This window comes from Paenibacillus sp. JNUCC 34, assembly GCF_058269055.1.
Genome location: NZ_CM177770.1, coordinates 577,501 through 635,171, shown reverse-complemented (window position 1 = coordinate 635,171; position 57,671 = coordinate 577,501). Strand labels below are relative to the sequence as shown.

Sequence of the window (57,671 nt, the reverse complement as noted above, 5' to 3'; positions counted from 1 at the left end):
TACGGACGCAATTTCAGCGGAAACCGCCCCGATTTCCTGTTCACCATCAATTTGACGCAAAAGACCTTTTTGTTCATAAAACGTGAGGAGTGGTGCTGTTTTGTTGATATATTCGTCCAAGCGAATGCCCACGCTCTCTTCGTTATCGTCGGAGCGTTGATACAGTTCACCGCCGCATTTATCACAAACGCCTTCCTGTTTAGGCGGATTAAAGATCACATGATAAGTTGCGCCGCAGTTCTTGCAAATGCGACGTCCGGTAAGACGAGCCATCAGCTTCTCACGGTCAACTTTCAGGTTGATGACATGGTCGAGTCCAGTATTCAAGCGGGAGAGAATGTCATTCAGCGCTTCCGCTTGCGAAAGGGTTCTTGGAAAACCGTCCAATAAAAAACCTTTTTCGCAATCGGACTGCTGCAGACGTTCTTCCACAATACCGATCGTCACATCATCAGGTACCAGCAGGCCTTGATCAATGTATTCTTTCGCTTTAATCCCAATAGGAGTTCCTTGTTTAATCGCTAGACGAAACGCGTCGCCTGTAGATATGTGAGGAATGCCGAATTCATTTACAATGGTTTCTGCTTGCGTTCCTTTTCCTGCCCCAGGAGGACCCATGAATAAGATGTTCACATTAGTCCCTCCTCTTGCCTATAGTAAGAACAGCACAATAGGTGCCGGAAGCAAAATTGACCACTAACCGGAACCTATCGACTATTTATTAATAAATCCTTTGTAATGACGCTTGATCAACTGGCCTTCAATCTGCTTCATCGTATCAAGCGCAACACCGACGACGATCAGTATGGATGTACCGCCGATTTGAACCGTACGTGGAAGTCCTGATAGCGCTCCAAGGAACACAGGAAGTACTGAGATAACGGCCAGGAACAGTGCTCCTGTCATTGTCAGACGGGTCATAACCCGAGTCAGATACTTCTCGGTAGCTTTACCTGGACGAATACCTGGAACATACCCACCGTTCTTCTTCATGTTATCAGCCATCTGGTTCGGGTTCATCTGCACGAATGTGTAGAAGAATGTGAAACCGATGATCATCAATACATAGAGAACCATACCAAGCGGTTTATCATATGACAGGTTCGTGGTAATCCACTTAGCCCAACCATGTGTAGACCAGAAGCTCGCAAGAATAATAGGGAATTGAAGCAACGACGATGCAAAGATAACCGGAATGACGCCAGCGCCATTGATTTTCAATGGAATGTGCGTGTTCTGTCCACCATACATCTTGTTCCCTACAACACGTTTAGCGTACTGCACTGGGATTTTGCGAATACCTTGCTGGATAAACACAACTCCGACCACGATAAAGACAAACACCAGAACGACTATAATAGCCTTCAGGGAATTCATGAAAACCTGGTTTTCTTGAATAAATTTCGACTCCATCGTTGTACGGATATGCATTGGAATGCCCGCAGCGATACCTGCAAAGATAATAATGGAAATACCGTTGCCGATTCCACGTTCCGTGATCTGCTCGCCGAGCCACATTAAGAATGAGGTACCGGCCGTCAGCACGATCGCGATGACGAGGTAATCAACGAAGGTTGCATTCGGAATCATTTCGGTTCCGTAAAGACGGTTAAAACCGACCGACATACCGAAAGCTTGAATCATACCCAAGATCACCGTACCATAACGGGTGACTTGAGCCAACTGCTTTTTACCGTGTTCCCCTTGTTTGGCCCATTCCGCAAACTTCGGAATGACGTCCATCGACAGCAACTGCACGATAATGGACGATGTAATATATGGAAAAATCGAAAGGGCGAAAATTGAGAATTGCTGAAGTGCGCCCCCCGAGAACGTGTTGAGGAAACCAAACAATTCATTCCCGGCCTGATTTGACTGAGTAAACACATCTTTGTTCACACCGGGAACCGGCACGAACGATCCGATACGGAATATAATCAGTACAAACAGGGTGAACAAAATACGCTTGCGAAGATCATCCACACGCCATATATTTTTCATGGTCTTAAACATTAGATCACCTCGGTTTTACCGCCGGCAGCCTCGATCTTCTCTACCGCAGATTGAGAGAACTTATTAGCTTTTACAGTCAATTGTACAGTAACTTCACCGTTGCCAAGAATTTTGATGCCGCTCTTCGTATTGTTTACGATTCCGCTCTCGACCAAAACTTCTGGAGTAACTTCAGTACCTGCTGCAAAGCTGTTCAGTTCTTCGATGTTCACAACCGCGTACTCTTTCCGAGTTGGATTCACAAAACCGCGTTTAGGCAGACGACGATACAGCGGGTTTTGTCCGCCCTCGAAGCCTGGACGTACACCACCGCCTGAACGGGAGTTTTGTCCTTTGTGACCTCGACCTGATGTTTTACCCGTACCGCTACTTGGTCCGCGTCCAACGCGCTTGCGCTCTTTGCGGGAACCAGGAGCTGGGCTCAGCTCATGTAACTTCATCGTTCGTTGCACCTCCTTAATATATCCGGGACGATCCCGGGACTAACCTTCGATTTCTTGAACTGAAATCAGGTGATTTACTTTCTTGATCATTCCGCGAATAGCTGGACCGTCATTATGAACCACAGAATGGTTGATTTTACGCAATCCAAGAGTTTTCACGGTCACACGCTGATCTTCCGGACGGCCGATCACGCTGCGCACGAGGGTGATTTCAAGTTTAGCCATGAGATTCCCTCCTTAACCCAACAGCTCTTCGACGGATTTGCCGCGAAGCTTGGCAACTTCTTCAATACGCTTCAGACGGGACAAGCCTTCCAAAGTCGCATTGACCATATTCATGGAGTTCGAAGAACCTAGAGATTTTGTCAAAATGTCGCCTACGCCAGCCAGTTCGAGTACTGCACGAACCGGTCCGCCAGCGATAACTCCGGTACCTTCTGATGCTGGCTTCAAAAGAACGCGGCCTGCACCGAAGTGACCCGTTACGAGGTGAGGAATTGTTGTTCCTACCAATGGAATGTGGATCAGGTTTTTCTTGGCATCTTCAATGGCTTTGCGGATTGCATCCGGTACTTCGCCAGCTTTACCAATACCTGCTCCAACCCAACCTTTGCCATCACCGACAACTACCAATGCGCTAAAGCTGAAACGGCGTCCGCCTTTTACAACCTTAGCAACGCGGTTAATATTTACTACTCTTTCAGTCAGTTCTAAAGTGTTAGGATCTACACGCAAGTCGTTTACCTCCTTTTGAAAATGTCTTAGAATTCAAGGCCTGCTTCGCGAGCTGCTTCAGCCAATGCTTGAATACGTCCGTGATACAAATATCCACCACGATCAAATACGATCGATTTATAACCTTTGTCTGCTGCACGTTTTGCAACGAGTTCGCCGACTTTACGAGCAGACTCAACGCTGCCGCCGTTATTGATGCCGCTGCTCAATTCTTTATCCAATGTAGAAGCCGATGCCAAAGTCACGCCGGCCACGTCATCGATCAGTTGAGCATAAATGTGTTTCGAAGAACGGAACACATTCAGGCGAGGACGCTCTGCAGTGCCCTGAATTTTCTTACGCACACGCAGATGTCTTTTCAAACGTGCTTTATTCTTGTCTTGTTTCGTGATCATGCTTCCCTTTCACTCCCTTCAGTTTTGCCTTAACAGCTTCACTTTAAGACTCATGGGGTAAGTAAGGACAAACAGGCTAGCAAGCAACCCGGGTAATCCCGAAGCTTACTACCTTATTTCTTCTTACCGGCCTTACCTTCCTTACGGATAATGCGTTCACCTTCATATTTAATCCCTTTACCTTTGTAAGGCTCAGGCTCACGTACGGAACGGATTTTAGCTGCGTATGCACCTACGCGCTCTTTATCGATTCCTTTGACGATGATCTTCGTGTTGGAAGGTAATTCAAACTCGATTCCTGCTTCCGGTGTAATTTCAACCGGGTGGGAGTAACCCACGTTCAGAACGATTTTATCTCCGGATTTGCTTGCGCGGTATCCGACACCAACCAATTCAAGGTTTTTCGCGAATCCTTCAGTCACGCCGCTTACCATGTTCGAGACAACGCTGCGGGTCGTGCCGTGAAGAGAACGATGAGTTTTGTTGTCGGAAGGCCGAACAACAGAGATTTCGTTGTTTTCTACTGTAATCTGCATATCTTTGTGCAGTTCACGAGTCAGGGTACCTTTCGGTCCTTTAACAGTGATTACAGAGTTATCCAGTGTGACTTCCACACCGCTTGGGATAGCAATTGGTTTACGACCAATACGGGACATTCATTGCACCTCCTATCTTGTGACGTTTATTACCATACGTAGCAGAGAACTTCTCCGCCGGCTTTGGCTTGACGAGCTTCTTTGTCGGTCATAACTCCCTTAGACGTGGAGATGATCGCGATACCCAGTCCGCCGAGAACACGAGGCACTTCATTGCTTTTCGTGTACACGCGAAGACCTGGTTTACTGATTCTTTTCAGACCTGTGATGACGCGTTCGTTGTTGGAACCATACTTCAAGAAAACACGGATGATCCCTTGTTTGTTATCTTCCACAAATTCCGCATCACGGATGAAACCTTCACGCTTCAAGATGTCAGCGATTTGTTTCTTAATCGTTGAGGCAGGCATTTCTACCGTCTCGTGACGCACCGTATTAGCGTTACGAATACGAGTAAGCATATCTGCAATTGGATCGGACATAGTCATGTGTGGTAAACCTCCTTCCCGGTTATAAACTTCTTACCAGCTTGCTTTTTTCACGCCAGGAATCTGGCCTTTATAAGCTAATTCACGGAAACAAATTCTGCATATTTTGAACTTCTGCAGTACCGAATGTGGACGACCACAACGCTCACAACGGGTATAAGCCCGTACTTTGAACTTAGGTGTGCGTTGTTGTTTAACTTTCATCGAAGTTTTTGCCACTTAGCCTGACACCTCCTAAATAGTTTCGGAGAAACCGTCTTATTTCGCGAAAGGCATGCCCATTTGAGCAAGCAGTTCACGGGACTCTTCGTCAGTTTTAGCCGTTGTTACGATTACGATATCCATACCACGAACTTTATCTACTTTATCATACTCGATCTCAGGGAAGATGAGTTGTTCTTTCAAACCGAGTGTGTAGTTACCACGTCCGTCGAAAGCTTTAGTAGATACGCCATGGAAGTCGCGTACGCGTGGAAGCGTAACATTGAACAACTTATCGAGGAAGTAATACATACGCTCGCCGCGCAGTGTTACTTTAACGCCGATTGGCATATTTTCACGCAATTTGAATCCGGCGATGGATTTCTTTGCACGTGTGATAACTGGTTTTTGACCAGCGATCATTTGCATGTCGCTCACAGCGGAATCAAGTACTTTAGAGTTAGCTACAGCGTCACCTACACCCATGTTGATGACAACTTTCTCAATTTTAGGCACTTGCATTACCGATTTATAGCTGAACTTCTGCATCAAGGCAGGAGTGACTTCGTTCAGAAAACGTTCTTTCATTCTTATTGCCATGATTCAAGGACCTCCTTTCTTTACATCTGATTAATCAATTACTGCTCCAGATTTCTTAGCAACACGAACTTTTTTGCCGTTATCCAGCACTTTGTAACCGATACGGGTTACTTTTCCGCTCTTAGGATCAACGTGCATCACGTTCGAGACATGAATCGGAGCTTCCTGCTCGATGATACCGCCTTGCGGGTTTTGTTGGTTAGGCTTCTGATGTTTTTTCATCATGTTCACGCCTTCCACCAAAACGCGGTTCTCACGAGGGTACGCTGCGATGACACGGCCTTTTTTGCCTTTGTCTTTACCGCTAATGACGATAACTGTATCGTCCTTCTTCACGTGCAATTTATTGTTATGGGATTCCAGAACTTTTTTTACTCTAGGCATTCGTTACACCTCCTGGGGCCTGCCTGCTCACGCAAGCATTACTGATCTAAAACGTACCGATTAGATTACTTCCGGAGCCAAGGAAACGATTTTCATGAAGTCTCTTTCGCGCAGTTCGCGAGCAACTGGTCCGAAAATACGAGTTCCACGTGGGCTTCTGTCTTCTTTAACAACAACCGCTGCATTTTCGTCAAATGCAATGTAGGAACCGTCTTTACGACGAACGGAACGTTTCGTACGAACGATAACCGCTCTAACTACATCACCCTTTTTGACAACGCCACCAGGTGTTGCTTGTTTGACGGAGCATACGATCAAATCGCCTATCTGAGCTGTACGGCGACCTGTACCACCCAATACGCGGATACACATCAGTTCCTTCGCACCGGAGTTGTCGGCAACAGCCAAACGTGTAAATGGTTGAATCATTTAAATTTCCTCCTTTCGGAAAAACTGATTACATCTTAGATGATGACCGCTTTCTCTACAACTTCAACCAGTCTCCAGCGCTTATCTTTGGAGAGCGGACGAGTTTCCATGATTTTAACGGTATCTCCGATTTGAGCCGTATTGTTCTCATCATGCGCTTTAAATTTTTTCGTGTATTTAATGCGCTTGTGATACAAGTTATGCTTCTTATAAGTTTCAACAGCTACTACGATGGTTTTATCCATTTTATCGCTGACGACTTTACCAATTTGCACTTTACGAGCATTGCGTTCTTCGCTCATTGTTGGCCTCCTTCCTGAATACAGACGACAACGTCCGGTTCATTAACTAATACCAAGTTCTCTTTCACGGATAACGGTTTTAGCACGAGCTATTTCTTTGCGCACGTCACGGATCCGGGTCGGATTATCAAGCTGGCCTGTAGCCAATTGAAAACGGAGATTAAAGAGTTCTTCTTTAAATCCGGCGATTTTTTGCTCGATTTCTGCAGTGGTTAAGTTGCGCAGTTCATTAGCTTTCATTTGCTTCACCACCCACTTCTTCACGTTTCACAAACTTCGTTTTAACAGGCAGCTTGTGAGCGGCGAGACGCATCGCTTCGCGTGCAATTTCCTCAGACACGCCTCCAAGTTCAAACATAATCTTGCCTGGTTTTACAACTGCAACCCATTTCTCAACATTACCTTTACCGCTACCCATCCGCACCTCGAGAGGCTTTTGAGTGATCGGCTTATCTGGGAAAATCTTGATCCAAACTTGACCACCACGACGGATATAACGAGTCATCGCAATACGCGCTGCTTCGATCTGGCGGTTCGTGATCCAGCCTGGTTCCATAGCTTGCAGGCCGAATTCACCGAATTTCACTTCAGTACCGCCTTTTGCCCGGCCTTTCATATGGCCGCGCTGTTGCTTACGGTGTTTTACACGTTTTGGTACCAACATGATTAGTTGCCTCCTTCCTTAGCAGCCTGTTTCTTAGCCGTAGGAAGTACCTCTCCACGATAGATCCATACTTTCACGCCGATACGGCCGTAAGTCGTATGCGCTTCTGCTGTACCATAGTCGATGTCTGCACGAAGCGTATGAAGTGGAACAGTTCCTTCACTGTAGCCTTCAGTACGAGCGATCTCGGCACCGCCAAGACGTCCGCTGACCGATGTTTTAATCCCTTTTGCTCCAGAACGCATAGTTCTTTGGATCGATTGTTTCAATGCACGACGGAAAGAAACACGACGCTCCAATTGTTGTGCAATGCTTTCAGCTACAAGAATTGCATCCAGCTCAGGGTTTTTGATTTCAGAAATATTGATGTGAACTTTCTTGCCGCCTGCGATTTTGGTTACTTGACCACGCAGTACTTCAACTTCCGAACCGCCTTTACCGATAACCATACCTGGTTTCGCAGTGTGGATCGTCACGTTCACACGATTAGCCGCTCTCTCGATTTCAATACGGGATACAGCGGAGTCTTTCAATTTATTTTTCAGGTATTCACGGATTTTAACGTCTTCCAGCAAAAGATCACCGAAATCTTTGCCTGCATACCATTTGGATTCCCAATCACGGATAATACCGATACGGAGTCCTACTGGATTTACCTTTTGGCCCACACGTTTTCCCTCCTTATTTTTCAGCTACCACCAAAGTAATGTGGCTGGTGCGTTTGTTAATCCGGCTTGCACGTCCCATCGCGCGTGGGCGGAAACGTTTCATCGTCGGACCTTGGTTAACGTAAACTTGAGTTACGACCAACTTGTTTACGTCCAAAGAATAGTTATGCTCAGCGTTAGCGATAGCTGAGTTAAGCAACTTCTCCACAACAGGAGATGCAGCTTTCGGAGTGTGACGAAGAATCGCGATCGCTTCACCAACTTGCTTACCGCGGATCAAGTCAACAACCAGTTGAGCTTTACGAGGAGCAATCCGAATCGATCTTGCATGTGCTTTTGCTTCCATTGTTTAACCTCCTCTCAAACAAAGAGCTTCATTAATTATCTTCTCGTTTTCTTATCGTCTTCGTGACCTTTGTAGGTACGTGTTGGCGCGAACTCGCCCAACTTGTGACCCACCATGTCTTCCGTTACGTATACAGGCACGTGTTTACGGCCATCGTATACGCCGAACGTGTGACCGATAAATTGCGGGAAAATCGTGGAACGGCGGGACCAAGTCTTAATCACAGCTTTTTTACTGGATTCGTTCATGTCCTCCACTTTTTTGAGCAGATATCCGTCAATAAAAGGTCCTTTTTTCAAACTACGGCTCATATTGTAATCCTCCCTTCACCAAATTGTCTCGTAACCCACTGCCTTACACGAAGTTATGCACAGTGTGTATTACTTCGTGCGGCGGCGAACGATATATTTGTCAGAAGCTTTTCCTTTTTTACGAGTCTTGAATCCGAGGGTTGGTTTACCCCATGGAGACATTGGAGATTTACGTCCGATAGGAGCACGACCTTCACCACCACCGTGAGGGTGATCGTTAGGGTTCATTACTACACCACGTACTTCAGGACGTTTTCCGAGCCAACGGTTACGACCAGCTTTACCGATCTTGATCAGCTCGTGGTCTCCGTTACCTACAGAACCGATTGTAGCACGGCAGGTTTTCAGGATGTGACGAACTTCACCGGAAGACAAACGTACAGTTACGTACTTTTCTTCTTTACCGAGAAGTTGTGCTTCTGTACCAGCTGCACGAACCAATTGTCCGCCTTTACCTGGTTGCAATTCAATGTTGTGGATAACTGTACCCACAGGAATGTTCTCCAATGGAAGAGCATTACCGATTTTAATGTCAGAACCAACGCCGGAAACGACTTGATCTCCAACTTTCAGTCCTTTTGGAGCGATGATGTAACGCTTCTCACCGTCCGCATAGTGGATCAGAGCGATGTTCGAAGTACGGTTCGGGTCATACTCGATTGTAGCAACGCGACCTGGAATGCCGTCTTTCGTACGTTTAAAGTCGATGATACGGTATTTACGTTTGTGTCCGCCGCCATGGTGACGAACTGTAATTTTACCTTGGTTGTTACGACCAGCTGTTTTGCTCAGCGGCGCCAACAACGATTTCTCCGGCTGGTTCGTGGTTACTTCTTCGAAAGTCGACACGGACATGTTACGGCGAGCCGGGGTTGTCGGTTTATACTTTTTAATAGGCACTGAATTTTCCCTCCTTACTCAGAAATTTCTTATTCAACCGATTCAAAGAACTCAAGCGGTTTGCTGTCAGCTGTCAAAGTTACGATAGCTTTCTTCCATTCTGTAGTGTAACCAGAGTGGCGGCCGTAACGCTTCGGCTTCGCAGGAACACGCATTGTATTCACGTTCGATACTTTTACTTTAAAAATGGATTCAACGGCTTGTTTAATCTCGGTTTTGTTCGCACGAATGTCTACTTCGAAAGCATATTTCAGCTCCGCCATGTAGTCAGCCGTACGTTCCGTGATCACCGGGCGCTTAATTATATCGCGAGGATCCTTCATTACGCGAGCACCTCCTCTACCTTCTGAACTGCTTCCTTCGTAATGATCAGTTGATCGTACGTCAGTACGTCAAGAACATTAATGCCATCAGCCGCTACGAACTTCACTCCAGGGATGTTACGAGCGGAAAGGGCTACATTGTCATCATAGCTAGGAGCAACGATCAGAGCTTTGCGTCCAACCTTAAGGTTACTCAAGATGTTTGCGAACTCTTTCGTTTTTGGCGCATTAAGCGTCAATTGATCCAGTACGATAATTGCATTGTCAATCACTTTAGAAGACAAAGCGGATTTGATCGCCAAACGACGAACTTTCTTCGGAAGTTTGATGGAGTAGCTACGTGGAGTTGGTCCAAATACTACGCCGCCGCCCTTCCATTGTGGTGAACGGATCGAACCTTGACGGGCACGGCCTGTACCTTTTTGTTTCCAAGGCTTACGTCCGCCGCCACGTACTTCAGAACGCCCTTTGACTTTGTGAGTACCACGACGCAGAGAAGCGCGTTGCAGCAATACTGCATCATGCAAAACGTGCACATTTGGCTCGATGCCAAATACCGCATCGTTCAACTCAACTTCACCAACTTGGCTGCCGTCGATATTAAAAAGTGCTACTTTAGGCATTGATTGTTCCTCCTTTCTTCAGGCGATTATTTCTTCACCGTTTCTTTGATTTGCACAAGACCTTTTTTAGGTCCTGGAATGGAGCCTTTTACAAGCAGTACGTTGCGTTCAACGTCTACTTTAATGATTTCAAGCTTTTGAATAGTAACCGTTTCATGGCCCATGTGACCTGGCAGACGCTTTCCTTTAGGAACGCGGTTAGCTTGGATCGAACCCATGGAACCAGGACGGCGATGGTAGCGGGAACCGTGAGACATTGGTCCGCGGCTTTGTCCCCAACGTTTGATAACACCTTGGAAACCTTTACCCTTGGAAATACCAGTTACGTCAACAAATTCGCCTTCTGCAAAGACATCAGCCTTTACTTCTTGTCCAACCTCGACACTCGCGAGGTCAACACCGCGAATTTCGCGAACGTAGCGCTTAGGTGCAGTGTTTGCTTTTTTCGCATGTCCTGCCTCAGGTTTGTTGGATCTATTTTCTTTCTTATCAGAGAAACCGATTTGAATAGCTTCGTAGCCATCGTTCTCTAGGTCTTTCTTTTGCAAAACAACACAAGGACCTGCTTCGATAACCGTTACAGGAATTACGTTACCTTCAGCGGTAAACACTTGAGTCATTCCGAGCTTTCTCCCTAAGATACCTTTCATGTTGACACCTCTTTTCCTTCACTATTTCGTTATTCTAGTCTTACAATTTAATTTCGATATCTACACCGGACGGCAGGTCCAAGCGCATCAAGGCATCCACAGTTTGTGGAGTCGGGTTCACGATGTCGATCAAGCGTTTGTGTGTACGCATTTCGAACTGTTCCCGAGAATCCTTATACTTGTGCACCGCACGGAGAACTGTAATAATTTGCTTTTCAGTTGGCAGCGGGATCGGACCAGATACACCAGCACCCGAACGTTTTGCTGTTTCAACAATCTTCTCAGCGGATTGATCAAGAATTCTGTGGTCGTATGCTTTCAAGCGAATACGAATTTTTTGCTTTGCCATTTCATTCCCTCCTTCTATCGCCCAATTTGGTATCGGACATACTCCGTGAAAATTTTCTGGACACCTGCCTCATGGCAAAGGGGCCGGGTGTGTCAGTAACCTCTCACATCATCGCAACGTCGCAGAACAACATTCATTATTATATAGAAAAGATAGGCGCAATGCAAGCATTTAATTATAAAACATATTTTCTCAATAATATTGCTCCTATATTTAGTAGCCATTGTCCTTTTCCCTTACCATTGAGCCATTTATCGTACCTCTTCATTATTTTCTCTTCATATAATAATAACAAATTAAAAGAGCATACTCCTGATGAATGTGCTCTACGGACAAACCTATTACATTTTTTCTGTTTCAGACTTGAATTTGTCGGCTGAGCTAGCTGCCTCTGCAGTAGCTGCGCCAATGCCACCAATCGTCATCGTGAGAATTCGCATTTCTTTTTCCGCTACAATCATCTCATCTGTGCTAGCCTGTACAGATTTAAGTATATCTGAGAACAATGAGCTAGTCTCTTCTGATTGCTCCCGACCTTGATAAGTTAGGGATTGTACATGCTTAATGGACTCTACAACCCTAGAGGTAAGTTCTCTTGAGTGATTAACGAAATCTGATATCTGAATGACAGTCCTTCGTGTATCCTCCGATAATCTGCTAACTTCCGTGGCAACAACGGCAAAACCTCTTCCGTGCTCACCGGCACGAGCCGCTTCTATCGTTGCATTCAATGATAAAAGTTTTATTTGCGAAGCGATCTCCTGTACACTGTCAACTATCATGCTGATCTGTTGTGAAGAGTCGTTTAGCTCTTGAACGGCCAATTGCATTTCTTGGGTGCTTTCATCGATCTGATTGATTCGTACTGCCAATTCCGATATCCTTTCTTCACCAGCCTTGGCAAAGCTGATAGATCCAAGAGCCGTTTCTGTTGTCCGTTGGAATGTATCACTAACCTCTCCCACGCTCGTTATAAGCTTTTCTACAGCTTCGTTTACATCCTGATTCAGATCGGCGAGTTCCTCAATAAACAGCGCAATATTACGTTTTAGTTCATTTTTAACCATTTCATTTTGCTGCTGCTTTTCTTTCATATTTTCCTTTTCATAGGCATCCAATACTAGTTGCTGCTCCAAGCTAAGCAGCTTTGTTACCGTCCGCATTACATTCAAACGCTCTTCTTCATACTCAGATTCATAATAAAAAACTCTTATGAACTCGTTCTGGAGATTCTGAAATGCCGACAAGTACCACTTGAGCTCCAATCCCACCGATTTATGTATCTGGGCAATCCGAAGTCTTTTGGCTATATACGCTTCGTCCACTTCACCTTTAAAAATTTCGAGCACATGGTCACGAAGTGTACGTTTCAAACGATCAATCGTACTATGCTGTACTATTATTTCTCTAAGCCTATCAATGTCTAGTACGGATTGATAGAAGGCATCTATAATGGCGTCTATATGTTGTTCCATTACCGGACGAATTTTTCGAAGCAGGGCCAGATCGGCTTCTGTCAGTCCGATCATTCTCATCTGATCATTTAACTCTCCTACATCTTCTAGACGTATATATTTATCGTCAATTCCTGAATGAAACGTAGGTACAACAGTTGAAGCCGAGTCTGCTGTTCTAGCTGTTAAGTCTCCTGATTTCTTCAAGAATGAAAATAGGCTTTTCATTTGGTATTGTCTCTCCTCAAGCAGCGTCACTTCGCTTTTTCATATTACACAAAAAACATACAATGATTGTAGTAACTATAAACATGAAAGTAAAGCTATAAACCTGCATAAGCTCGCATAATCTGTGTACTATTTGTGGATAATTCATAAATATATGAAAAACGTTAACCGACGTATCGAAAAGAAGACGTACCACACTTAACGGTAGTTTTTCTTGCAAGACACGGGTACTATTAACTCCGAAGTTTATCCTTCATTATTTCTAAAAAAAATAGAGCCCGATCCATTAGGATCAGGCTCTATTTATCGTTACAACACATTGTTGCTCGTTACAGTACACTGTTACTATATTGAGGCTTTAAAAAGCCTTAATTATTTAATGATTGTAGCTACGGAACCAGCACCAACGGTACGGCCGCCTTCGCGGATAGAGAATTTAGTACCTTCTTCAATCGCGATTGGGGAAATCAGATTAACTGTAACCGTAATGTTGTCACCAGGCATAACCATTTCAGAACCTTCTGGAAGGTTAATTACACCAGTTACGTCTGTAGTACGGAAGTAGAACTGTGGACGGTATCCAGTGAAGAAAGGCTTGTGACGTCCACCCTCTTCTTTGCTGAGTACGTAAATTTGAGCAGTAAATTCTGTATGAGGCTTAACAGAACCTGGCTTAGCCAATACTTGTCCACGCTCGATTTGAGTACGGTCTACACCACGAAGCAATGCTCCGATGTTGTCACCAGCTTGAGCGGAATCCAGCAATTTACGGAACATTTCAACGCCCGTAACAACGGATTTCTTAGTTTCTTCAGCGATACCAACGATTTCGATTTCTTCACCAACTTTGATCGTACCACGCTCTACACGACCTGTAGCAACGGTACCACGACCAGTGATGGAGAATACGTCCTCAACAGGCATCAAGAAAGGCTTGTCAGTGTCGCGCTCTGGCAATGGGATGTACTCGTCGATTGTTTTAAACATTTCAACGATTTTTTGTGCCCATTCGCCAGTTGGGTTTTGCAGAGCTTCACGAGCGGAACCACGAGTAATCGGAGTGTCATCGCCTGGGAAGTCATACTCGCTCAGAAGGTCACGAACTTCCATTTCAACCAATTCCAGAAGCTCTTCGTCTTCAACCATGTCGCATTTGTTCAAGAATACAACGATGTAAGGAACGCCTACTTGACGGGACAACAGGATGTGTTCGCGAGTTTGCGGCATAGGACCGTCAGCTGCGGATACAACCAGGATAGCGCCGTCCATTTGAGCTGCACCAGTGATCATGTTTTTAACATAGTCAGCGTGACCTGGGCAGTCAACGTGTGCATAGTGACGGGATTCAGTTTCATACTCTACGTGGGAAGTAGAGATTGTGATACCGCGTTCGCGCTCTTCTGGAGCTTTGTCGATTTGGTCGAAGGACATTGCTGCACCACCGTAAGTTGTGGACAATACACTTGTAATTGCAGCAGTCAAAGTTGTTTTACCATGGTCAACGTGACCGATAGTACCGATGTTAACATGGGGTTTAGTACGTTCGTATTTAGCCTTTGCCATTTGAACAATTCCTCCTTAAGGGGATATATATGTTTAGGCCGGACTAAAGGTTAACGGGATTTTCATCCCGCCCTTCGTCCAGCAGGAAAAACCTTATTACTCTCCGCCTTTAACCTTGGACACGATTTCTTCGGAGATGTTCTTAGGAACTTCTTCATAGTGGGAGAGTTCCATGGAGAACACACCGCGTCCTTGTGTACCGGAGCGAAGTGTAGTAGAGTAACCGAACATTTCGGAAAGAGGCACTTTCGCACGGATAATTTGAGTACCACCACGGGAATCCATACCTTCGATCCGTCCACGGCGGGAGTTCAGCATACCCATTACGTCGCCCATGTATTCCTCAGGCACAGTAACTTCTACTTTCATGATTGGCTCAAGCAGGACAGGCTTACACTTTTCCTTAGCTGCTTTCAGAGCCATCGAACCGGCGATTTTAAACGCCATTTCGTTGGAATCGACATCATGGTATGAACCGTCGACGATTGTTGCTTTAACGTCAACAAGCGGGAAGCCGGCAATTACGCCGTTCTTCATTTGCTCTTCAATACCTTGTTGTGCAGGTCCAATGTATTCTCTAGGTACGGAACCACCGACAACCTTGCTCTCGAATTGGTTACCGCTACCTGCTTCCAGAGGTTCGAACTCAACCCATACGTGACCGTATTGACCACGACCACCGGACTGACGAACGAATTTACCTTCAACACGTGCTGATGCACGGAAGGTTTCACGGTAAGCTACCTGTGGTTTACCCACGTTGGTTTCTACCTTGAACTCACGACGCATGCGGTCGATGATAACGTCCAAGTGAAGCTCACCCATACCCGCCAGGATCGTTTGGCCAGTTTCCTCGTCCGTATGAGCACGAAGAGTTGGATCCTCTTCAGTCAACTTACCGAGAGCAACGCCCAATTTATCTTGGTCGGCTTTTGTTTTTGGTTCAACTGCGATTTCGATAACCGGATCAGGGAAGTTCATGGACTCGAGAATAACTGGATTCTTCTCATCACACAGTGTATCACCTGTACCCGTATCTTTCAAACCTACAGCTGCTGCGATATCACCAGCGTAAACTACAGTGATTTCTTGACGGCTGTTCGCGTGCATTTGCAGGATACGTCCGATACGTTCGCGTTTGTTTTTCGTTGCATTCAGTACGTAAGAGCCGGATTGCAAAACACCGGAGTACACACGGAAGAACGTCAGCTTACCAACGTAAGGGTCTGTCATGATTTTAAATGCCAATGCAGCGAACGGTTCCTCGTCTGAGGAGTGGCGTTCTACTTCTGTACCATCTTCCAAGTGACCTTGGATGCTTGCTACATCTGTTGGAGCCGGCAAGAAATCGATAACAGCGTCCAGCATAAGCTGAACCCCTTTGTTACGATAAGAAGAACCACAGATCACTGGGAAGATCTTAACTTCTATAACACCTTTACGAAGAGCTGCTTTGATCTCATCAATAGAGATTTCTTCACCTTCAAGGTATTTCATAGTCAAATCTTCGTCAAGTTCTGCAACCTTCTCAATCAGTTCACTGCGCAGTTCTTCAACTTGATCCTTGTATTCCGCTGGAATTTCGGTTTCTTCGATATTTTGTCCAAGGTCATCCTTATACATATAAGCCTTTTCCGTGATAATATCGATGATGCCGAGAAAGTCAGCTTCTGCACCGATCGGAAGCTGGATAGCTACCGCATTGGCTTGAAGACGCTCTTTCATGTCTTTAACAACATTAAGGTAATCGGCGCCGATAATGTCCATTTTGTTTACATATGCGATCCGCGGTACACCGTAACGGTCTGCTTGTCTCCATACGGTTTCCGACTGAGGTTCTACGCCCTCTTTCGCACTGAATACACCTACTGCCCCATCCAATACACGAAGGGAACGTTCAACTTCTACTGTGAAGTCAACGTGCCCCGGGGTGTCGATAATATTAACGCGGTGACCCTTCCAAGAAGCGGTAGTCGCAGCGGAAGTAATCGTGATTCCGCGCTCCTGTTCTTGCTCCATCCAGTCCATAGTAGCGGAACCCTCATGAGTTTCACCAATTTTATGAGTACGGCCTGTGTAGAACAAGATACGTTCCGTCGTAGTAGTTTTACCAGCGTCAATATGCGCCATGATCCCGATGTTCCGTGTATTTTTCAAGGAGAACTCTCTTGCCATGCGAATAGTCTCCCTTCAAAATTAAAGTTTGTTAATGACTTTATCCTACCAACGGTAGTGAGCAAACGCTTTGTTCGCTTCAGCCATTTTGTGCGTGTCTTCACGTTTCTTAACAGAAGCACCAGTGTTGTTGGAAGCATCGATAATCTCAGCCGCCAAACGCTCTTCCATAGTCTTCTCGCCGCGGTTGCGGGAGTAGTTTACGAGCCAACGTAATCCCAGGGATGTACGTCTTTCTGGTTTAACTTCGATAGGCACCTGGTAGTTCGCACCGCCGACACGGCGAGCTTTAACTTCCAGAACCGGCATGATGTTCTTGATGGCTGCTTCAAATACTTCCATTGGGTCATTACCCGTACGTTCTTGGATAATATTGAATGCATTATAAAGGATGCTTTGAGCGACACCTCTTTTACCATCCAGCATGATGCGGTTGATCAGACGTGTAACGAGCTTGCTGTTATACACCGGATCCGGCAGCACGTCTCTTTTAGTAACTGGACCTTTGCGTGGCATGGATATCCCCCTTTCTTCAATCATGTTATTTCAACATGTAATTACAATTTAGCTTTTTGCTTTAGGACGTTTCGCGCCATATTTGGAACGAGCTTGCATACGGTTGTTAACACCAGCGGTATCAAGTGCACCACGAACGATGTGATAACGTACCCCTGCAAGGTCTTTTACTTTACCGCCACGGATCAGAACAACACTGTGCTCTTGCAAGTTATGTCCGATACCTGGAATGTAAGCAGTCACCTCGATGCGGTTCGTCAAACGAACACGAGCATATTTACGAAGTGCAGAGTTCGGTTTACGTGGAGTCATTGTGCCCACACGAGTGCACACACCGCGTTTTTGCGGAGCACTCAAATTGGTATCCTCACGTTTCAAAGCGTTGAATCCTTTTTGCAGTGCCGGTGACTTCGATTTGTAAACTTTAGCTGAACGGCCCTTACGGACCAGTTGGTTGATTGTTGGCATTCTGCCACCCCCTTCCTATATTTCTCATCCTATTACAAACCTTTTTTAAGTCCACAGACCCAGGCGGTTCATAAAAGAACAAATGAAAAGTTTTTGCCGAGAGAAGAACCCTTCTCCAACAAAAACAGATCGTACTCACTGTTTTAAGACTGCTACCATTGCTGCACCGACTTCGATGCCGCAGGCCTCTCCGAGTGCTCTCATTGTAGGCACATACGTAATATCTACACCGTGCTTATCGCACAGGGTCACGATTTTGGAAGTCAAACGCTGGTCGCAATCTTCAGCCACATAAACTTCTGCAGCCTGACCGGTTTCAACGGCCTTCATTGTTTGTTTGGTGCCAATCTTAACATGAGCATCCTGTAATCCTTTATCATTAGACATGGATATTCCTCCAAAAGAACAGGGATAAAGCTACTACTCACGCACCTTTGCTATATTAGCATCTGCATTAAATGATGTCAAGCATATTATCAAGGTAAAAAAGAAATTCAGGGAGAGAAATTCGCCCAGTTGTTAAGCCGTGCAAACTCCCTGCCTCCCTATCATTCTTCTTTATTCTACGTTAGCGGTCTCCATTGCCTGGTTCTCGCCGTTCACATCATCCTGACCCTCGAACTTCACGCTGCGGTAGCGGTTCATACCCGTACCTGCAGGGATCAGTTTACCGATGATAACATTCTCTTTCAGTCCGAGCAGCTGATCGACTTTACCTTTAATGGCTGCGTCAGTCAACACGCGCGTTGTCTCCTGGAAGGAGGCTGCGGAAAGGAATGAATCCGTCTCAAGGGAAGCTTTTGTAATACCGAGCAGAACCGGTTTAGCCACTGCTGGCTCTTTGCCTGACAGAATTGCTTCTTTGTTGGCAGTTTCATACTCGTGCATGTCCACGAAGGAGCCTGGCAGCAGATTTGTATCTCCTGCATCAACGATGCGGATCTTACGCAGCATCTGACGAATCATAACTTCGACGTGTTTATCGTTGATTTCTACACCTTGGTTCCGATATACGCGCTGAACTTCCTGAAGAATATAGTTCTGCACGCCGCGGATACCCTTGATGCGGAGCATTTCTTTAGGGTCGATCGAACCATCCGTCAATTCATCCCCGGCTTCGATGTGCTTGCCTTCGCTTACGCGCAGACGGGAGCCATACGTAACGGAATATGTTTTCGTTTCCGCTTCACCTTGGATTTCAATTTCACGGCGGTCTTTCGTTTCACGGATCTCTTTAACGACACCGTCAATCTCACTGATCGTTGCTTGACCTTTAGGATTACGGGCCTCAAAGAGCTCTTGGATACGTGGCAAACCTTGGGTGATGTCATCACCCGCAACGCCCCCGGTATGGAACGTACGCATGGTGAGCTGTGTTCCTGGTTCACCGATCGATTGAGCAGCGATAATACCAACCGCTTCACCGATTTCGACAAACTTACCTGTTGCCAGGTTACGTCCGTAACACTTCTTGCAGACGCCATAACGCGCGCGGCAGCTGAGAATGGAACGGATTTGCAGCTTCTCGACACCAGCTTTAACGATTTCGTCAGCTTTATCAGAGTCGATCAATTCATTACGGTTGACGATAACCTTTTTAGTTTCCGGATGACGGACAGTCTCAAAAGCATAGCGTCCTTCAATACGGTCGTAGAGATCCTCGATAACTTCCTTACCGTCTTGAATCCGGCTAACTGTGAAGCCTTTATCCGTGCTGCACTCATCTTCGCGTACGATGACATCCTGTGCCACGTCAACGAGACGACGAGTCAAGTAACCGGAGTCAGCGGTACGAAGAGCCGTATCGGCAAGACCTTTACGGGCACCGTGAGTAGACAAGAAGTACTCGAGTACGGTCAGACCTTCACGGAAGTTCGATTTGATTGGCATCTCGATAATCCGTCCTGACGGGTTGGCCATCAGACCACGCATACCGCCAAGCTGAGTAATCTGAGATTTGTTACCCCGCGCTTTAGAGTCAACCATGAGCATGATGGAGTTGAAGCGATCCATCGATTTCATGAGCACCTCAGTAAGATCGTCCTTCGCTTTGGACCAAATATCGATAACACGGTCATAGCGCTCTTCATTCGTAATCAATCCACGGCGATACTGGTTCATTACGACGCTAACCTTCCCATCGGACTCTTTGAGAATTTCGGTCTTCTCAGGCGGAACGATAACGTCGGACACCGCAACGGTAACACCCGAACGCGTGGAATATGTGAATCCAAGTTGCTTGATTTTATCGAGAATAATAGATGTCTCAGTTGTGTGATAAGTCTCAAAACAACGTGCAATGATTTGACCCAGGTATTCTTTACCTACAGCACCGCTGATCGGAAGACTTTGAATAACTTCCTGGATATTCGCACCTTTTTCATATACAAAGTATTTCTCAGGTGTACCTTGGAACAGGTTCACACGAGTCGCTTCGTTAATGTAAGGGAAGCTGGCCGGGAAGATTTCATTAAAGATAATCCGTCCCACCGTGGTAACAAGCATCGCTTTTTGCTGAGCTTCCGTAAAGACGGTCTTACCCAGAGCTTTAACCGGAATAGCTACGCGTGCATGCAGACCTGCTGCTCCACGCTGATATGCGGACACAGCCTCGTTCACACTACCCAGGATCATGCCTGTTCCTTTTTCTTCCTTGTTGTCCATTGTCAGATAGAAGGAACCAAGAACCATATCCTGTGAAGGTGTAACGACAGGCTTACCGTCTTTAGGGTTCAAAATGTTTCCGGATGCAAGCATCAGGAGACGTGCTTCCGCTTGTGCTTCCGCAGACAACGGAACGTGAACAGCCATTTGGTCACCGTCAAAGTCAGCGTTGTAAGCTGTACATACGAGCGGGTGAAGACGGATCGCGTGACCTTCTACCAGAATCGGTTCAAACGCCTGAATACCGAGTCTATGAAGGGTAGGGGCACGGTTCAGAAGTACTGGATGTTCTTTGATTACCTCTTCGAGCACATCCCAAACTTCTGGACTTACGCGTTCCACTTTACGTTTGGCACTCTTGATATTATGAGCCAGGCCTTTATTGACCAACTCTTTCATTACAAAAGGCTTGAACAGTTCCAGCGCCATTTTCTTAGGCAATCCGCACTGGTACATCTTCAGATAAGGTCCTACAACGATAACGGAACGACCGGAATAGTCAACCCGTTTACCGAGCAGGTTCTGACGGAAACGTCCTTGTTTACCTTTCAGCATGTGGCTGAGGGATTTCAGAGGACGGTTACCCGGTCCTGTAACTGGACGACCACGACGACCGTTATCAATCAGTGCGTCAACGGCTTCTTGAAGCATCCGTTTTTCGTTCTGAACGATAATATCAGGTGCACCAAGATCAAGCAGTCTTTTCAGACGGTTATTCCGGTTGATTACACGACGGTACAGATCATTCAAGTCGGAAGTCGCAAAGCGTCCGCCGTCCAACTGAACCATCGGGCGCAGTTCTGGAGGAATGACAGGCAATACGTCCAACACCATCCACCCCGGCTTGTTGCCGGAGTTTCGGAACGCCTCAATAACTTCAAGACGCTTGATCGCACGGTTGCGACGTTGACCTTGTGCAGTACGCAGTTCTTCTTTCAGGAATTCGAGTTCTTTCTCCACATCCAGATCTTGAAGAAGCTTCTTCACAGCTTCTGCACCCATGCCAGCTTGGAATCCATAACCGTATTTCTCACGATAGCTGCGGTATTCCTTCTCAGACAACAGCTGTTTCTTCTCAAGCGGCGTATCTCCTGGATCCGTCACGACATAAGATGCAAAATAGATGATCTCTTCCAGAGATCTTGGAGACATATCCAAAGCCAGACCCATACGGCTTGGAATACCTTTGAAATACCAGATGTGGGATACAGGAGCAGCCAGTTCAATGTGACCCATACGTTCACGACGGACTTTAGCGCGGGTAACTTCAACGCCGCAACGGTCGCAGACTACGCCTTTATAACGGACGCGTTTGTACTTGCCGCAATGGCACTCCCAGTCTTTTTGCGGACCAAAAATACGTTCGCAGAAAAGACCTTCCTTCTCAGGCTTCAATGTACGGTAGTTAATTGTTTCCGGCTTCTTTACTTCTCCGCGAGACCAAGAACGAATCTTCTCCGGGGAAGCGAGACCGATTTTCATATACTCAAAATTGTTAACGTCCAACAAGGAGCAACCCTCCTCAACTTAGTCCTAATTATGTGCTCCGATCATAACACCACCGCCGGCTGTTAACCGGCGGGGTGAAGATTGACCGTTATTCCACTCCGACTTCAGTGCCTTCCAAGTTAAGGCTCAATTTATCGCCTGCCGCTTCGTCTTCATCATCGAGTTCTCTCATCTCGATTTCTTCCTCGTTCTCGCTAAGGATTTTGACGTCCATACCGAGAGACTGAAGTTCCTTAATCAATACCTTGAACGATTCTGGAACACCCGGTTCCGGAATGTTCTCGCCCTTGACGATGGATTCGTAGGTTTTCACCCGGCCGACCACGTCATCAGACTTAACGGTAAGAATTTCTTGCAGTGTATATGCGGCGCCGTATGCTTCAAGCGCCCACACTTCCATCTCACCGAAACGCTGTCCACCGAACTGTGCTTTACCACCGAGCGGCTGTTGCGTAACGAGAGAGTATGGTCCTGTAGAACGAGCGTGAATTTTATCATCAACCATGTGCGCCAGCTTGATCATGTGCATAACACCAACAGTAACTTCGCGCTCGAAGCGCTCGCCTGTACGGCCATCATACAAAACGGTCTTACCATTACGCTGCATGCCTGCTTCTTCCATTGTATCAAACACGTCATACTCGCTTGCTCCATCAAATACTGGCGTAGCCACGTGAATACCGAGCTGCAGAGCAGCCATACCCAAGTGAACCTCCAATACCTGACCGATGTTCATACGTGAAGGTACACCAAGCGGGTTAAGAACAACCTGTACAGGTGTGCCATCAGGCAGGAACGGCATGTCTTCCTCAGGCAAAATACGGGCAACGACACCTTTGTTACCGTGACGTCCGGCCATTTTGTCACCTTCGGAGATTTTACGTTTCTGAGCGATGTACACGCGAACCAGTTGGTTTACGCCCGGCGGCAATTCGTCACCGTTCTCACGAGTAAACACCTTCACATCAACGATAATACCATCACTACCGTGAGGGACGCGCAGCGAGGTGTCACGCACTTCGCGAGCCTTCTCACCAAAGATTGCATGGAGGAGACGCTCTTCAGCCGTCAGTTCTGTTACACCCTTAGGCGTTACTTTACCGACCAGGATGTCACCTGCGCTGATCTCAGCACCGATACGGATAATACCGCGCTCGTCAAGATTCTTCAGCGCTTCTTCACCGACATTCGGAATATCACGTGTGATTTCTTCAGGTCCGAGCTTCGTATCACGAGCTTCAGACTCATACTCCTCGATATGAATCGAAGTGTACACATCTTCTTTTACGAGCTTCTCAGAAAGAAGAATCGCATCCTCGTAGTTGTAACCTTCCCAGGTCATGAAAGCTACGACAACGTTGCGTCCAAGTGCCAATTCGCCCATCTCAGTCGAAGGACCATCCGCAAGGATATCCCCCTTCTTGATTACATCGCCACGTTGGACGATTGGACGCTGGTTAATACAGGTACCTTGGTTCGAACGCATAAATTTGTGTAATTTATGCTTAACGATATCGCCTTTGACTTCTTGTCCGTCCACAGTTTCAACGCGGCGGAGCCAGATTTCATTAGCAGTAGAGCGCTCAATAATTCCGTCATATTTGGATACAATACATACACCGGAATCTTTCGCAGATTTATGTTCCATTCCTGTTCCGACGAGCGGAGCTTTCGGAATAAGAAGCGGAACAGCTTGACGTTGCATGTTAGATCCCATGAGGGCACGGTTCGAGTCATCGTTCTCAAGGAACGGAATCAGCGCCGTAGCGACGGACACAACCTGTTTAGGTGATACGTCCATGTAATCTACGCGATCGTTAGGCATTGGCAAAATGTTATCGGACTGTTTGTTATAACGAACGATTACCATGTCGTCTGCAAACTTGCTGTCCTCTGTCAATTCCGCGTTCGCCTGAGCTACAACGTAGTTATCTTCCTCATCAGCAGTCAGATAATCGATCTGCTCGGTTACCTGACCGGTCTTCGGATCAACCCAGCGATAAGGCGCCTCGATAAAGCCATATTCATTAATGCGGGCAAATGTCGACAGGGAGTTGATCAAACCGATGTTCGGTCCTTCCGGGGTCTCGATCGGACACATACGGCCATAGTGACTGTGGTGAACGTCTCGAACTTCAAAGCCCGCACGTTCCCGTGTCAAACCACCAGGTCCGAGTGCGGAAAGACGACGTTTATGCGTCAGTTCAGCAAGCGGGTTCGTCTGGTCCATAAACTGGGACAACTGTGAACTACCGAAGAACTCTTTAATCGATGCAATAACTGGGCGAATGTTGATCAGAGCCTGCGGTGTAATAACACTCGCATCCTGAATCGACATTCTTTCACGAACAACACGCTCCATACGGGACAGACCGATACGGAACTGGTTCTGCAGAAGTTCACCCACGGAACGCAGACGACGGTTACCAAGGTGGTCAATGTCATCCGTGTTGCCGATACCGTGCAGCAAATCCATAAAATAGCTGATGGACGAAATAATGTCCGCCTGCGTAATATTCTTCACCGATTTATCGATGTTACCATTGGCGATAATCTTAACGACTTTACCGTCCTCGATCGGGGAGAACACATCAATCGTCTGAAGAGTAATATCCTCACTATCCTGAACGCCGCCCGCAACATGATATGTTTTGTAGCCGACACTCTTCTCTAGGTGAGGCATAATCTCGTCCAAAAGACGGCGATCTACGGTTTGACCAGCTTCAGCAATGATCTCACCAGTTTCCACGTCAACCAGACTCTCAGCCAAACGCTGATTGAAGAGACGGTTCTTAATATGAAGCTTCTTGTTGATCTTATAACGACCAACGTTCGCCAGATCATAGCGCTTTGGATCAAAGAAACGCGCTACCAAGAGGCTCTTTGCATTGTCCAACGTCGGAGGCTCGCCTGGACGAAGGCGTTCATAGATCTCAATAAGCGCCTTTTCCGTCGAATCCGTGTTGTCTTTATCCAGGGTATTACGAATATACTCGTCATCACCCAGCAGTTCTAAAATCTCTGCGTCTGTACCGAAACCGAGCGCACGAAGCAGTACGGTTACCGGTATTTTACGGGTACGGTCGATCCGTACATATACAATATCCTTAGCGTCCGTCTCCAGCTCCAGCCATGCGCCGCGATTCGGAATAACGGTCGCAGTGTATGTTTTCTTACCGTTTTTATCAACTTTAGTGCTGAAATAGACGCTGGGAGAGCGAACCAACTGGCTGACAATGACCCGTTCGGCACCATTAATGATAAATGTTCCGGTTTCCGTCATTAACGGAAAGTCTCCCATGAACACTTCTTGCTCCTTGACCTCTCCAGTCTCTTTGTTGATGAGCCGGACTTTAACACGGAGCGGCGCCGCATAAGTTACGTCGCGTTCTTTCGCGTCATCGACGGTGTATTTCGGTTCTCCAAGGCTGTAGTCGATAAACTCCAGCACCAAGTTTCCTGTGAAATCCTGAATCGGCGAGATGTCTTGGAACATTTCGCGCAACCCTTCCTCCAAAAACCATTCATAAGATTTTTGTTGGATTTCAATCAGGTTCGGAACTTCGAGTACCTCAGTAATACGTGCATAACTTCGCCGAGTGCGTCGACCATATTGAACAAGATGTCCTGCCAACTTAAACTCACCCCTCATGTCTACTCACTTTTAAAAATTCATTGCGAACCTCTGTTTGTAACACTATAATGGAACGTACAGAGGAAACTCCCATAAATAGAGAAAAGCCCTTATCGAATATCTTTCGAAAAAAGAGCAGCTTATCCATGGTTATGATAATCCTCTCATATCCAGTAGATTTGCCCAAAATGTACATATTATACGTCAATATGACTGACTTTATGCAATGATACCCACATCAAGTCTTGACATTTCAGCAAACTAAAGACAAGGAGACCATCCTAATACTGACATTTTATAATAATACCACAGCCAGAAATCCGAGTCAATAGCCTATTTGCCAATTCAGGATGTAGTCTTTACCGCTTTGAATATCCGGTAGCCCTTGTCCTTCGTTACTTCCTCCACTTGAGAAAACAGGCTTTCCAGTTTGGCTTTGGCCGATGGGGAGCCTTGTTTTTTTTGAATGACCACCCACAACTGCCCCTGATCCTTTAGATGTTCAAAGGCTTGCTCAAAAATTTTGTGTACCGTTTCCTTACCTGCCCGTATAGGCGGGTTAGTTAGAACGATATCAAATTCCTTGCCCTCTACTGCTGTGAACAGATCACTCTCCATTATAGTGACATTACCAATTCCATTGAGCCTCGCATTTTCCTTGGCCAATTCTATGGCGCGGCTGTTGATATCTATCATGGTGACATGGCCTTCCTTTGCAATCTTCGCTGCAGAAAGCCCGATTGGCCCATAGCCGCATCCGACATCAAGCACATGGGACCCACTTGGAATATCCAGTGCTTCAATCAGCACCTTACTCCCATAGTCCACTCCGCTCTTAGAAAAAACACCCGCATCACTAATAAACTTGAATTTGCTGCCACGCAGTACCGTTTCCAGTTCCCGCCTGTTATGCTCGGTTACTGGCTGGTTCGTATAATAATGCTGATTCGGCATGCCAACCTCCGTATCACAAAATCGTTTGCCGTGAATACGGCACCAAACCTTAAAAACTCTCTTACTCTAGTATAGCCTTTTTCTGAAAAAAACAATCTATTACAATAACAAACCCCTTGAACTAATATTCAAGGGGTTTGACTCATGCTGCAGTATAGAAGGAATTACTTCACTTCTACGGATGCGCCTGCTTCTTCCAATTTAGCTTTAACAGCTTCTGCATCTTCTTTGCTTACTTTTTCTTTAATTGGTTTTGGTGCGTTGTCAACCAGTTCTTTCGCTTCTTTCAAGCCGAGGCCTGTAATTTCGCGAACAACTTTGATAACGTTGATTTTGGACGCGCCTGCACCAGTCAGGATTACGTCGAATTCAGATTGCTCAGCTTCAGCAGCTGCGCCAGCGCCTGCACCTGCAACAGCTACTGGAGCTGCAGCAGTTACGCCGAATTCTTCTTCGATTGCTTTAACGAGATCGTTCAGTTCCAGAACGGACATGCCTTTGATTGCTTCCAAGATTTGCTCTTTGCTCATTTGAGTTGAACCTCCATTTTATATTTAGGATTTAATTGTTTATACAGCTTGTTGAATAAGGTGCTTACGCGCCTTGTTCTTCTTTGTCAGCCACGGCTTTAACCGCAAGCGCGAAGTTGCGCATTGGGGCTTGAAGCACGCTGAGGAGCATGGACAAGAGACCTTCGCGGGACGGAAGTTCCGCCAGCGCTTTGATTTCGTCCACTCCGATGACACGGCCTTCTACTACCGCGCCTTTCAGTTCCAAAGCGTCGTTTTTCTTAGCGAAATCGTTCAAGATTTTCGCTGGAGCCACAACATCCTCAGTACCGAAAGCAACAGCCGTCGGACCTGTCAACGCTTCATCCAGCTCAGTCAGCTCTGCAGCTGCTGTCGCACGGCGAAGCAGGGAGTTTTTCAATACTTGAAATTCGATACCAGCTTCACGAAGCTGCTTACGCAGTTCTGTTACTTGGGTAACGTTCAATCCACGATAGTCAACTACAACTGTTGTCACACTTTCGCGCAACTTAGCAGTTACTACGTCAACCGCGTCTTGTTTAGCTTGAATCACTTTTGCGTTTGCCAATGTCTACACCTCCTGATTGTATGGTTAGCTGGGACCATGACGGCCACCATCCTACGGGCACTAAAAAAGCCTCCGTAGAATCACGAAGGCCTGATGAAGCATCATTATGCCGGTCTCCCGAACAAACTGCTGACGTTCTATCATAACACCTCGGCAGGAAATTAAGCCAGCTAACGGCACCTACTGTCTACGGTAAGCATATTCAACTTTAATGGTCAGTCACAAGGACTCACAACTGTTACATAATATCAAACCAAGACAAGTAAGTCAATGGTAAATATTATTTGAAAGAAGCTGTGTTCACGCGAGCGCTAGGTCCCATAGTCGAAGATACAGCGATGTTCTTCAGGTATACACCTTTAGCAGCAGCTGGCTTCGCGCGGTTCAATGCATCCACAAGAGACTTGAGGTTTTCATTGAGTTTATCCGCATCAAAGGATACTTTGCCGATTGGAGCGTGAATTTGACCTGCTTTGTCCAGACGGTACTCGATTTTACCGGCTTTAATTTCTTGAACAGCCTTAGCAACATCGAATGTAACCGTGCCGGCTTTAGGGTTAGGCATCAGGCCTTTACCACCGAGCAGACGGCCCAATTTACCGACTTCACTCATCATATCAGGTGTAGCTACGCAGACGTCGAATTCGAACCAGCCCTGTTGAATTTTGTTAATCATATCTTGATCGCCAACAAAATCCGCGCCAGCCGCTTCGGCTTCCTTCGCTTTTTCACCTTTTGCAAATACCAGAACGCGTTGCGTTTTACCCGTACCGTGAGGTAGGACTACAACGCCACGAACAGCCTGGTCTTGTTTACGAGGGTCTACACCCAAACGCACAGCCACTTCAACAGTTTCGTCGAATTTGGCAGTTGCTGCCTTCTTCACCAGTTCAACGGCTTCCGAAGGCTCATAAGTTGCTTCGCTGTCAATCAGCTTAGCAGCTTCAAGGTATTTCTTACCATGTTTAGCCATGATTATTTTCCTCCTTTGTGGTGTTAGCGGAATTTCCTCCCACATATTCCGGATCTAATCCGGTAGCATCGAAAGAGTATTAGTCTTCGATTGTGATACCCATACTACGGGCAGTACCTTCAACCATCAACATTGCAGCTTCAACAGTTGCAGCGTTCAGGTCAGGCATTTTTTGTTCTGCGATTTGACGAACCGCATCACGTTTAACCGTTGCAACTTTGTTCTTGTTTGGTTCGCCGGATCCTTTTTCGATCTTGGCAGCCACACGAAGCAGAACAGCAGCCGGTGGAGTTTTGGTGATAAATGTAAAGGAACGATCCTCAAATACCGAAATTTCAACCGGAATGATCAAGCCAGCTTGATCAGCAGTACGAGCGTTGAATTCTTTACAGAATGCCATGATGTTGACACCTGCTTGACCCAATGCTGGACCTACCGGAGGAGCCGGGTTCGCTTTACCTGCAGGAATTTGCAGTTTTACCACCTTGATAATTTTCTTCGCCATGTAAGACACCTCCTTGCATCAATAGTGGTATCGGACGCTTTACGCCCTCCCACAAGAAACCTGAAGTATTTATAACTTCTCCACTTGAGTATAATCCAACTCCAGTGGGGTTTCCCGTCCAAACATGTTGACGTGAACCTTAAGCTTACTCTTTTCAGCCAAAATCTCTTCCACGGAGCCCACGAAATTCGCAAAAGGACCAACCTTGATACGAACAGATTCCTTGATGTCGAATTCAATCTTCGGTTTCGGTTCTTCCATGCCCATATGCTTCAGAATCTGTTCAACTTCTTCTGGAAGCAAAGGCGTCGGTTTAGAACCGGAGCCTGTCGAACCGACAAAGCCCGTAACCCCCGGTGTATTGCGGACAACATACCAAGAATCATCGGTTTGAATCATTTCGACCAAGACATATCCCGGGTAAACTTTACGCATGACGGTCTTTTTCTTACCGTCCTTGTTTACGATTTCTTCTTCCATAGGAACAAGAACGCGGAATATTTTGTCCTCCATGCCCATGGACTCGACACGTTTTTCCAAATTGGCTTTGACTTTATTCTCATACCCAGAATAGGTATGAACCACATACCATCTTTTTTCCATATCAAGCCACCTGGGACCCTTCTAAATTATCGCTTCGATCACAGCGGAAATACCGATGTCTAAAACCCAAAAATAAATTGTGACAAACACAACGGTGCCGATAACAATGAGTGAATAGTTCGTCAGTTCTTTACGATTGGGCCAGCGAACTTTTTTAAGTTCCGCCCAGCTTTCAGAGAAAAAGGAAAACAGAGACTTGAAACTACGTTTCACGCCGACTACACCTCCAAAAAACTATCTGGTTTCGCGATGAGGAGTTTGCTCGTTACAGAACTTGCAAAATTTCTTCATCTCCATGCGGTCGGGGTGATTTCGCTTGTTCTTTGTGGTTGTGTAGTTTCTTTGTTTGCAGCTTGTACAAGCCAAAGTGATAATTACCCGCATGATTTGCACCTCCCGAAGACGTCCTTCTTCACCAGAAGAACCGATATTGATCCTAGTAGAAAGATCGGTTTGTCCTGTAACAGACAATCGAAATTCCTGCGAGATGAACAAAACCGTTGTTCCAATGCTGTAACAACGTTCCATTCATAAAACACGCGAATTTAGGCCTACCTAAAACACTTTATCACATGGTTGGCGCCTTTTCAAGCCTTTTTCTCTCTGAATGCATGGGCTGCATTTACTTACCATTATGGTCATACTTCCAACAACTGAAACACCAGGATTTCGAAATGAAGTAAAAAAAGGCTCAAACTGAGCCTTTCACACATTGTTCATTCTTCTAATTATCCCGAACCTCCAGATAGCGTTCAAGCTTGCGCTTTACCCGCTGGAGGGCATTATCAATAGATTTAACATGACGTCTCAAATCTACTGCGATCTCTTGATAGGAACGGCCATCTAAATATAGCATCAGCACTTTCCGCTCTAGATCACTCAGTATTTCAGACATTTTATCTTCCAAACCAATAAACTCTTCCTGGTTAATCACCAGTTCTTCTGGATCGGATACCGCCGTACCGCATATAACATCCAACAGTGTACGGTCTGAATCCTCATCATAAATCGGCTTATCCAGAGAAACATAGGAATTCAGTGGAATGTGCTTCTGTCTCGTCGCGGTCTTGATTGCCGTAATGATCTGCCGCGTGATGCACAGTTCAGCGAAAGCCTTGAACGAAGAAAGCTTGTCCCCTTTAAAATCACGAATTGCCTTATAAAGGCCAATCATGCCTTCCTGGACAATATCCTCACGGTCCGCGCCAATTAGAAAATAAGAACGAGCTTTGGCACGTACAAAGTTCCGGTACTTATTGATCAAATATTCAAGCGCCCCGCTGTCACCTTGACGGACCGCCTCGACAATGTCTTCATCACTTATCAAATCATACCCTGACATCATGACTTCCTTGAGGTTGACACTCAATAGAATCCCTCCGGCCCGGAACGCACGGTACCCCGTCACTCGCTTGAAATATATGACAAGTATATATGATGTCCATAAGACCGTCAACCACGTCATCCCTAAATTAGAACGATAATAACATAAATGTAAAGACTTTCATGATTTGATCTACCAGATTTCAATTATTCGCGGCGCCATCGCTCAAACATTTTTCGCACATCCTCAGACAGTTGGCCATCTAGCGTGTTTCTCGTCGATTTAGCCTGGTCCTCTTTAATTTTGAGTTTCACTTCCCGTTCACTTTGCTCCAACTGATTGAGCAGTTCACGGGCTGAAATCCGGAGAGCACCGAGAGCAAAAATAATGTGCTGCTCCATCAGGTCGCTTGTAGCGACATAAATTTTACGCCGACGGTGACTGAAATCTACAACAAGACGTTCAATACATTCATCGGCAGTTTCTTTTTCCTTGGTGAAGTACACTTGCACCTTACCCTGAGTAAAAGATTTGCCCAGCCCCGGTACACGGTAAGCGTCAAAAACAGCAATGACACGAAGGCCCGAGAAGGCCTGGTAGTCCGCCAGTTTCTCCAGAAGAGCATCCCGAGCCTCCTGCATACCGATATTTGCGAGTTGTGCAAGGAAAGGCCATCCGCCGATCATGTTATAACCATCGACCAGCAGCACATCCCGCCAATCGGCCATCCGCTCTAACCTTGAAGACGGCGACGGCGTAGTACTTCATACATGACGACACCGGCAGCCACCGATGCATTCAGCGAGTTGATCTGGCCTGCCATTGGCAGCTTGACAAGGACGTCACACTTCTCACGGATGAGCCTGCCCATTCCTTTACTCTCATTGCCGATTACGATTGCAACCGGACCATTAAACACCTCAGTATCATAGATCTCTTCAACCGCATCTACGACCGTTCCGACAACCCATACTCCCATTTCTTTCAGCTGCTCTATCGTTTGAGCGAGATTCGTAACTCTTGCCACCGGGACATACTCAACAGCGCCAGCTGAAGTCTTGGAGACGGTAGCCGTAATCTGAGCAGAACGCCGCTTTGGCAGGATAACACCATGAGCACCTGTGCAATCAGCCGTTCTTAGAATGGACCCAAGGTTATGTGGATCCTCAATTTCATCGAGAATCAACAGGAATGGGGCCTGTCCCTTATCTTCGGCAATTTTCAAAAGATCATCAACTTCCACATACGCATAGGGAGCGGCCTGAGCAACAACGCCTTGGTGCTGTACACCCGGCACCATTTGATCCAGTTTGCGTTTATCGACATTTTGAATAACAATACCCAGCTTTCTGGCTTCAGCGATAATCGGCATCGTCAAATGCTTCTGCGCATTTTCGGCTAACCAGATCTTGTTGATCGTGCGCCCTGAGCGGAGCGCCTCGGTTACGGAGTGCTTACCCGCAATGATTTCTTCTTCCTGCATAACTTTCTTCCTCCTGCATACCTGTCCGGACCTTAATACTTAAAGCCGGCGGTTAAATTTATTTACGTTTATGCTTTTTTCTGCTATTCAGCGGGATTAACCATATACTCGATGGCTTGCCCGATTAATTCCCGAAGACGGTCATGGTGTTCTGCATAATAAAGATAACCTACCAGGCATTCAAAAGCCGTGGCATGCCGATACTCCAGAACGTCGGCATTCTTCGGAATACTGCCTGATTTGGCATTCCGCCCCTGCCGTACAATATTCCGCTCATCCTCCGTCAGTAAAGGATCAAGAAAAGACAAAATCCGACTCTGTGCTTTGGCGGACACAAGGTTTGTAGCTGTACGGTGCAAATGATGTGGCCGGAGATTCGGCAGGGAAATCAAATACTGGCGTACCGCAACTTCATAAATGGCATCTCCGATATAGGCGAGCACGATGGGTGGAATAAGACGGACGGGCTTGGAAGGAGGAAAAGGAAACCATCCCCCCTCCAGTCCCTTATTGTCAACGCCGCTCATTTGCGCCGCCAGCGCATGCCCTGCGCCGTATCCTCAAGCACAATGCCTCCCGCAGCCAATATATCACGGATTTCATCAGCACGTGCCCAGTCTTTGTTGCTGCGGGCTGCGGATCTTTCCTCGATCAACCGCTCAATATCTTCATCAAGCAGTTCATCTGCAGATGAGTCCACAATGCGTAATACTCCGTTCATTTCTTCAAAAGCATCCAGAACCGTCTGAAGATCCTCTGCCGGTACGGAGGCCTGCTGCAGAAGATGGTTCGCCTCAGTTGCCCATTGGAACATGGCTGTGATGGCATCCGGGGTATTGAAATCATCCTGCATCTTATTATGGAATTCGGCAAGAATCTCTGTCATTTTTCGAGCAACTTCGACTCCTGTTTTTCCTTCTGTCGAACCGACTGCATTCTTTAGACGATGCCTTACGTTTCCAACCGCGTTCGCAATCCGGTCTATGCCGTTCTGCGCTTGGTCCATGACTTCATCGCTATAGTTCGATGGATTACGGTAATGCGTCGAGAGCATGAAGTACCGAATAGCTTCTTTAGTATATTGCTCACGTAAATCCTTCACTAATACTCCGTTACCAAGGGATTTGGACATTTTTTCATTGTTGATCCGTATATAACCGTTGTGCATCCAGTAATTCGCAAGGGGCTTCCCTGTTACTGCCTCCGACTGAGCCACCTCGCACTCATGGTGAGGGAATTGCAGGTCCTGACCTCCGCCGTGAATATCCAGCGTATCACCCAGATAACGACGTGCCATTGCCGAGCATTCAATATGCCAGCCCGGACGCCCGTCTCCCCATGGGCTTTCCCAGAAAATCTCTCCAGGTTTAGCCGCTTTCCAAAGGACAAAATCCTCAGGGCTTTCCTTCCGCTCATCCACTTCAATCCGGATACCAAACTGAAGCTCATCAATTTTTTGCTGGGACAGCTTGCCGTAATCGTCAAACTTGCGCGTTCGGTAGAAGACATCTCCACCGTTCTCATAAGCGAAATCTCTTTCGATCAATTCACGAATGAAATCAATAATGCTGTCCATATTGTCGGTTACACGCGGATTTAGCGACGCCCGGGGAATGCCGAGTCCGTCCAAATCCTCAAAGTAGGCAGAAATGAAAGTGTCCGCAACCTCCGGCACAGTTGTTCCGGTCTGCTCCGCTTTACGGATCATTTTGTCATCCACATCAGTAAAGTTGACTACATAGTTGACTTGATTGCCCTGCTGCTCTAAATACGAGCGCACCACATCAAAAAAGATCATTGGACGTGCATTTCCTATATGGATGTAGCCGTATACGGTTGGCCCGCACACGTACACGCTTACCTTACCCGGCTCTTGGGCCTTAAACGTCTCCTTCATACGGGTTAACGTATTATAAATTTGAAGTGCCATTCGATGGTCACGATCCTTTCGTCTTATCGCTTTTGTAAATCCTTATGCAAGAAGGCTTCTAAATGACCCGCCTCTGGTGTCTGCCGCTTCCCCTCTCTCAATGTTGCCAGTTCCTCACGCATATCGTCTATTTCTTTCTGCATGTCGCGCAGCATATCAACAATCGGGTCCGGAAGTTTGGTATGATCAAGCCGGTCGCGGATCCGCTCACCGTTCCGCTTCACAATTTTACCCGGGTTGCCAACTACGGTGCTGTTCGGAGGAACTTCACGTAATACAACCGCATTGGAGCCGATGTTGCAGTTCTCACCAATAGTGAAAGATCCAAGAACTTTAGCACCCGACCCAATCACCACGTTGCTCCCAATCGTCGGGTGACGCTTCCCCTTCTCTTTCCCTGTACCACCGAGTGTCACACCCTGATAAATGACAACGTCATCACCAATTTCACACGTTTCCCCGATCACCACGCCCATCCCGTGGTCGATGAACAGCCTCTTTCCAATTCGGGCTCCTGGGTGAATTTCGATGCCGGTCATGAACCGACTGAATTGTGAAATGATACGAGCCAGAGAGTACCAGCGCCGTTTGAACAGAGCATGGGCAATTCGGTGTAACCACAAAGCGTGGAGACCCGAATAAGTAAACACCACTTCAAAAAGCCCCCTGGCAGCCGGATCATTCTCGAACACGGTCCTTATATCCGACTTTATCTGCTTGAACATGAGCGATCCTCCTCCCCCAGTTATACCCACAACATAGATCGATTCAAGTGTTCTAACAAAAAAACGCCCCTGCAGCTTTCGCTGCAGAGGCGTCAGACACGCGGTTCCACTCTGCTTGAACCGGCAGTATTCCTCTCAAATCCTGAGACGGAAAGCCCGGTTCCACTTTAAGTCTTTAACGGTGACGGCCGGTATGATCTAACGGTACGATCCGCTTCAACCCATACAGCTCACAGGCGCATTTCCGCTTCCGGCAACAGGATAACTTTCAGCCTGGAAGAATCAAGTTGCCCCGTCTTCTTCCGGTTATCCTCTCTGGATGATGCCATTCCTTACGCGTACTTCTCCTGATCTCAGCTTTTCGATTTGTACTTTCTTATATATTACCCAAAAGACAGAGCGCTGACAAGAAGATATACATCCATGTTCAGGTAAACTTAGGCTCCCTTAATCTGGGCACGCAAACGGTCAAGCACCTTGTCTTTCCCAAGCAGCCATATGGTCTGATTCAGATCACGGCCGTGCGTCTGTCCCGTAAGAGCCACACGGATCGGCATAAAGAGCTGCTTGCCTTTAAAACCAGTTTCCTTTTGTACTTCCTTAATCAAGGCTGCGATTTTAGCCGCTGTAAACTCCTCGGACTGTTCCAGCTTCACAAGAAAAGCAGATAGCACAGCTGGAACCTGCTCTTCAGCAAGGATCGAATTGCCTTCCTGATCCAGCTCCACATGGGTACGGAAAAACACTTCAGACAGATCAACAATCTCGGAAGCCGAGGTCATCTGCTCCTGATAAAGGGCTACAAGCGCCCGAGCCCACGCTTCTTGCTCCGACGTCAAATCTGCGGGCAGGCGAGAAGCGCGCTGCAGATGTGGGATCGCCAGGTCGGCAATCCGGTTGGGGTCGGATTGTTTGATGTAGGAATTGTTCAAATAAGCCAGTTTGTTCGTATCGAATACCGCAGGGCTCTTCGAAAGACGGTTCGCATCAAAGATATCAATCAGCTGCTCTTTCGAGAAGATTTCTTCCTCTCCTTCCGGAGACCAGCCCAGCAAAGCGATAAAATTGAATAAAGCTTCCGGCAGATAACCGAGCTGGTCATACTGCTCAATAAACTGAATGATCGACTCATCCCGCTTGCTCAGCTTCTTATGATTCTCACCTACGATCAGCGTCATATGACCGAAACGTGGTGGCTCCATACCGAGCGCTTCATAAATCATGAGCTGGCGAGGCGTATTGGAGATATGATCCTCTCCCCGCAGCACATGGGTAATCTTCATCAGATTATCGTCGATAGCAACCGCAAAGTTGTACGTCGGGATACCGTCTTTTTTCACAATGACAAAGTCACCAGTCTCTTTCGTGTTGAAAGAAATCGTACCTTTGACCATATCATCAAATGTATATACTTTATCTTCCGGAACACGGAAGCGAATACTCGCAACCCGTCCTTCCGCTTCAAACGCGCGGCACTGTTCGTCCGTCAAATCACGGTGTTTGCCTGAATAACGAGGGGTTTCCCCGCGTGCAGTCTGTTCCTCCCGCTCCTTCTCCAACTCTTCCTCGGTGCAGTAGCAACGGTAAGCAAGCCCACGGTCCAGCAGATCCTGCCAAAACTTGCGGTAAATGTCCAGTCGTTCCGTCTGACGATAAGGGCCGTACTCGCCCCCAGCATCGATGCTCTCATCCCAATCCATACCCAGCCATTTCAAATATTTAAGCTGGCTTTCCTCTCCGCCGGCCACGTTACGTTTCACGTCTGTATCCTCGATGCGGATTATAAACTTACCATTGTGCTTGCGTGCGTATAAATAATTAAATAATGCCGTTCTGGCATTGCCGATATGTAAATGTCCCGTTGGACTCGGTGCATAGCGCACACGGACTTCTTCGGTCATTTCTAACCCCTCCGTTCGCTTCTTTCAAAGATTCTTTCAAGATGATAGCATACCTTGAACAAGGCACACAATAGATTGCGCGGCGATCCCTTCGCCCCGTCCTGTAAAGCCAAGCTGCTCTGTCGTTGTTGCCTTAACGTTAACCTGCGCTTCATCCGCTTCAAGCGCCTTGGCGATCACTTTTGTCATCTCCGGTATATACGGCGCCATCTTCGGCTTCTGCGCAATAATGGTACTATCCACATTTCCGAGACGATAGCCTTTTTCCTTCGCCATTTCCCATACTCGTTCCAATAGTTTCAGACTGTCAGCGTCTTTGAAAGCCGGGTCATTATCCGGAAAGTGACGCCCAATATCGCCAAGTCCTAAAGCACCCAGAACGGCATCCGTGATTGCATGCAGCAGCACGTCAGCATCAGAATGCCCTACCAAACCTTTTTCATATGGAATGGTCACGCCACCAATAATGCACGGTCTCCCTTCCACGAGCTGATGCACATCAAATCCCTGACCTACTCGAATCATCTACATCTCCCCCTTGTTTTTCTCCAAGTAGAAACGGCTTTGCCGTCCTTTAAAGACTGCGGCCGTTTCTGCGAGAAATATAAGAAAGTAAAGTCCAAACCTATTCTTTCTTATATTTTAAAAAAGCAGCGTACTCCAAATCTTCCGGCGTTGTAATCTTGATGTTCGTATATTTCCCTTCCGCCACAGCAACCGGCAAGCCTGATTTCTCCAACAGCATCGCATCATCTGTTCCGGAAAAACCGCTTCGCTGAGCCGACTCATGTGCAGCCAGCAGGTCAGAAAGACGAAAAGCCTGTGGGGTCTGAACAGCCCACAGACTATGACGTTCAGGCGTTGCTGTAATCAGCCCCTGTACGTTCACTTGTTTGATCGTATCCTTCACGGGTACACCAAGAACAGCAGCACCTTCGCGAAGAGCCGTTTCGCGGCAAGAATGAATCTCATCGTGGGTAACAAACGGTCTAACGCCGTCATGTATCATTACCCATTCTGTATTCAGTTGCTTGATCCCTTGGTAAACCGATTCCTGCCGCTCACTGCCACCCGAGATAACAGCCGACACCTTGTCCAGCCCGTATTCCTTCACCCACGCCTCACAGCGGGCAACATCATCCAAGCCCGTAACGAGCACGATCTCCTGCAGCCATGGCAGTTGGTTGAATATGTCCATTGTATGCACCACGATCGGTCTACCGCCAATTTGCAAAAACTGCTTGCTCTCACGGGTTCCCATTCGCGAACCTTTACCCGCTGCCACGATGACAGCACCGAAGCTCGTATTCATGCCAAAACCCCTGTCTTTACCCGGCTCCTGGTGACATTCTCCCATGCCGGGAACGGATATGTACAGTACACACTCCATCATACCCCGTTTACTGGGCTTTTTCCAACAGTTTCGGTTTCGCAAAGATCATCCGTCCAGCGGATGTCTGCAGTACGCTGGTCACCAGCACTTCCATCATCGAACCGATATATTCGCGTCCGCCTTCTACAACGATCATCGTTCCATCATCCAGATAAGCTACGCCCTGACCATGCTCCTTGCCATCCTTAATGATCTGTACCAAAATTTCCTCTCCAGGCAGCACGACAGGCTTAACCGCATTGGCCAGATCATTAATGTTAAGAACCGATACACCTTGTAGTTCGCATACTTTATTCAGATTGAAATCATTCGTAACAACTTTACCCTGAAGCACTTTAGCCAGTTTAACCAGCTTGCTGTCCACCTCGGATATTTCCTCGAAATCTCCTTCATAGATGAGAACCTTCACATCCAGCTCTTTCTGGATTTTATTCAGAATATCCAGGCCCCGCCGGCCGCGGTTACGTTTTAGTAAGTCTGAAGAATCCGCGATGTGTTGTAGTTCCTCAAGTACAAATTCCGGTATGACGATCGTTCCCTCAATAAATCCTGTTTTGCAAATATCAGCGATTCTGCCGTCAATGATCACACTGGTATCCAAAATCTTATGTTCCTCGATTCGCCGTCCTTCAGGCTCAGCAGATTGACTCCATCTTCCTGACATCCAGAGTGAAGCAAGCTCCTCCTTTTTCTCCAAACCAATCCGCATGCCGACATATCCCCCGAGCATGGTAATGCCCACCTGTAGCAGACGTCCCCCTTGACCAAGCCAGGTAAGACTTGGAGATAACAACAGCGACAAAAGTAAACCACCGAGCAGACCCGCGGTACCAGCAGCAAGATCATTCATTGGTATCCGAGAAAAGGATGCAATCATCGACTGAATTCTGCCATCGAACCGATCTGCAACAAGTACTCCAATCATCCCAAATAGCAGTCCTCCGAGCAGTGCAAATACACCACTTCCTCCGGCGAATAGTCCTTGACTGAAGACCAAGGAAAATTCAGGGAACGACCGTTCCACCATATGATATAACGTATACCCGCACCATGCTCCGCACAGTACCGAAAATGCTAAGATAGCTTTTTTTAACATGAGTTCGGCGCACCTCCTTTTTCATGATTCATTGTATATTTTCCAGTATGGTCCAATTTTCCGAGCTATAATCGTACTTAACGTGTTTTTTCTCAAATTATAGCCAATGAGAATAAATTTTTATGGTTTAGAAATAAAGGGAACCTTTCCGGCAGAGGCTGTGTTAAGCTGTAAACATAAGGGAAATCGAACCATTCCTTCCTCTCTGTGTGTTGAAATTAGTTGAAATCCCCTGAACGGCTGGAATATAATGAACACAATTCAATTCATAATATCGATATCGAGGTGGATGATTATAATGAGTGCTCCTAGTTTACAGGCTTTTCAGGACCAAGTTTCGGAATTGTTGCTCCGTCACCGCAGTCTTTTGGATGTGCTGTCCAAGAATGGTCAAAGCAATGCGTCTGTCAATCGTGCTGTTACCAAAGCGATTACTGAATGCGGTTGCATCGAACTTCACGCCACGAAGCAAACCTTCGATATGGGTGCTGATCTCGAACAGTCCAAAGAACTCGCGGGTACTCACGTTGACGGCCATCTGTGCGAAAATTGCCGGGAAGCCATTAGTTCCGAACTCGGCCGTAACCTGTTCTACATGTCCGCTATGGCCAATTTATTGGGCATCCAGTTGGATGAAGTTGTCGTTAAGGAATCCCAAAAGTGCTCAACACTCGGTTTGTTTAACCTGTCGTAGGATTCACTTCTGGTTCTACCCTATAAAAAATAAAAAAGCATTTATATCGCTGCCACAGGACAGTGAAATAAATGCTTTTTATTATGCAATCTTATAAAAGAGCGGCCTATTCATCGGGCCGCTCTTATTTCGAACTGAAACGGCTCAGCCCTAAATGGTGCAGCTGTTTCACAGGGTTGTCTATTAACGGTCTGAGGAATGATAAGCCTCATCAGAATTTCGGTCTTCTTGACGTTTCTTACGGCTCAGCTTGCGAAAATTTTGTTTCAAACCATATCCCGCATAAAGCAACAACGGCACGAAGATCAGCTTGGAGGTCTGTTCTGGAAAAAATACAGCTACCAGTACTGCAGCGATGATCACTAAAGGAGTAAACTTGATCGCTTTTTTTGGCAAGCCAATTTTTTTAAAGTTCGGATACTTGACACTACTGATCATGAGATAAGAAAGCAATAACATGGCAATGATCATATAAGGTGCTGTTATCTCTTCATGAAACAGAGCAAGAGTAGCCAATACTCCACCCGCTGCCGGAATCGGCAAACCGATGAAATATCCCGGGATACCGGGACGAACGTTAAAACGAGCCAGGCGAAGTGCACCGCACATCGGGAAAATGGCTGTAACCGTCCACGCAAAAGCGTCGTTGATACCTGTAAGAGCAACGGTGTACATAATGAGCGCAGGTGCCACGCCGAATGAGATCACATCGGACAAAGAGTCCAGTTCCTTACCGAACTCACTCTGCGCATTCAGCGCGCGTGCAACGCGACCATCCAATCCGTCGAGAAGCATGGCAATGATTATCATAATAGCGGCCATACTTGTATTTCCTGTAGTCGCCAAGATAATGCCAATCATTCCGAGAAACAGGTTACCTAAAGTAAACATGTTCGGAATTGACTTCATCATTTGTATATTCACCTCGTTAAATTTTACATCACATTCATCGATTGTATGAGTTTTACATTTGTCTGTCAATAAATACTTGTTCTTGCAGTCTTTTTAAGCCGTCCTTAATTGTACGCGCACGTACCTCGCCGATCCCGTCCACCTCATCCAGTTCATCAATGGTAGCAGACATAATGCTCGGTAAATCTTCAAACCGATCCACCAGATTACGGATAATTACATTAGGCAGACGAGGGATCTTGTTCAGGATGCGGTAACCGCGCGGCAGAATTTCCTCCTCAGAGGACGCTGCAGCGGACGGATATCCAAGAATTCGAACGATGTGATGCATATCCAGAAGCTCATCATCCGTTAGACGTTTCAGCGACATGATAATTTCTCGGATTTTGTCCTCGCTGTATTCACGGGCGTAATCGGCGTATAGCAGCCAAGCCTCTTCCTCAATATTGCTGACCAGCTCATCCATTTGCATACTGATCAGACGTCCTTCGTTGCCCAGTTCATTGATATAACGCTTGATTTCCTTCTTGATACGAAGTACCATTTCAACCCTTTGGACTACATTCACAACCTCATGGATCGTAACCAGCTCTTCGAATTCAGAAGCCGAAAGATTCGTTAAGGACTGGTTTAACACCACCCTGTATCTTTCCAACGTTTGAATGGCCTGATTAGCCTTTGTCAAAATGACACCGATTTCCTTCAGCGCATAACGTATCGACCCTTGATACAACGTGATGATGTTTCTCCGCTGGGAAATGGAAACCACCAACTTACCGGTCTGTTTCGCTACCCGCTCCGCCGTCCGGTGACGAATTCCCGTTTCTGAAGAGGATATCGAGGAGTCCGGAATAAGCTGAGTATTCGCATATAAGATCCGTTTAAGATCTTCACTCAAAATAATGGCCCCATCCATCTTCGCCAGTTCATACAAATAGTTAGGCGAGAAATCACAATTGATGGAAAAACCGCCATCGACGACCTCCATTACCTCCGGACTGTAGCCGACGACGAGCAGCGCGCCGGTCTTTGCCCTTAGCACATTCTCAAGCCCGTCGCGGAACGCTGTTCCTGGCGCCACCAGCTTCAGCAGATCATTCATTTTGTCCAGTTGGCTCGTTTCTTTCACCTTAGTATGCCCCCTAATCTAACGCAACCGCTAGTGCATCTGCCACGGTATTGACTCCAATAATTTGTATGCCTTTCGGATGCTTCCAGCCCTTTAAGCTCTTCTCAGGCATAAGTACTCTTTTGAATCCCAGCTTTTCTGCCTCTTTTACCCGTTGCTCCGCTCTTGAAACGGCACGGACTTCACCGGTCAGCCCCACCTCGCCGAATATGACATCATATGGCTTCGTTGGCATATCCCGAAAGCTCGATGCGATACTGACTGCAATGGCCAAATCTACCGCTGGTTCATCCAACTTAACCCCACCGGCGACGTTCAGGTAGGCGTCCTGATTTTGCAGGAACATACCCATACGTTTCTCAAGCACGGCAATGATTAAATTCATCCGATGATGATCCACCCCTGTACCCATTCTTCGCGGTGAAGGAAAATGGGTTGACGAGATGAGCGCTTGGAGTTCCACCAGTACCGGACGGGTGCCCTCCATACTCGCAACAACGGTTGAGCCAGCAACACCGAGCGGCCGTTCTGATAGAAACAGCTCGGATGGATTGCCCACTTCCCGCAATCCTTCTTCCACCATCTCAAAAATACCGATCTCGTTCGTGGAACCAAAGCGATTCTTCACCGCGCGAAGAAGGCGATACGTGTGATGCCGCTCTCCTTCAAAATACAAGACACAATCCACCATATGCTCAAGCAATCGTGGACCTGCGATTGCGCCTTCCTTCGTCACATGACCAACAAGAACGGTAGCGATTCCTTTTACCTTAGCCAGACGCATGAACCTTGCCGTGCATTCCCGAACTTGAGCAACGCTGCCGGGTGCACTGGACACCTCCGGCTGGTAAACCGTCTGGATGGAGTCGATAACGACGAATTGAGGCTGTACGTTCTCAATCGCTTCCTCAATGGTGTCTAGATTCGTCTCGCACAGAACAAAAAGTTCCGGTGACAGAGCTCCAAGACGATCAGCTCGCAGCTTCGTCTGACGCACCGATTCCTCCCCAGAAATGTACAACACTCGAAGTCCGTTTCGCGCCAGCTGATTGGATGTTTGGAGCAACAGAGTGGATTTCCCGATTCCCGGATCGCCGCCTACAAGCACAAGTGAACCCGGAACGAGACCGCCGCCGAGTACACGGTTCAACTCTACAATCCCGGTCTCGATCCGGGGTTCCTTGCCGCTTTCTATATTTATGATCGATACGGGCTTTTCTTTACTATGAAAAAGAGGAGAATTCATCCCCTGTGTCTTGATGACTGTCTCTGTTTCTTCCACCATCGAATTCCAGGCCTGACAGCCGGGGCATTTCCCGTACCATTTCGGCGATTCATAGCCGCAGTCGGTGCAGAAGAATTTTGTTTTTGTTTTTGCCATAGCCTCTCCTTTATGATATGCATCATCTGCCTATATTCGTCAAAACTTTGCAAAATCAGGCATTACTCAAAGTTTACCATTTATTATAATTCATCGTAAAGAACATTCAGAAAGTTTACTATAAGTGCGTGTTCAAAAAGGTCGGTTTTCAGCACCGAGAAGGTTGGATGAAGCTAGGGCTGAGGAGCGGAGCGTACGTTTTGGGTACGTGAGCACCGGAAGGACCGGCTGAATTCAAGATTCGATGCCGCACCCACTTCCTGATTCACTTCGTGATCAAAAGCGGACTTTTTGAACAACCTCTATAAAAAAGAGAACCCGCCGGCAGCATACCAGCGGGGCCTCTTATAGACTACCCTGTTATTCAAATTTCGTTATAGCGGATTGCGTGCTCGTCTTCGTGACGCTTAGCTCACCATTCTCTTCATCAATAACCAGTTCGTCACCCTTCGCGACATTTCCTTTCAGAAGCTCCTCAGACAAACGGTCTTCGATATGCTTCTGAATAGCTCTGCGCAGCGGCCTTGCACCAAATGCAGGGTCATACCCTTCCTTCGCCAAGAAAGCTTTCGCTTTATCTGTCAATTCGAATTCTACTTCGAATTCACGCAGACGCTTGCGAAGCTCATCGGACATCAGCGTCACAATTTCAGCGATGTGCTTCTCTTCGAGCGAATGGAATACGATGATTTCATCGATACGGTTGAGGAATTCAGGACGGAAGCTCTTTTTCAGCTCATCCATCACTTTATCCTTCATGTTGTTGTAGTCTCTACCTGCATCACTTACAGCTGTAAACCCAAGCGTAGAGTTGCGCTTGATCGCTTCAGCACCCACATTCGATGTGAGAATGATCAGTGTGTTGCGGAAGTCGACAACACGGCCTTTAGAGTCAGTCAGACGTCCATCTTCCAATACTTGAAGCAAGATGTTGAATACTTCCGGGTGAGCCTTCTCAATCTCATCGAGAAGGACAACGGAGTATGGTTTGCGGCGAACCTTCTCTGTCAATTGGCCGCCCTCTTCATATCCAACGTACCCCGGAGGCGCTCCAACGAGACGAGATGTGGAATGTTTCTCCATGTATTCCGACATATCGATCCGAACTACAGCATTTTCATCTCCGAACATGGCTTCTGCAAGTGCTCTGGCCAGCTCGGTTTTACCGACACCGGTAGGTCCGAGGAAAATAAACGAGCCCATCGGACGCTTCGGATCTTTCAATCCGGCACGTGCCCGGCGAACCGCCCGGCTAACAGCCTTAACCGCCTCTTCCTGACCGATGACACGGCCGTGCAGCAACTGTTCCATATTAAGCAATCGCTCAGTTTCTTCTTCTTTAAGTTTATTTACAGGAATACCCGTCCAGTTGGCTACCACATCTGCGATGTCCTCTGGAGTAACCTCCGAATCTGTACGGCCCTGTTTCTCTTTCCATTGGTTTTTCGTAATTTCAAGCTCTTCCCGCAGCTTCTGCTCGGTATCGCGGAGTGCAGCCGCTTTTTCAAACTCCTGGCTCTGAACGGCAGCGTCTTTCTCCTTACGAATATCCTCCAGATGCGACTCTTGATCCTTCAGATTCGGCGGAATCGTGTACGTATGCAGGCGAACCTTGGATCCTGCTTCGTCAATCAAATCGATCGCTTTGTCCGGCAGGAAGCGGTCTGTAATGTAACGATCAGACAGTTTAACCGCCTGTTCGATGGCTTCATCGGTAATCTTCACCCGGTGATGGGCTTCATAACGATCACGTAATCCGTAAAGAATTTGAATAGCTTCTTCCGGAGAAGGCTGATCCACAGTAATCGGTTGGAAACGGCGTTCGAGTGCAGCATCCTTTTCGATATACTTACGGTACTCATCCAATGTTGTAGCTCCGATACACTGCAGCTCACCACGTGCAAGGGATGGCTTCAAGATGTTGGAAGCATCAATGGCACCTTCAGCTCCACCAGCCCCGATCAAGGTATGCAGCTCATCAATAAAGAGGATGATGTTGCCGGCCTGACGGATTTCGTCCATGATTTTCTTTAAGCGATCTTCAAATTCACCGCGGTACTTCGTACCTGCGACAACGGAACCCATATCAAGGGTCATTACCCGCTTGTCGCGGAGCGTTTCCGGAATTTCGTTGTTAATAATCTTTTGGGCGAGACCTTCCGCAATTGCGGTTTTACCTACCCCAGGCTCACCAATCAGAACCGGATTGTTCTTTGTACGGCGGCTGAGTACCTGAATGACACGCTCGATTTCTTTACTGCGACCGATAACCGGGTCCAGATTGCCTTCTTTGGCAATGGCCGTAAGGTCACGTGCTAGACTGTCAAGCGTTGGCGTATTCACATTTTGCGGCTGTCCGTGATGACTCGAGACGGCTTCGCTACTGCCAAGTAGCTGAAGCACTTGCTGGCGGGCCTTGTTCAGGCTTATGCCAAGATTGTTAAGTACGCGGGCTGCCACACCTTCGCCTTCGCGAATCAAACCGAGCAGGATATGTTCTGTGCCCACATAGGTGTGTCCCAACTTGCGGGCTTCATCCATTGAAAGCTCAATGACCTTCTTGGCTCTCGGTGTATATGCAATATTCGTCGGCTGCTCTTGACCGCGGCCAATCAATGTTTCTACTTCGTCTTGTATCTTCTCAAGCCCCAGGCCGAGACCAATCAGCGCTTTAGCGGCAATGCCGTCTCCTTCACGGATGAGTCCCAGCAGGATATGTTCTGTGCCTATGTTGTTGTGCCCCAAACGCACGGCCTCTTCCTGAGCCAATGCAAGCACTTTTTGCGCACGTTCCGTAAATCTGCCAAACATCATAGTATTGCACCTCCACGAATGATTGTTTTATAACTCCGAATGATGCAAAATAAAGCTGCTCAAATGTGCAATATAATAGATGGATCCATCATCCTGATCTATATATCGTTGATTTTAAACCGCTTTTTGGATTTTTGCAAAATTCCCATTTGTAGCATTATTGTTGTCCATTACCAAGAGTTTCCCGAATCAGTTTTGCCCGGTAAACGTCACGCTCTCCCGGATTCATCAAATCATCAAATCTTTTTTGCAGAAAACCAGGCTGGGTCATAACATTAAGCTCATTCATCACTGAACTCGGTGGTCCTGGCAAAAGTCCCAAATCAACCCCAAGCCTAACGTCGGACAGGCGCTGTGCCGCTTCCTTCGACTCCATAACAGCTGCATAGGATAGTATTCCGTATGAGCGCATCACGCGATCGGTAATCCGCAGCTTCGACTCACTCAGCAGCCGTCCACGGGCGTTCTTCTCATGTTCTATGATTTGAAGTGCAACACTGTGCAAATTATCTATAATTTCGGACTCGGTCTGCCCCAGCGTAATCTGGTTGGAAATCTGGAATAAATTGCCTACAGCCTCACTGCCTTCACCATACATGCCTCGGACCGTAAGCCCTACCTGAGACACGGCTGACAAAATACGGTTAATCTGCTGCGTCATGACGAGCGCAGGCAAGTGCATCATGACTGATGCCCGGAGTCCTGTTCCGACATTCGTCGGGCAACTCGTAAGATAACCGCTTTTGTCATCAAAAGCATAGTCGACCTGATTTTCAAATAAGTCATCCAAAGCCGTAGCTCTATCCCAAGCTTCGCGGACCTGAAACCCAGGATACAGACACTGAATCCGTAGATGGTCCTCTTCATTGATCATGATACTTACCGACTCGTCCTCGGTAAGTATCACCGCTCCGTTCCGGGACTCATTCGCCAGAGCCGGGCTGATCAAATGTTTCTCAACGAGCACTTTCTTATCCAGTTCCTCCATGTCATCCAAAATAATGGTATGAAAAGGTCCTAGTTCCTTTAATTCTTCCTGATCTTTCAATACACCAGTCAGGCGCTCAAGTACTTCTGCCGACTGCTGGTTGGTCGCAAGCAGCGGAAAAGGAAGATGCTGCAAATTGCGCGCCACCCGGACCCGGGTGCTGATGACTATATCAGAATCCTGACCGTTACCGCGCATCCATTCGCTAAGCGCCTGTTCGGTGAACCGGAGATTCGACATCACGCATTCCTCCTATATCAAGTGCAACTCAAGTTTCAACCATCCTAGCCTTGAACGATACTCTTTTCCAGCTCACGGATCTGGTCGCGTATTTCAGCAGCAAGCTCGAACTCTTCTTGAAGAATCCGGTACTGCAGTTCTTTCTTAAGCTCATCAATTTTGCGTTTCACCTGGATCTTGCCGCCGCTCCTTTTCGGAATCTTACCCACATGTGTTGTGTTTCCGTGAACTCGTTTAAAGAGCGGATCCAGCCGATCCGAGAAATGTTTGTAGCAAGAGCTACAGCCAAACCGACCGAGCTTGCTGAACTGTGAATAGGTCATGCCGCATTCCTCGCAACGTGGGGCTTGCTGTCCCCTTGAGCCTGACGCTTGACCTTTTCCTGTAGGATCCAGATCGAGCAGCCCTGACAAAAGGCTGTGAATAGAGAAGCCATTCGACGTCCCAGGGATCATCTCCCCTTTTTCACGGGCACAAGATTCACAAAAGTGAAATTCCGTCTTCTCTCCGTTCACAATCTTAGTGAAATGGAGCGTCGCCGGCCGTTTACCGCATTCTTGACACACCATATTCATGACCCTCCTTATAACACAGACTCATTTACCCAACAAAGAAACAAGCATCGCCTTCATGATTCTTGCACGAAGCTCATCGCGGTAAGGAAGTTTGACGTTTAGACACTCCCTTGAGATAGCTGCCCGCATGAGACAGGCTTCACGCTTCGTCAAAAACCGCGACTCCTCAAGCTGGTAAATCAGCCCTTCCGCTACCGTCTGATCAATAAGGTTACCAATTGAATGATGCAGATGGTGATGAAGTGCTGTATGCTTCGGAAGCTCAATACGCTGAATACGTATGTAACCGCCGCCCCCGCGCTTGCTTTCCACCAGATACCCCTTCTCTAACGTGAAGCGGGTGCTGATCACATAATTGATCTGGGAAGGCACACATGAGAATTTGTCCGCGAGATCGTTGCGCTGGATTTCAACCGTGCCCTCCGTACTGTCTTGCAATATACCCTTCAAATACTGCTCGATAATATCAGAGATATTACGCATGTTCATTCATCCTCCACTGCTTGAAACGCTAAGCCGTATTGATCTTACACGTCCGCACAGAGCCTTGCCTATACCGAGGTTGTTCAAAAAGTCCGTTTTTGATCACGAAGTGAATCAGGAAGTGGGCTCGGCATCGAATCTTGAATTCAGCCGGTCCTTCCGGTGCTCACGTACCCAAAACAGCTAATGCTTCCGAAGACGTTTTCTACGAAAACGTGCAGCTCCGCTCCTCAGTCCCTAGCTTCATCCAGCTGAAGCGTTTGAAAAAACGCACATCGGAAGCATAAGCTTCGGTGCTGAAAACCGACCTTTTTGAACACGCACTATACGTTAATTTTAACCATTTTGGAACTTGTTTGAATCGACTGTTGCTGACTTTGACTTTCTTTGACTTTGAATTTATTATAGCACATTTTTTCATTTTGCCAAGAGGTCTCTTATTTCAGTCTAACCGTTAAAAAGTGATTATATTCCGTTCGACTACTCTTAATCCATAACCAAAAAGACCCCGCATATCATCCTGCGAGGTCTTGCGTACGATTATTGTGTCTTTATGCTTCTACTTTACGGTCGATCAAGTAAACCATAGCATATATGAAACCTGCGGCGAGCAGCATCTCAAATACAAAAGGTCCTAAAGGTATCTCAATGAACTCATTATTAATCGTAGCCATACTACCCTGCCCTACACTGAATGAGAATCCCTGACCGACCCAGCCATTGTCTAAGGCGAAAATTTTATATTCCAGCCATTCTATCGCAGTTTGGATGGCAAAAAAGAACACGATACCAATCCACAGGCTCCCTTTCTTACCTATAGCCCGAGCAACTGTAATCGATAAAAAGATAACCAGCATTACAAACGTGAATTTCCAAATACCGGCTATTGTGCCCACGACATAGTCTAATACGACGAAACTCGGCCAATTTATAACATAATTGAGCCCTTCTATCTTCCAGAGTATCGTCATGTGCAGGATAATCAAAACTATAAGGATCAGCATACTAATCCATGACTGTATTAGCGACGACACTATACTCCAAATGGAACGAACCGGCAGCAGACGACGGTTGTACATCTTAATGTTCTGATCAAATGTTCGGCATACCATTACCAGCAGGATGGAACTCACCACTCCGTATGCAAGCATACTGGAAACTAATATAAGCGCAAATTCCCATCCACGCATTGAACCTACCGACGTAATTAATATCTGAACGATCAGAAGAATAGTCATTAGACCAAGAACCGAGCTCGCGTTACGCTTCCAGTCGTATTTCAGCAATCTCATCATTCCGCAAACACCTCTTTAAACATTTCATCTACACTTTTTCCGTGCTGAAGACGAATATTTTCCACTTCTTCATGCATGACGATCTCACCATTGCGAATAAAGACCACCTCATCAAAAATGCGTTCAATGTCTCTAACCAGATGTGTCGAAATGATGATACTGCTGTCCTCATTATAAAATTCCACAATCGCATTGAGAATTTTGCCGCGCGCCACCGGATCGACGCCTCCGATCGGTTCATCCAGTAAATACACATATGCATTACGTGAAAGAGATAGTGTCAGCTGCAGCCGCTCATTCATCCCTTTAGATAACGAACTGATTTTGTCATTCAAATTTAGGTTCATAAATTCCAACATATTGTGAGCTTTCTCAACATCAAAGTCAGCATAAAAATCTTTGAAAAAGCTGATAGCATCGGATACTTTCATCCATGATTCCGTAAGCGGACGGTCCGGCATGAAGGAGACCATCGCTTTTGTCGAAAGTCCCACAGGGGTACCTTTGATGGTGACGGACCCTGCTGAGGGCTGAACAAGACCTGCCGCAATTTTCATCATTGTACTCTTGCCACTGCCGTTTGTCCCGAGCAAACCAATGATTTTGCCCTCAGATAGGTTCAGCGAAACATTATGCAGTGCAATTTTTCCACCGTAGTTCTTAGATACCTCTTTAAACTGTATCAAGTGCTCCATCCTAGATCCCCCCTCCTATTTGGACTCCTTGCTGTCGTCGTTAACGGCCTCAGCTACGATAGCCATGATGTCTTGATCTTTAAAGCCAAGCTCCTGCATACCTCGGATAAAATACTCCAGCAGTTCACCGGCCATTTCCTTTTTTATCGTCATGATCTTGGATCCCTCACTCGTCACGTATCTTCCCAAGCCGCGCCGCGTCTCAACAATGCCTTCACGTTCCAGTTCTTGAAAGGTACGCTGCACCGTATTGGGGTTAATCTGAAGGTCTGCTGCCAGCTCCCGAACGGATGGGATTTTATCACCGGGCTGCAGGCTTCCTCTTACGATTTCTCTTTTTAAATAATTCATGATTTGTAAATAGATCGGCAGGTTATTGTCGAATTCAATAGTCACGTTCAGTTTTGCTCCTTTCCGCCGCTCTCCTCTATAAGTTAGTTCCTAGATTCTTCAAGCGACATCCCGTTTTTCAAACGTAACAAAGCCTGTGACAAGAAACAAGAGGAGATATACAGCCAGCACGATGGCAGAGAACGTCAGGGACATGCCGGGAATCGGCGAACCTGGGCCACCGTTGTAAATCGAGAGATCAACATTAAAGAACGGAAGGTACTTTGCCCAAGAATAGCTTGCCAGCAATTGGGTAACCAAGCTTTCGACGACAACCATGAACATCCCGATCCCAATTGCAGGTCCTGTTGATTTCGTTAAAATACCTACGGCAAACGTAAATGTAACATACATCAAAGTGTAGACTAGGCTGTACACTGCAGCTAAGAGCACGTCCTGCAAGTTCGCAGAGCCTTCACCCATACCGAACATTGCCGCTCCAGTCGCGAGCCCGACGGCAAGCGCAAATGCAATCAGTGACATAATGTACAACACAATAACAACATATTTCGAGGCTAAAATCTTGCTGCGGCTCTGTGCACGGATCAGTAGCAGTTTGATCGTGCCGAAGCTGTGTTCCTTGGCAACAGATCCGGCTGTTACAACGATGGCAAGCATCGCTAAAATTTGACCCATTCCTTTGGAGGCTACGACCATTTTAGCATATTCAAATCCTGTGCCATTATCGCCGCCCGCATATGAATTTATCATGTAAGCCACAAACAAAATCATGGCTGCCACTAAAATATACGGTACAAAAAAACTTTTCTTTTTAAACATTTTCAACCATTCATTTGTGACGAGATTACCAAAGCTACGCAATGCGGTTGCCCCCTGTCCATTTCAAAAATTCTTCTTCTAATGATTGTTTCATCTCTTCAATCCGGTAAATCGCTACTCCAGCATCCCCCAGAATCTTAATCAGCTGCGGTATCATTTCATCTTTCACCTGAAGCCCGACTTCGTTTCGTTCCGGCTGAACGCCAATCACTTTGACTTCGTCCAGCATGTGTACAGCTTCCAGGACTTGCTGAGTATCGTTAACGCGGAAGGTTACCGTAACCAAATCATTCTGCGGCTCGCTGCCTATCGGACGCTCAGTCACGAGCTTCCCTTCCTGAATCACGATAACCCTGCTACACATTAACTCCATCTCAGACAGCAGATGACTTGAGACCAGAACAGCAATGCCCTCTTCTCTCGCGATCAGCTTCAGGTAATCACGCATTTCCCGGATACCCGCAGGGTCCAGTCCATTCGTTGGCTCATCCAGAATTAATATGGACGGCTCATGGAGAAGCGCCTGAGCAATACCGAGTCTTTGTCTCATTCCAAGGGAATAAGCGCGAACTTTCTTGTGAATAGCGTCCTGTAGTCCGACCAGCTTGATGACCTCGTTAATTCTTGAATCATTAATTCCTTCAGACATCCGCTGATACTGCTTTAGATTGTCGTATCCGCTCATATACGGATAAAACTCTGGATTTTCAATAATCCCGCCAATATGGCGTACCGCTTTTACAAACTGGTTTCGAATACTATGTCCTCGTACAATAACGTCGCCCTGGGACATCTTAATTAGTCCGACAATCATTCGGATTGTAGTCGTCTTTCCAGCTCCGTTCGGTCCAAGAAGACCTACAACTTCACCTTGGTGTATATCAAAAGACAATCCGTCTACGATGTTCTTATTGCCATATGTCTTTGTGATTTTCTCTGCACTCAGTACAACCGAACTTGGTTTATTTATGGATGCGTTCATCGTTCCACTTCCTTTGTGTTAGTGTTATAGTTAAATAGTACACTAGGTTGGTGGTTGTGTAAAGGGCAATCTGCGGATTATTTTTTGAAATACAAAACTGGTTGAAAAATCTAATGAGAGGATAGGCTGAAAATGCTGATGTAACAAGGATTTTTAGGTGTTTGGCGTCACATTTTGGCGAAGACAGATTGCAACAACTTGAGGATTGACACTCTACATATTGGAATATATACTTCATCATATAACCAAAAGGTTATGGATGGAGGGCTTTGAAATTGACTGATATTTATCGTGCTGTTTCAGATCCCGTCCGAAGACGGATTTTGAAAATGGTTGCTCATCAAGAGAAAACACAGACTGAAATTGTGAAGGAGTTTCTTATTTCGCAGCCGGCAGTCAAGAAGCACTTGGCTATTTTATTGGAGGAAGAGTTGATTTTGGAGCGAAGAGAAGGCAAGTACTGTTATTACCGATTGAACACACCAATTTTTCAGCATCATTACCAGCGACTGCAGCATGAGCTTGGTCTTATTTTGGAGAACAAGTTGAAGGATCTGAAACATTATTTAGAGGAGGATATGTAGATGGAAACCACATTTACAACGGTGAAACGGGAGATTATCATTCGTACTACCCCTGAGCGAGTATGGAAGACGCTTACGATACCAGAGGAACGAAACCGCTGGGAAACAAGAAGCTGCTTAATTGAGCTTAAAGTTGGTGGAGCTATCGAGCTTGATTATGGATGGGGAGTCTCGTACAGAGGAACGATCACTGAACTTGTCGAACCATGCAGAATGATAATCGCAGACGATGAGAACGAACTTACGATCTGGACACTTGAACCTCATGCTGAGGGAACTCTTGTGGGCGTTGAATATACTGGCCTATGGTCTGATGATCTTGGGATCATGTCGATGGAGAACATGGCTTATGGTACATACCAGTTTATGACAAATATGAAGAGCGTTCTGGAAAGCAGTCAAGATATTCGTTCGACCTTTTGGAAGAGCTGGATTGGAATAAACCATATTTCTTTCGAGAGCAGCGGGACGAAGGGTGTTAAAGTCGTGCAGGTTATTGAAGGTACACCAGCAGACGCTGTTCTCCAGGAAGGTGATATTATTACTACGGTGAACGGTTGTGATGTCCGAAGCTATGATGAGCTGGAAGAGAAGGTTACTAGTATGGAGCCTCTTGAAGTCTTGAAGATTGAGTATCTGAGAAGTGGTACTGTCGAGGTTGCTGAGCTAGCGACTGTACCTTTTGGGCAGAGACAAGAGCCAGTCCAAGCCTCTGCAGAATAATATTGCTTAAAAGCCATGGCTGCTGATAGAAAAGCACTCATGGCTTTTTTATAGAGTATCATCCTTAACAGCGAATTGTAACATTTATCCTGAACCGTACGTCATTAACGACCTCATGCAATCGGAAACCACACGAGAAATATGATCTTACGGTTTATATTAACAACCGGGATCTTCATTATGAATGGTCTGAATGTGACAAAACAGAAGATGCTCAGCAGATGAAGGTACTGATTAATAAAATCATCGACATCGTGAAAGCAAAAGATATTTATAAGCAGCTTCCTGCGGTTAAAGGCGGGTATGAATGACAGTAAGTATTATAGACAAGAAAAAACCGTTGTTGATTACTCAACAACGGTTTTCTTTGTGCTTGGCGACGTCCTACTCTCCCGGGACCCTTCGGTCCAAGTACCATCGGCGCTGGAAGGCTTAACGGTCGTGTTCGGGATGGGTACGCGTGGAACCCTTCCGCTATCGCCACCAAACATGATTTTTGCGCTGTTTTGCCTCAGTGATTACTCACCAGCAAAATATCAAACCTTTTTCAAGGCTTGTAGCTTAAAAATCGATTCAAGGTTGAACCTTGAAAACTAGATACGAAACGTTTGCGAATTTAAATGTAGGATAAGCCCTCGACCGATTAGTATTGGTCAGCTCCATGCATTGCTGCACTTCCACCTCCAACCTATCTACCTCGTCGTCTTCAAGGGGTCTTACTAGTTGGGAAATCTCATCTTGAGGGGGGCTTCACGCTTAGATGCTTTCAGCGCTTATCCCTTCCGTACGTAGCTACCCAGCCATGCTCCTGGCGGAACAACTGGTGCACCAGCGGTACGTCCATCCCGGTCCTCTCGTACTAAGGACAGCTCCTCTCAAATTTCCTACGCCCACGACAGATAGGGACCGAACTGTCTCACGACGTTCTGAACCCAGCTCGCGTACCGCTTTAATGGGCGAACAGCCCAACCCTTGGGACCTACTTCAGCCCCAGGATGCGATGAGCCGACATCGAGGTGCCAAACCTCCCCGTCGATGTGGACTCTTGGGGGAGATAAGCCTGTTATCCCCAGGGTAGCTTTTATCCGTTGAGCGATGGCCCTTCCATGCGGTACCACCGGATCACTAAGCCCGACTTTCGTCCCTGCTCGACTTGTAGGTCTCGCAGTCAAGCTCCCTTATGCCTTTGCACTCTTCGAATGATTTCCAACCATTCTGAGGGAACCTTGGGGCGCCTCCGTTACTCTTTAGGAGGCGACCGCCCCAGTCAAACTGCCCACCAGACACTGTCCCCGCACCGGTTTACGGTACTAGGTTAGAACCTAGATACGATCAGGGTGGTATCCCAACGGCGCCTCCACAGAAGCTTGCGCTCCTGTTTCTTAGGCTCCCACCTATCCTGTACAGATCGTACCCAAATCCAATATCAAGCTGCAGTAAAGCTCCATGGGGTCTTTCCGTCTTGTCGCGGGTAACCTGCATCTTCACAGGTATTAAAATTTCACCGGATCTCTCGTTGAGACAGCGCCCAAATCGTTACGCCATTCGTGCGGGTCAGAATTTACCTGACAAGGAATTTCGCTACCTTAGGACCGTTATAGTTACGGCCGCCGTTTACTGGGGCTTCGGTTCATAGCTTCGGATTGCTCCTAACCACTCCCCTTAACCTTCCAGCACCGGGCAGGCGTCAGCCCGTATACTTCGCCTTACGGCTTCGCACAGACCTGTGTTTTTGTTAAACAGTCGCTTGGGCCTTTTCACTGCGGCCCCCTCGTGCTATTCACACTACCGGGGCACCCCTTCTCCCGAAGTTACGGGGTCATTTTGCCGAGTTCCTTAACGAGAGTTCTTCCGCGCGCCTTAGAATTCTCTTCTCGCCTACCTGTGTCGGTTTGCGGTACGGGCACCTTCACCTGACTAGAGGCTTTTCTTGGCAGTGTGAGATCATGACCTTCGCTACTATAATTTTCGCTCCCCATCACAGCCCAGCCTTAATGATGTGCGGATTTGCCTACACATCAGCCTCACTGCTTGGACGGACATCCATCAGTCCGCGTCACTACCCTCCTGCGTCACCCCATCGTTCATAACGGTTTACGGTGGTACAGGAATTTCAACCTGTTGTCCTTCGATTACGCCTTTCGGCCTCACCTTAGGTCCCGACTTACCCTGAGCGGACGAACCTTCCTCAGGAAACCTTGGGCTTTCGGCGGATCAGATTCTCACTGATCTTTTCGTTACTCATACCGGCATTCTCACTTGTATGCTGTCCAGCGCTCCTTACGGTACACCTTCAACCTACATACAACGCTCCCCTACCCCTGAATCGACTTCACTCCGCCTTCGAAGTGTGTTTATCCCCTGAGTGCATTTCATCGTCAGCCTGTTTTCTGGCTTTCCGATCAAAATGTTCATTCAGGTGGACACGTTTGTCAACGTGTTTATCCCCTGAGTGCATTTGGTCATCCTTAATTTCATTTCAAGTCTGACAAAAATGTTTATTCAGGTATCACTACCTCAAAGAAGCAGTGAAGTCGATTCAAGCCATAGCTTCGGTGGTGTGTTTAGCCCCGTTACATTTTCGGCGCAGAGTCACTCGACCAGTGAGCTATTACGCACTCTTTAAATGGTGGCTGCTTCTAAGCCAACATCCTGGTTGTCTGTGCAACTCCACATCCTTTCCCACTTAACACACACTTGGGGACCTTAGCTGATGGTCTGGGCTGTTTCCCTCTTGACAATGGATCTTAGCACTCACTGTCTGACTCCCGGATATAAGTCTATGGCATTCGGAGTTTGACTGAGCTTGGTAACCCTTGCGGGCCCCGCACCCAATCAGTGCTCTACCTCCACGACTCTTTAATTCCGAGGCTAGCCCTAAAGCTATTTCGGGGAGAACCAGCTATCTCCGAGTTCGATTGGAATTTCTCCGCTACCCCCACCTCATCCCCGCATTTTTCAACATACGTGGGTTCGGACCTCCAGTGCGTGTTACCGCACCTTCATCCTGGACAGGGGTAGATCACACGGTTTCGGGTCTACGTCCACATACTTAAGCGCCCTATTCAGACTCGCTTTCGCTACGGCTACAGCTTCTCGCCTTAACCTTGCATGGGAACGTAACTCGCCGGTTCATTCTACAAAAGGCACGCCATCACCCATAGATCGGGCTCTGACTTCTTGTAAGCACACGGTTTCAGGTTCTATTTCACTCCCCTTCCGGGGTGCTTTTCACCTTTCCCTCACGGTACTGCTTCACTATCGGTCGCTAGGGAGTATTTAGCCTTACCAGATGGTCCTGGCAGATTCATACGGGGTTTCACGTGCCCCGCACTACTCGGGATCCGTCTCGGAGGGAACACATTTTCAATTACAGGGCTTTTACCTTCT

64 protein-coding genes, 2 rRNA genes and 1 other annotated feature (2 of these 67 only partly in view) are annotated in these 57,671 nt (G+C 46.9%); of the genes, 3 read left to right on the top strand and 63 right to left on the bottom strand.

Features of this window, described 5'->3' with window-relative positions:
• From AC2TF5_RS02850 to AC2TF5_RS02610, 49 genes are all read right to left on the bottom strand, one after another.
• Nucleotides 1-633 carry the 5' portion of an adenylate kinase gene (locus tag AC2TF5_RS02850; protein WP_208917621.1) on the bottom strand. Its footprint begins 12 nt before the window's first position, so 633 of the gene's 645 nt are visible here — the first part of the coding sequence; the start codon lies at nt 631-633; the stop codon falls past the left edge of the window.
• A gap of 81 nt (nt 634-714) precedes the next feature.
• On the bottom strand, nt 715-2,013 hold the full coding sequence (secY, locus tag AC2TF5_RS02845) for a preprotein translocase subunit SecY (protein WP_491300798.1): 1,299 nt from the start codon (nt 2,011-2,013) through the stop codon (nt 715-717).
• On the bottom strand, nt 2,013-2,453 hold the full coding sequence (gene rplO / locus AC2TF5_RS02840; RefSeq protein WP_208917619.1) for a 50S ribosomal protein L15: 441 nt from the start codon (nt 2,451-2,453) through the stop codon (nt 2,013-2,015). The genes secY and rplO overlap by 1 nt, the downstream gene beginning before the upstream one ends.
• A 42-nt stretch (nt 2,454-2,495) precedes the next feature.
• A complete protein-coding gene (gene rpmD, locus AC2TF5_RS02835; protein WP_491300797.1) occupies nt 2,496-2,681 on the bottom strand; it encodes a 50S ribosomal protein L30 in 186 nt (61 codons plus the stop codon).
• Between the two features lie 12 nt (nt 2,682-2,693).
• Nucleotides 2,694-3,191, bottom strand: coding sequence for a 30S ribosomal protein S5 (gene rpsE, locus AC2TF5_RS02830; protein ID WP_208917617.1), 498 nt, complete (start codon nt 3,189-3,191; stop codon nt 2,694-2,696).
• A 26-nt stretch (nt 3,192-3,217) separates the two neighbouring features.
• The gene (gene rplR / locus AC2TF5_RS02825) at nt 3,218-3,586 is read right to left on the bottom strand and encodes a 50S ribosomal protein L18 (RefSeq protein ID WP_208917616.1); all 369 of its coding nucleotides are present in this window, start codon (nt 3,584-3,586) and stop codon (nt 3,218-3,220) included.
• 113 nt (nt 3,587-3,699) lie between these two features.
• Complete coding sequence (gene rplF, locus AC2TF5_RS02820) at nt 3,700-4,242, bottom strand: 50S ribosomal protein L6 (protein ID WP_208917615.1); 543 nt, start codon at nt 4,240-4,242, stop codon at nt 3,700-3,702.
• Nucleotides 4,243-4,271: 29 nt separating this feature from the next.
• Nucleotides 4,272-4,670 carry a 30S ribosomal protein S8 gene (rpsH, locus tag AC2TF5_RS02815; RefSeq protein WP_007132557.1) on the bottom strand — a complete coding sequence of 133 codons (399 nt, stop codon included), beginning with the start codon at nt 4,668-4,670 and terminating at the stop codon, nt 4,272-4,274.
• Nucleotides 4,671-4,703: 33 nt separating this feature from the next.
• Nucleotides 4,704-4,889 (bottom strand): type Z 30S ribosomal protein S14, encoded by a 186-nt coding sequence (locus AC2TF5_RS02810; protein WP_013312154.1) that lies wholly within the window; start codon nt 4,887-4,889, stop codon nt 4,704-4,706.
• A gap of 39 nt (nt 4,890-4,928) precedes the next feature.
• Complete coding sequence (gene rplE, locus AC2TF5_RS02805) at nt 4,929-5,471, bottom strand: 50S ribosomal protein L5 (RefSeq protein WP_491300796.1); 543 nt, start codon at nt 5,469-5,471, stop codon at nt 4,929-4,931.
• A 30-nt stretch (nt 5,472-5,501) separates the two neighbouring features.
• Nucleotides 5,502-5,855 carry a 50S ribosomal protein L24 gene (gene rplX, locus AC2TF5_RS02800; protein ID WP_491300795.1) on the bottom strand — a complete coding sequence of 118 codons (354 nt, stop codon included), beginning with the start codon at nt 5,853-5,855 and terminating at the stop codon, nt 5,502-5,504.
• A 60-nt stretch (nt 5,856-5,915) separates the two neighbouring features.
• The gene (gene rplN / locus AC2TF5_RS02795; RefSeq protein ID WP_241930883.1) at nt 5,916-6,284 is read right to left on the bottom strand and encodes a 50S ribosomal protein L14; all 369 of its coding nucleotides are present in this window, start codon (nt 6,282-6,284) and stop codon (nt 5,916-5,918) included.
• 35 nt (nt 6,285-6,319) lie between these two features.
• Nucleotides 6,320-6,586 (bottom strand): 30S ribosomal protein S17, encoded by a 267-nt coding sequence (gene rpsQ, locus AC2TF5_RS02790; protein WP_036589437.1) that lies wholly within the window; start codon nt 6,584-6,586, stop codon nt 6,320-6,322.
• Between the two features lie 42 nt (nt 6,587-6,628).
• Nucleotides 6,629-6,826 (bottom strand): 50S ribosomal protein L29, encoded by a 198-nt coding sequence (gene rpmC / locus AC2TF5_RS02785; RefSeq protein ID WP_007132561.1) that lies wholly within the window; start codon nt 6,824-6,826, stop codon nt 6,629-6,631.
• Nucleotides 6,816-7,250, bottom strand: a complete 435-nt coding sequence (rplP, locus tag AC2TF5_RS02780; RefSeq protein ID WP_208917611.1) for a 50S ribosomal protein L16 — start codon at nt 7,248-7,250, stop codon at nt 6,816-6,818. The genes rpmC and rplP overlap by 11 nt, the downstream gene beginning before the upstream one ends.
• 2 nt (nt 7,251-7,252) lie before the next feature.
• Nucleotides 7,253-7,918: a 30S ribosomal protein S3 gene (gene rpsC, locus AC2TF5_RS02775; RefSeq protein ID WP_491300794.1), complete on the bottom strand. Its 666-nt coding sequence runs from the start codon at nt 7,916-7,918 to the stop codon at nt 7,253-7,255.
• 13 nt (nt 7,919-7,931) lie between these two features.
• Nucleotides 7,932-8,264 carry a 50S ribosomal protein L22 gene (gene rplV, locus AC2TF5_RS02770; protein WP_208917609.1) on the bottom strand — a complete coding sequence of 111 codons (333 nt, stop codon included), beginning with the start codon at nt 8,262-8,264 and terminating at the stop codon, nt 7,932-7,934.
• Between the two features lie 35 nt (nt 8,265-8,299).
• Complete coding sequence (gene rpsS / locus AC2TF5_RS02765) at nt 8,300-8,575, bottom strand: 30S ribosomal protein S19 (RefSeq protein ID WP_208917608.1); 276 nt, start codon at nt 8,573-8,575, stop codon at nt 8,300-8,302.
• A 69-nt stretch (nt 8,576-8,644) separates the two neighbouring features.
• Nucleotides 8,645-9,475 carry a 50S ribosomal protein L2 gene (gene rplB / locus AC2TF5_RS02760; protein WP_208917607.1) on the bottom strand — a complete coding sequence of 277 codons (831 nt, stop codon included), beginning with the start codon at nt 9,473-9,475 and terminating at the stop codon, nt 8,645-8,647.
• 29 nt (nt 9,476-9,504) lie between these two features.
• On the bottom strand, nt 9,505-9,798 hold the full coding sequence (gene rplW / locus AC2TF5_RS02755) for a 50S ribosomal protein L23 (RefSeq protein WP_208917606.1): 294 nt from the start codon (nt 9,796-9,798) through the stop codon (nt 9,505-9,507).
• Nucleotides 9,798-10,421: a 50S ribosomal protein L4 gene (gene rplD, locus AC2TF5_RS02750; protein WP_208917605.1), complete on the bottom strand. Its 624-nt coding sequence runs from the start codon at nt 10,419-10,421 to the stop codon at nt 9,798-9,800. Before rplD ends, rplW begins: the two co-directional genes overlap by 1 nt.
• A 26-nt stretch (nt 10,422-10,447) precedes the next feature.
• Nucleotides 10,448-11,071 (bottom strand): 50S ribosomal protein L3, encoded by a 624-nt coding sequence (gene rplC / locus AC2TF5_RS02745; RefSeq protein WP_491300793.1) that lies wholly within the window; start codon nt 11,069-11,071, stop codon nt 10,448-10,450.
• Nucleotides 11,072-11,111: 40 nt separating this feature from the next.
• A complete protein-coding gene (gene rpsJ / locus AC2TF5_RS02740) occupies nt 11,112-11,420 on the bottom strand; it encodes a 30S ribosomal protein S10 (RefSeq protein ID WP_006037947.1) in 309 nt (102 codons plus the stop codon).
• Between the two features lie 341 nt (nt 11,421-11,761).
• The gene (locus AC2TF5_RS02735; protein ID WP_491300792.1) at nt 11,762-13,102 is read right to left on the bottom strand and encodes a protoglobin domain-containing protein; all 1,341 of its coding nucleotides are present in this window, start codon (nt 13,100-13,102) and stop codon (nt 11,762-11,764) included.
• 372 nt (nt 13,103-13,474) lie between these two features.
• Nucleotides 13,475-14,665: an elongation factor Tu gene (tuf, locus tag AC2TF5_RS02730; RefSeq protein WP_491300791.1), complete on the bottom strand. Its 1,191-nt coding sequence runs from the start codon at nt 14,663-14,665 to the stop codon at nt 13,475-13,477.
• Between the two features lie 96 nt (nt 14,666-14,761).
• On the bottom strand, nt 14,762-16,840 hold the full coding sequence (fusA, locus tag AC2TF5_RS02725) for an elongation factor G (protein WP_491300790.1): 2,079 nt from the start codon (nt 16,838-16,840) through the stop codon (nt 14,762-14,764).
• Between the two features lie 45 nt (nt 16,841-16,885).
• Nucleotides 16,886-17,356 carry a 30S ribosomal protein S7 gene (gene rpsG, locus AC2TF5_RS02720; RefSeq protein ID WP_046680956.1) on the bottom strand — a complete coding sequence of 157 codons (471 nt, stop codon included), beginning with the start codon at nt 17,354-17,356 and terminating at the stop codon, nt 16,886-16,888.
• 48 nt (nt 17,357-17,404) lie between these two features.
• Entirely contained in the window at nt 17,405-17,824 is a 420-nt protein-coding gene (rpsL, locus tag AC2TF5_RS02715; protein ID WP_491300789.1) for a 30S ribosomal protein S12, read from the bottom strand.
• Nucleotides 17,825-17,959: 135 nt separating this feature from the next.
• Nucleotides 17,960-18,211 (bottom strand): ribosomal L7Ae/L30e/S12e/Gadd45 family protein, encoded by a 252-nt coding sequence (locus AC2TF5_RS02710; protein ID WP_491300788.1) that lies wholly within the window; start codon nt 18,209-18,211, stop codon nt 17,960-17,962.
• 171 nt (nt 18,212-18,382) lie between these two features.
• Nucleotides 18,383-21,997, bottom strand: a complete 3,615-nt coding sequence (gene rpoC, locus AC2TF5_RS02705) for a DNA-directed RNA polymerase subunit beta' (protein WP_491300787.1) — start codon at nt 21,995-21,997, stop codon at nt 18,383-18,385.
• Between the two features lie 88 nt (nt 21,998-22,085).
• Nucleotides 22,086-25,631: a DNA-directed RNA polymerase subunit beta gene (gene rpoB, locus AC2TF5_RS02700; protein ID WP_491300786.1), complete on the bottom strand. Its 3,546-nt coding sequence runs from the start codon at nt 25,629-25,631 to the stop codon at nt 22,086-22,088.
• A 345-nt stretch (nt 25,632-25,976) separates the two neighbouring features.
• A complete protein-coding gene (locus AC2TF5_RS02695) occupies nt 25,977-26,585 on the bottom strand; it encodes a class I SAM-dependent methyltransferase (RefSeq protein WP_241930890.1) in 609 nt (202 codons plus the stop codon).
• Between the two features lie 164 nt (nt 26,586-26,749).
• Entirely contained in the window at nt 26,750-27,115 is a 366-nt protein-coding gene (gene rplL, locus AC2TF5_RS02690; RefSeq protein ID WP_241930891.1) for a 50S ribosomal protein L7/L12, read from the bottom strand.
• 64 nt (nt 27,116-27,179) lie between these two features.
• Nucleotides 27,180-27,683, bottom strand: coding sequence for a 50S ribosomal protein L10 (rplJ, locus tag AC2TF5_RS02685; protein WP_491300785.1), 504 nt, complete (start codon nt 27,681-27,683; stop codon nt 27,180-27,182).
• A 53-nt stretch (nt 27,684-27,736) separates the two neighbouring features.
• Nucleotides 27,737-27,894: a sequence feature (ribosomal protein L10 leader region), on the bottom strand.
• A 69-nt stretch (nt 27,895-27,963) separates the two neighbouring features.
• On the bottom strand, nt 27,964-28,656 hold the full coding sequence (gene rplA, locus AC2TF5_RS02680; protein WP_241930893.1) for a 50S ribosomal protein L1: 693 nt from the start codon (nt 28,654-28,656) through the stop codon (nt 27,964-27,966).
• A gap of 79 nt (nt 28,657-28,735) precedes the next feature.
• Nucleotides 28,736-29,161 carry a 50S ribosomal protein L11 gene (gene rplK / locus AC2TF5_RS02675; protein ID WP_491300784.1) on the bottom strand — a complete coding sequence of 142 codons (426 nt, stop codon included), beginning with the start codon at nt 29,159-29,161 and terminating at the stop codon, nt 28,736-28,738.
• 69 nt (nt 29,162-29,230) lie between these two features.
• Nucleotides 29,231-29,764: a transcription termination/antitermination protein NusG gene (gene nusG, locus AC2TF5_RS02670; RefSeq protein ID WP_208917592.1), complete on the bottom strand. Its 534-nt coding sequence runs from the start codon at nt 29,762-29,764 to the stop codon at nt 29,231-29,233.
• Nucleotides 29,765-29,785: 21 nt separating this feature from the next.
• Entirely contained in the window at nt 29,786-29,977 is a 192-nt protein-coding gene (secE, locus tag AC2TF5_RS02665) for a preprotein translocase subunit SecE (RefSeq protein WP_208917591.1), read from the bottom strand.
• A gap of 21 nt (nt 29,978-29,998) precedes the next feature.
• A complete protein-coding gene (gene rpmG / locus AC2TF5_RS02660) occupies nt 29,999-30,148 on the bottom strand; it encodes a 50S ribosomal protein L33 (protein WP_006212941.1) in 150 nt (49 codons plus the stop codon).
• Between the two features lie 340 nt (nt 30,149-30,488).
• Nucleotides 30,489-31,133 (bottom strand): RNA polymerase sporulation sigma factor SigH, encoded by a 645-nt coding sequence (gene sigH / locus AC2TF5_RS02655; RefSeq protein ID WP_491300783.1) that lies wholly within the window; start codon nt 31,131-31,133, stop codon nt 30,489-30,491.
• A 161-nt stretch (nt 31,134-31,294) separates the two neighbouring features.
• Entirely contained in the window at nt 31,295-31,816 is a 522-nt protein-coding gene (locus tag AC2TF5_RS02650; protein ID WP_491300782.1) for an NYN domain-containing protein, read from the bottom strand.
• Between the two features lie 5 nt (nt 31,817-31,821).
• Nucleotides 31,822-32,571 carry a 23S rRNA (guanosine(2251)-2'-O)-methyltransferase RlmB gene (gene rlmB, locus AC2TF5_RS02645; protein ID WP_491300781.1) on the bottom strand — a complete coding sequence of 250 codons (750 nt, stop codon included), beginning with the start codon at nt 32,569-32,571 and terminating at the stop codon, nt 31,822-31,824.
• Between the two features lie 83 nt (nt 32,572-32,654).
• Nucleotides 32,655-33,098, bottom strand: coding sequence for a Mini-ribonuclease 3 (locus AC2TF5_RS02640; RefSeq protein WP_491300780.1), 444 nt, complete (start codon nt 33,096-33,098; stop codon nt 32,655-32,657).
• On the bottom strand, nt 33,095-34,501 hold the full coding sequence (cysS, locus tag AC2TF5_RS02635; RefSeq protein WP_491300778.1) for a cysteine--tRNA ligase: 1,407 nt from the start codon (nt 34,499-34,501) through the stop codon (nt 33,095-33,097). The genes AC2TF5_RS02640 and cysS overlap by 4 nt, the downstream gene beginning before the upstream one ends.
• Nucleotides 34,502-34,524: 23 nt before the next feature.
• Nucleotides 34,525-35,226, bottom strand: coding sequence for a serine O-acetyltransferase (gene cysE, locus AC2TF5_RS02630; RefSeq protein WP_491300776.1), 702 nt, complete (start codon nt 35,224-35,226; stop codon nt 34,525-34,527).
• A gap of 437 nt (nt 35,227-35,663) precedes the next feature.
• The gene (gltX, locus tag AC2TF5_RS02625) at nt 35,664-37,127 is read right to left on the bottom strand and encodes a glutamate--tRNA ligase (protein WP_491300774.1); all 1,464 of its coding nucleotides are present in this window, start codon (nt 37,125-37,127) and stop codon (nt 35,664-35,666) included.
• A 36-nt stretch (nt 37,128-37,163) separates the two neighbouring features.
• Nucleotides 37,164-37,652: a 2-C-methyl-D-erythritol 2,4-cyclodiphosphate synthase gene (ispF, locus tag AC2TF5_RS02620; RefSeq protein ID WP_491300772.1), complete on the bottom strand. Its 489-nt coding sequence runs from the start codon at nt 37,650-37,652 to the stop codon at nt 37,164-37,166.
• Nucleotides 37,653-37,752: 100 nt separating this feature from the next.
• On the bottom strand, nt 37,753-38,439 hold the full coding sequence (ispD, locus tag AC2TF5_RS02615; RefSeq protein WP_491300770.1) for a 2-C-methyl-D-erythritol 4-phosphate cytidylyltransferase: 687 nt from the start codon (nt 38,437-38,439) through the stop codon (nt 37,753-37,755).
• A gap of 88 nt (nt 38,440-38,527) precedes the next feature.
• Nucleotides 38,528-39,616 carry a PIN/TRAM domain-containing protein gene (locus tag AC2TF5_RS02610; RefSeq protein ID WP_491300768.1) on the bottom strand — a complete coding sequence of 363 codons (1,089 nt, stop codon included), beginning with the start codon at nt 39,614-39,616 and terminating at the stop codon, nt 38,528-38,530.
• A 298-nt stretch (nt 39,617-39,914) separates the two neighbouring features.
• Here AC2TF5_RS02610 and AC2TF5_RS02605 point away from each other — a divergent pair, with 298 nt between their 5' ends.
• A complete protein-coding gene (locus AC2TF5_RS02605) occupies nt 39,915-40,310 on the top strand; it encodes a nucleoside triphosphate pyrophosphohydrolase family protein (protein WP_491300766.1) in 396 nt (131 codons plus the stop codon).
• Between the two features lie 183 nt (nt 40,311-40,493).
• On the opposite strand, the gene pssA is transcribed toward AC2TF5_RS02605, so the two are convergent.
• The 12 genes from pssA to AC2TF5_RS02545 form a co-directional block, all read right to left on the bottom strand.
• Complete coding sequence (gene pssA, locus AC2TF5_RS02600; protein ID WP_491300764.1) at nt 40,494-41,222, bottom strand: CDP-diacylglycerol--serine O-phosphatidyltransferase; 729 nt, start codon at nt 41,220-41,222, stop codon at nt 40,494-40,496.
• 52 nt (nt 41,223-41,274) lie between these two features.
• Entirely contained in the window at nt 41,275-42,351 is a 1,077-nt protein-coding gene (gene disA / locus AC2TF5_RS02595; RefSeq protein WP_491300762.1) for a DNA integrity scanning diadenylate cyclase DisA, read from the bottom strand.
• A gap of 13 nt (nt 42,352-42,364) precedes the next feature.
• Entirely contained in the window at nt 42,365-43,732 is a 1,368-nt protein-coding gene (gene radA / locus AC2TF5_RS02590; RefSeq protein WP_491300760.1) for a DNA repair protein RadA, read from the bottom strand.
• Between the two features lie 360 nt (nt 43,733-44,092).
• Nucleotides 44,093-46,546 carry an ATP-dependent protease ATP-binding subunit ClpC gene (gene clpC / locus AC2TF5_RS02585; protein WP_241930906.1) on the bottom strand — a complete coding sequence of 818 codons (2,454 nt, stop codon included), beginning with the start codon at nt 46,544-46,546 and terminating at the stop codon, nt 44,093-44,095.
• Nucleotides 46,547-46,703: 157 nt separating this feature from the next.
• Nucleotides 46,704-47,774 carry a protein-arginine kinase McsB gene (gene mcsB, locus AC2TF5_RS02580; RefSeq protein WP_491300758.1) on the bottom strand — a complete coding sequence of 357 codons (1,071 nt, stop codon included), beginning with the start codon at nt 47,772-47,774 and terminating at the stop codon, nt 46,704-46,706.
• 44 nt (nt 47,775-47,818) lie between these two features.
• Entirely contained in the window at nt 47,819-48,343 is a 525-nt protein-coding gene (mcsA, locus tag AC2TF5_RS02575) for a protein-arginine kinase activator protein McsA (protein WP_491300756.1), read from the bottom strand.
• Nucleotides 48,344-48,370: 27 nt separating this feature from the next.
• On the bottom strand, nt 48,371-48,832 hold the full coding sequence (locus AC2TF5_RS02570) for a CtsR family transcriptional regulator (protein WP_241930909.1): 462 nt from the start codon (nt 48,830-48,832) through the stop codon (nt 48,371-48,373).
• Nucleotides 48,833-49,383: 551 nt separating this feature from the next.
• A complete protein-coding gene (locus AC2TF5_RS02565; RefSeq protein WP_491300754.1) occupies nt 49,384-50,127 on the bottom strand; it encodes a hypothetical protein in 744 nt (247 codons plus the stop codon).
• A complete protein-coding gene (locus tag AC2TF5_RS02560; protein ID WP_491300752.1) occupies nt 50,124-50,822 on the bottom strand; it encodes an ABC transporter ATP-binding protein in 699 nt (232 codons plus the stop codon). The genes AC2TF5_RS02565 and AC2TF5_RS02560 overlap by 4 nt, the downstream gene beginning before the upstream one ends.
• Before the next feature lie 15 nt (nt 50,823-50,837).
• A complete protein-coding gene (locus AC2TF5_RS02555) occupies nt 50,838-51,218 on the bottom strand; it encodes a GntR family transcriptional regulator (RefSeq protein WP_491300750.1) in 381 nt (126 codons plus the stop codon).
• Between the two features lie 54 nt (nt 51,219-51,272).
• Entirely contained in the window at nt 51,273-52,034 is a 762-nt protein-coding gene (locus tag AC2TF5_RS02550; protein WP_491300748.1) for an ABC transporter permease, read from the bottom strand.
• Nucleotides 52,027-52,974 carry an ABC transporter ATP-binding protein gene (locus AC2TF5_RS02545; RefSeq protein ID WP_491300746.1) on the bottom strand — a complete coding sequence of 316 codons (948 nt, stop codon included), beginning with the start codon at nt 52,972-52,974 and terminating at the stop codon, nt 52,027-52,029. Before AC2TF5_RS02545 ends, AC2TF5_RS02550 begins: the two co-directional genes overlap by 8 nt.
• A 275-nt stretch (nt 52,975-53,249) precedes the next feature.
• On the opposite strand from AC2TF5_RS02545, the gene AC2TF5_RS02540 reads away from it, so the two are divergent.
• Nucleotides 53,250-53,558, top strand: a complete 309-nt coding sequence (locus AC2TF5_RS02540; RefSeq protein WP_491300744.1) for a metalloregulator ArsR/SmtB family transcription factor — start codon at nt 53,250-53,252, stop codon at nt 53,556-53,558.
• Nucleotides 53,559-54,281 (top strand): SRPBCC family protein, encoded by a 723-nt coding sequence (locus AC2TF5_RS02535; protein ID WP_491300742.1) that lies wholly within the window; start codon nt 53,559-53,561, stop codon nt 54,279-54,281.
• Between the two features lie 371 nt (nt 54,282-54,652).
• On the opposite strand, the gene rrf is transcribed toward AC2TF5_RS02535, so the two are convergent.
• Both rrf and AC2TF5_RS02525 read right to left on the bottom strand, forming a co-directional pair.
• Nucleotides 54,653-54,769 (bottom strand): 5S ribosomal RNA (gene rrf / locus AC2TF5_RS02530).
• A 135-nt stretch (nt 54,770-54,904) separates the two neighbouring features.
• Nucleotides 54,905-57,671 (bottom strand): 23S ribosomal RNA (locus tag AC2TF5_RS02525) (it continues 366 nt past the right edge of the window).

Bases quoted from the DNA above. Each gene is read 5' to 3' on its own strand.
- secY (WP_491300798.1), bottom strand. From the start codon at position 2,013: ATGTTTAAGACCATGAAAAATATATGGCGTGTGGATGATCTTCGCAAG.
- rplO (WP_208917619.1), bottom strand. From the start codon at position 2,453: ATGAAGTTACATGAGCTGAGCCCAGCTCCTGGTTCCCGCAAAGAGCGC.
- rpmD (WP_491300797.1), bottom strand. From the start codon at position 2,681: ATGGCTAAACTTGAAATCACCCTCGTGCGCAGCGTGATCGGCCGTCCG.
- rplR (WP_208917616.1), bottom strand. From the start codon at position 3,586: ATGATCACGAAACAAGACAAGAATAAAGCACGTTTGAAAAGACATCTG.
- rplF (WP_208917615.1), bottom strand. From the start codon at position 4,242: ATGTCCCGTATTGGTCGTAAACCAATTGCTATCCCAAGCGGTGTGGAA.
- rpsH (WP_007132557.1), bottom strand. From the start codon at position 4,670: ATGACTATGTCCGATCCAATTGCAGATATGCTTACTCGTATTCGTAAC.
- rplE (WP_491300796.1), bottom strand. From the start codon at position 5,471: ATGGCAATAAGAATGAAAGAACGTTTTCTGAACGAAGTCACTCCTGCC.
- rplX (WP_491300795.1), bottom strand. From the start codon at position 5,855: ATGCCTAGAGTAAAAAAAGTTCTGGAATCCCATAACAATAAATTGCAC.
- rplN (WP_241930883.1), bottom strand. From the start codon at position 6,284: ATGATTCAACCATTTACACGTTTGGCTGTTGCCGACAACTCCGGTGCG.
- rpsQ (WP_036589437.1), bottom strand. From the start codon at position 6,586: ATGAGCGAAGAACGCAATGCTCGTAAAGTGCAAATTGGTAAAGTCGTC.
- rpmC (WP_007132561.1), bottom strand. From the start codon at position 6,826: ATGAAAGCTAATGAACTGCGCAACTTAACCACTGCAGAAATCGAGCAA.
- rplP (WP_208917611.1), bottom strand. From the start codon at position 7,250: ATGTTGGTACCAAAACGTGTAAAACACCGTAAGCAACAGCGCGGCCAT.
- rplV (WP_208917609.1), bottom strand. From the start codon at position 8,264: ATGGAAGCAAAAGCACATGCAAGATCGATTCGGATTGCTCCTCGTAAA.
- rpsS (WP_208917608.1), bottom strand. From the start codon at position 8,575: ATGAGCCGTAGTTTGAAAAAAGGACCTTTTATTGACGGATATCTGCTC.
- rplW (WP_208917606.1), bottom strand. From the start codon at position 9,798: ATGAAGGATCCTCGCGATATAATTAAGCGCCCGGTGATCACGGAACGT.
- rplD (WP_208917605.1), bottom strand. From the start codon at position 10,421: ATGCCTAAAGTAGCACTTTTTAATATCGACGGCAGCCAAGTTGGTGAA.
- rplC (WP_491300793.1), bottom strand. From the start codon at position 11,071: ATGAAAGGTATCTTAGGGAGAAAGCTCGGAATGACTCAAGTGTTTACC.
- rpsJ (WP_006037947.1), bottom strand. From the start codon at position 11,420: ATGGCAAAGCAAAAAATTCGTATTCGCTTGAAAGCATACGACCACAGA.
- AC2TF5_RS02735 (WP_491300792.1), bottom strand. From the start codon at position 13,102: ATGAAAAGCCTATTTTCATTCTTGAAGAAATCAGGAGACTTAACAGCT.
- tuf (WP_491300791.1), bottom strand. From the start codon at position 14,665: ATGGCAAAGGCTAAATACGAACGTACTAAACCCCATGTTAACATCGGT.
- fusA (WP_491300790.1), bottom strand. From the start codon at position 16,840: ATGGCAAGAGAGTTCTCCTTGAAAAATACACGGAACATCGGGATCATG.
- rpsG (WP_046680956.1), bottom strand. From the start codon at position 17,356: ATGCCACGCAAAGGTCCAGTTACTAAAAGAGACGTGCTGCCGGATCCG.
- rpsL (WP_491300789.1), bottom strand. From the start codon at position 17,824: ATGCCAACAATCAACCAACTGGTCCGTAAGGGCCGTTCAGCTAAAGTT.
- AC2TF5_RS02710 (WP_491300788.1), bottom strand. From the start codon at position 18,211: ATGTCTAATGATAAAGGATTACAGGATGCTCATGTTAAGATTGGCACC.
- AC2TF5_RS02695 (WP_241930890.1), bottom strand. From the start codon at position 26,585: ATGCCGAATCAGCATTATTATACGAACCAGCCAGTAACCGAGCATAAC.
- rplL (WP_241930891.1), bottom strand. From the start codon at position 27,115: ATGAGCAAAGAGCAAATCTTGGAAGCAATCAAAGGCATGTCCGTTCTG.
- rplA (WP_241930893.1), bottom strand. From the start codon at position 28,656: ATGGCTAAACATGGTAAGAAATACCTTGAAGCTGCTAAGCTGATTGAC.
- rplK (WP_491300784.1), bottom strand. From the start codon at position 29,161: ATGGCGAAGAAAATTATCAAGGTGGTAAAACTGCAAATTCCTGCAGGT.
- nusG (WP_208917592.1), bottom strand. From the start codon at position 29,764: ATGGAAAAAAGATGGTATGTGGTTCATACCTATTCTGGGTATGAGAAT.
- rpmG (WP_006212941.1), bottom strand. From the start codon at position 30,148: ATGCGGGTAATTATCACTTTGGCTTGTACAAGCTGCAAACAAAGAAAC.
- AC2TF5_RS02650 (WP_491300782.1), bottom strand. From the start codon at position 31,816: ATGGCCGATTGGCGGGATGTGCTGCTGGTCGATGGTTATAACATGATC.
- rlmB (WP_491300781.1), bottom strand. From the start codon at position 32,571: ATGCAGGAAGAAGAAATCATTGCGGGTAAGCACTCCGTAACCGAGGCG.
- AC2TF5_RS02640 (WP_491300780.1), bottom strand. From the start codon at position 33,098: ATGAGCGGCGTTGACAATAAGGGACTGGAGGGGGGATGGTTTCCTTTT.
- cysS (WP_491300778.1), bottom strand. From the start codon at position 34,501: ATGGCACTTCAAATTTATAATACGTTAACCCGTATGAAGGAGACGTTT.
- cysE (WP_491300776.1), bottom strand. From the start codon at position 35,226: ATGTTCAAGCAGATAAAGTCGGATATAAGGACCGTGTTCGAGAATGAT.
- gltX (WP_491300774.1), bottom strand. From the start codon at position 37,127: ATGACCGAAGAAGTCCGTGTGCGCTATGCACCGAGTCCAACGGGACAT.
- ispF (WP_491300772.1), bottom strand. From the start codon at position 37,652: ATGATTCGAGTAGGTCAGGGATTTGATGTGCATCAGCTCGTGGAAGGG.
- ispD (WP_491300770.1), bottom strand. From the start codon at position 38,439: ATGAATACGAGCTTCGGTGCTGTCATCGTGGCAGCGGGTAAAGGTTCG.
- AC2TF5_RS02610 (WP_491300768.1), bottom strand. From the start codon at position 39,616: ATGTTAAAAAAAGCTATCTTAGCATTTTCGGTACTGTGCGGAGCATGG.
- AC2TF5_RS02605 (WP_491300766.1), top strand. From the start codon at position 39,915: ATGAGTGCTCCTAGTTTACAGGCTTTTCAGGACCAAGTTTCGGAATTG.
- pssA (WP_491300764.1), bottom strand. From the start codon at position 41,222: ATGATGAAGTCAATTCCGAACATGTTTACTTTAGGTAACCTGTTTCTC.
- radA (WP_491300760.1), bottom strand. From the start codon at position 43,732: ATGGCAAAAACAAAAACAAAATTCTTCTGCACCGACTGCGGCTATGAA.
- clpC (WP_241930906.1), bottom strand. From the start codon at position 46,546: ATGATGTTTGGCAGATTTACGGAACGTGCGCAAAAAGTGCTTGCATTG.
- mcsB (WP_491300758.1), bottom strand. From the start codon at position 47,774: ATGTCGAATCTCCGGTTCACCGAACAGGCGCTTAGCGAATGGATGCGC.
- mcsA (WP_491300756.1), bottom strand. From the start codon at position 48,343: ATGGTGTGTCAAGAATGCGGTAAACGGCCGGCGACGCTCCATTTCACT.
- AC2TF5_RS02570 (WP_241930909.1), bottom strand. From the start codon at position 48,832: ATGCGTAATATCTCTGATATTATCGAGCAGTATTTGAAGGGTATATTG.
- AC2TF5_RS02565 (WP_491300754.1), bottom strand. From the start codon at position 50,127: ATGATGAGATTGCTGAAATACGACTGGAAGCGTAACGCGAGCTCGGTT.
- AC2TF5_RS02560 (WP_491300752.1), bottom strand. From the start codon at position 50,822: ATGGAGCACTTGATACAGTTTAAAGAGGTATCTAAGAACTACGGTGGA.
- AC2TF5_RS02545 (WP_491300746.1), bottom strand. From the start codon at position 52,974: ATGAACGCATCCATAAATAAACCAAGTTCGGTTGTACTGAGTGCAGAG.
- AC2TF5_RS02535 (WP_491300742.1), top strand. From the start codon at position 53,559: ATGGAAACCACATTTACAACGGTGAAACGGGAGATTATCATTCGTACT.